This window comes from Flavobacterium sp. FG139, from assembly GCF_057809695.1.
In genome coordinates this window covers 57,672-115,342 of record NZ_JBMDKL010000011.1, presented here as the reverse complement: position 1 = coordinate 115,342, position 57,671 = coordinate 57,672, and the positions used below count along the sequence as shown (strand labels likewise).

The following is a 57,671-nucleotide window of genomic DNA, read 5'->3' as shown; positions in this document are numbered from 1 at the left end:
TTTGCTTTGAAAAAATAATGAGATGAATAGATTACACTTTATTGTTATAGGCAAAAACGATTCCATTGTGCGAACTTTGGTGAGAGTTATTTCGGCAAAAGAAGATTGGACGGCTTTTGGATGTCGTGAAACTTCAGAACTTTACCAACACTTACAAGAGGTGCCAACGGCAATTATACTATTAAGTTCTGGTCTAGATGCAGCAACAGAAAACGAAATTATGATAGAAGCTGTTCGAATTACGCCAACGGTTAAAGTGATAGTACATTATGGTGGTGGCAGCGGTTTGTTGTATAATGAAGTTCAAATGGCACTGTCTGAAAAATTATAAAAAATAAAAAAGTGCCCGATTTCTCGAGCACTTTAAAACAATCTGCAATTGAATTATGATTTTTTCTCTTCCGCTTTTTTACCAACGCAACATCCACCTTTTTTATCTTTAGAGCATGATTTTTTGTCTTTAGCACACTCTTTTTTCTCTGTTTCTTTCTTTTGAGTTTCTTGAGCGTTTACATTAGCAGCGAATAAGAATGCTGCAACAGCCATCATTGAAATTACTTTTTTCATTTTTATTGTTTTTAATTATTAATTACTTGTTGGTATTTCAAATATATAAAAATATTTATTTGGGCAGTCTTAAAATTATATTAATTGTATTATTTTTTGGTTTTTGGGCTTTTAACAAACATATTAAACAACAATCCACCAACTACAGCAAAGTACAAAGTACTGTTTATGGGTTTAGATGTTATGCGACAGGTTCCGCTAGCACAACCTACATATTTATAATACAGATAGCCTGAAATAGCGCCTATAATAGCACCTAAAGTGGTAATGAGAATTGCTTTTTTAGACATTACTGACTTTTATCTAAAATGATTTTGATAATTTCATCTTTAGACAATACACCCGATTGCCGCCACAATTGTTGTCCATTTTGAAACAACATCATTGTTGGAACGCCTCGCACTTGTTGCATGGCCGCCAATTCTTGATTCTTATCAACATCGACTTTAACTATAGAAATTCGTTCGCCAAGGCTATCTTTAACATCTTTAAGTATTGGTCCGAGCATTTGACAAGGCCCACACCAAGTAGCAAAAAAATCAATTAATACAGGTTTGTCGGAATTGATTAGATTGGAAAAACTAGTGTTCATTGTTTTTGATTTTATAGGTTATAGTACATCCGTTGGCGTTACATCCCATATTAAAAAGGGCTTGAAATAAAAAAAACAATCCAAATACAACAAAAAACCATTGTTGGGTTTCGTAGGCATTGTAAAATAAAAAAACAGCAAATCCCAAACGAAATGACCGCATTAAATTCCAATTGGTAAACAGAATTCTTTTCATCCTACTTTAAAGTTGACGGACATACATAACTGGTAGTTTTAATTCCGGTTTTTTTAATCGCTGCAAATCCACCTAAAACATTAACTACATTGTGATAGCCTCGAGCTTTTAATATAGAAGCCGCCATCATAGAACGGTATCCACCTGCACAAAACAAATAGAAGTCTTCCTCTTTAGGAAATTCAGCTAAGTGATCGTTTAAAAAATCTAAAGGTGTTGAAGGTACTTCTAAAACGTGTTCTGAAGTATATTCACCGGGTTTTCTAACATCAAATACTGGTAAACTATTGTGCATTTTAGTTTCTAAATCCGCTGCAGTTATTGAAGTTACGGTATCAAATTCCAATCCTGCTGCTTTCCAAGTTTCGAAACCGCCTTTTAAATACCCTAAAGTGGCATCATATCCTACTCTTGCCAATCGCTTTATCGTTTCTTCCTCTCTACCTTCGGGAGTTACTAATAGAATTGGTTGTTTGATGTCTAAAATTAACGCACCTACCCATGGAGCAAATCCGCCATCAATTCCGATAAAAATTGATTTCGGAATATGGCCTTTTTCAAAATCGTCTTGATGACGAACATCTAAAATTAAGGCATCGGTTTCATTGGCAACCAATTCGAAAGTTTTAGCGTCAAATGGTTTGGCTTCTTTAATAATGTCTTCTACATTGCTGTATCCTTCTTTATTTAATTTCACATTCATAGGAAAATAAGCTGGTGGTGGCAACAATCCGTCAGTCACTTCGGCCACAAATTCGGCTTTAGTCATGTCGGCTCGAAGGGCATAATTAGTTGCTTTTTGCTCACCAATACTTCCCACTGTTTCTTTGCTTAAATTTTTACCACAAGCACTACCGGCACCATGAGCTGGATATACAATTACATCATCGGCAAGTGTCATTACCTTATTTCGTAAACTTTCAAACAATATACCGGCCAATTGCTCTTGCGTCATATCGGCTGCTTTTTGCGCTAAATCGGGACGACCTACATCGCCCAAAAACAAAGTGTCTCCACTAAAAAGTGCGTAGTCTTTTCTGTTTTTATCTTTCAATAAATAACAGGAACTTTCCATGGTGTGACCCGGAGTATGCAAACACGTAATGGTTATATCACCCAATTGAAATACTTCTCCATCGGCAGCAATATGTGCCTTAAACGATGGGTTGGCATTGGGTCCGAATACAATGGGAGCACCTGTTTTTTCAGCTAATGTAACATGCCCACTCACGAAATCGGCATGAAAATGCGTTTCAAAAATATATTTTATTGTAGCATTATTTGCATTGGCTTTATCAATATAAGGTTGTACTTCACGCAACGGGTCAATAATGGCCACTTCGCCATTACTCTCAATATAATAAGCACCTTGTGCAAGACAGCCTGTATAAATTTGTTCTATTCTCATACCTAATATTAATTTACAGTGTAAAAATACTTCGTTTCAAAAAAAGTATTGGTAACTTTTGTTACAAATTTAACAAATAAAAAAGCACCGATTGCTCAGTGCTTCAAACAAAATAAACTAATGTACACCATTTTACAATAGTGTAGTCGGGCAAACGTAATCTGTTAAAGGCAGTGACGTTTTTTTGATTTCTTGAAATCCACCAACAACATCAACAAAATTGTCAAATCCGTTTTGTTTTAATATAGATGCTGCAATCATACTGCGATAGCCACCGGCACAATACAGTATGAACGAGAGATCTTTTGGAAATTCAGACAAATTTTGATGCAATACATTCAGAGGAATATTAACAGCATTGATAAGATGTTCCGATTGGTATTCACTTGCTTTTCGGACGTCAATAATGATTAAATTATCTTTTGGATATTGTTTTTCCAGTTGTTGCGCCGAAATTCGGTGAACTACCTGAGTTTCTTTTCCAGCATTTTTCCACGACTGAAATCCGCCATCCAAATATCCAATAACATGATCATAACCTACTCGAGACAATCGAATAATAGCTTCATCAACTTTAGAATTATCTTCCGTAACCAAAAGAATATCTTGATTGATGTTGGTAATTAATTCACCAACCCAAGAAGCAAAATTACTTTCCAGTCCGATGTTAAGGCTATTAGGGATAAACTCTTGAGCAAATAATTCAGATCGTCTAGTATCTAAAATTAGCACATCGGGTTGATTGGCATAGGTTTCAAATGTGATAACATCATACGGTTTATGTCCTCGATGCATAACGGTATCCAAGCTGTCATAACCTTGAATGTTCATCAATACATTTTTAGGAAAATATTGCGGCGGTGTGGTCAATCCTGATAAGATGGCCAATACAAAATCATCTTCAGATAAATTTGGATTCAAAGCGTAATTGGTTTTCTTTTGATTTCCTAACGTATCGGTGGTTTCTTTGCTCATATTTTTACCACAAGCACTACCCGCTCCATGGTTGGGATATACAATCAAGTCATTCGACAAAGGCATTATTTTTTCGCGTAAGGAATGAAATAAAAGTCGTGCCAATTTTTCTTTAGTCAAATCGGCTATGACGTGTTGTGCTAAATCGGGACGACCCACGTCTCCAATAAACAAAGTATCACCAGAGATTAATCCGTGTTCTTTACCTTCTTCATCCGAAACTAAAAAACAAGAACTTTCCATAGTATGTCCAGGAGTATGGATAAGTTTGATGGTAATTCCACCCAAATGAAAAACTTCTCCATCAACACCTACATGCCTATCAAAACCCGTTTTCATATCTGTAGGTCCGTATACAATAGTAGCACCTGTTTTTCGAGCCAAATCGATATGACCCGAAACAAAATCGGCATGAAAATGGGTTTCAAAAATATATTTTAAAGTAACGTTATCACGCTCCAACCGATCCAGATACGGTTGCGTTTCACGTAACGGATCTACAATAGCGGCTTCACCATTAGACGTAATGTAATAGGCCGCTTCAGAGATACAATTCGTATATATTTGTTCTAATTCCATCAGATTATATTTAAAATCATGTAAAATTAAAACAGTACTAGTCGGTAAAAAATGATAATTATCAGTCGGCTATTTTAAAAACAACTCGTTTAAAATAATAAAGATTCCCATCGCCAAAACAAACCATCCAAAACCTGTTTTGAGTTTTTCGCCGGCTACTTTTTTAGAAAGATAACTACCTATAAAAACGCCAATAATAGAACAAATAGTAAATGTCAGCAACAATTTCCATTCGATATTTTGTTCGGGACGAATATCACCAACAAACCCAATTAACGATTGCGCAGCGACAATAAAAAGCGATGTTCCCACAGCCATTTTCATTGGTGTTTTGGCTAAAAACAACAAAGCAGGGATGATTAAAAATCCGCCACCAGCACCTACAAATCCGGCTACAAAACCAATGAATAATCCTTGAAGAAAAATGGAAATGTAATTAAGTTTATCGTCATTACTTATTTTTTCTTTCAAAGGTTTGATCATTCTAACAGAAGCGGCAATCATCACAATGGCAAAAACCACCATGATTAAAACCGATTTGTGTAACGTAAAAGAAGCTGTTGAAAAAATTACTTCTGGAATGCTTGGAACGAGTATTTTTCGGGTAATAAAAACCGCCAATATGGTTGGGATACCAAACAATACCACCTTTTTAAAATCGACTAGTTGTTGCTTGGCTTTTTGAATACCACCAAACAAAGCTGTGGTTCCCACAATAAATAAGGAATAGGCTGTGGCCAAAATAGGTTCGACGCCCATGACATAAACCAAAATCGGAACTGATAAAATAGAACCTCCACTACCCACTAACCCTAATGTAATGCCTACAAAAACGGCTAAAATATATCCAAAAATATGACTGGTCTCCATTTGATTAAATATGAGTTACAAAGGTGTAGTATTTTAATTTAAATTATGTGACTTATGTTACGTTACACGCAAAAGTTCGATTGAAGCTCTGTGCAACACAATTTTTCCTTCTTTTTCTAATGCTTTTAACAAACGTGAAATTACCACACGAGACGTATGCAAATCGTAGGCAATTTCTTGATGCGTACTTTGAATGTGATTGGTTTTATTGACTTTAGCTTTTTCAGCAAGGTACTTCAACAAGCGTTCGTCCATGTGCATAAATGCCAGATTATCAATGGCTGTAAGCATTTCTTTGAGACGATTGTTATAGCTGTTGAATACAAAGTTTCTCCAACTTTTGTATTTCCCCAACCATTCTTCCATTTTAGTAACAGGAAGCATGATGAGTTGCACATCGGTTTCGGCTACAGCCCTAATTTCGCTTTTAGTATCACCTAAACAACAAGCCATGGTCATGGCACAAGTATCACCTTTTTCGATAAAGTACAATAACAATTCGCCTTCGTCAAAATCTTCCCTTAAAATCTTAATAGCTCCTTTAAGTAACAAAGGCATGTTTTTAATATAGTCGCCAAAATCGATTAAGATATCACCTTCTTCAAACTTATGAAAAACAGCCACTTGAGCCATCTCTTCCAATAGTTGTTCTTCAAAAATGGAACTGTAATTTGCTTTAATTAGATCAATCATCGTTCTCTTTTTAACAGCAATTCATAGCGTTCAATCCATTGTTCAACCGAAATTTTTGACAGTAATTCTCCAATTAATTGATACGGGATATCGTCTAATTTTTTAAATCGCACGCAACTTTTTCCCATATCCAATTTCGATTTACAATGTTTTGGATATTCGGCAACAAACCAATCGTGCATATCTTTATCACCATAAAGCACCATGTGGTAGATGTTAATGGAATTCTTTTGCGAAGCAATATTGAAAAAAGGCAATGGCAAATTTGGCGTACAATGATAGCCAGGAGGATAGATTTCATGAGGTACCACGTAACCCAACATACCGTAACTCATAACTTCTTTATAACCTTTAGGAAGATTTTCCAAAGCTACTTTTCGGAGTTTTTCCATGGCAATGCGTCGTTCTTCAGGTAATTCGGCTAAATATTCTTCGGGTGTGAGTGCTTTTGATTGCATAAAAATTGAATTGATAATGTAACTAATGTAAATTTTGACAACTAATGTCACTAAACAAAAGTAGTAATAATTTTTTTTAATAGCTTTACATCCTATTACTAGTAATCACTTATGGCGCACAAGAACCCGTTACGCAAGGATAAAACCTGTTTGAATTGTAATTATGTAGTTTCCGATCGTTTTTGTCCGAATTGCGGTCAAGAAAATACTGATACCCGCAAAACCTTCTTTCATTTGTTTGTGCATTTCTTTGAAGATTTGACTCATTATGAAAATGCCTTTTGGAAAACCATAAAAAACCTTATTTTCAGACCGGCTTCATTAACCAAAGAATACCTTTCGGGCAAGCGAATGAGCTATTTAGCACCTGTGCGTTTGTATATTTTTGTGAGTTTTGTTACCTTCTTTTTATTAAGCGTTATACCCGACAATGAAGATACTCCTGACGTGACACTTCCCAAAAAATCGGGTCTGGTTACCCCAAAAACAACCGAAAAAGATACGATTTTCAAAGAACAAGAAAAAATAATCGAGTTAGAGAAAAAAGGATTAATCACTAAAAAAGAATCCGATTCGCTTCAAAAATTTGTTTTGCAGGCTAAAGAAAAAGATCTTGAGAGTCACAATCAATTTACTTTATTAAGCAAATATTACAAATCGGTTCACGAATTGGATTCCATTCAAAAATATAGTAGTCCAGCTGAAAAATTAAACCCTGTCAGCTATTGGATCAATCGTAAAATGCAATTGGTTCAAGATAAATACAGTGCCGAAGAAATTAAAGAAAAATTCATAGAATCTTTTGTACATAATTTGCCCAAATCATTATTTTTATACATGCCGTTATTTGCTTTTGTATTGTGGGTTTTTCAAAACAAAAAACGTTGGTATTACTTTGATCATGGAATTTTTACCTTGCATTATTTTTCCTTTTTACTACTCGGAATTCTTATCATTCGAGTAGAAAGTTATTTGCTGGCTTTTTTAAGCGATTATGTCGTATTTAGAGTGATTGACTATTTATTTACTACAGTAGCGGTTTTGTATATGCTGTATTATTTTTTTCCAGCACATCATCGTTTTTATGGTGATTCCAGAATTATTTCGATTATAAAAGGAATTGTTATGTTTTTCATAAACATGGTATTCATCTTCATAATATTAACTTTATTTGCAATCTATACATTCATCAACATTCATTAATTATGAAAAAAAGAATCATAATACTCGGAGTAGTATCGGTTTTACTTGTTTCTTGCTCTAGCGGACAAAATGCAACCGCCACTAAGAATGCGCCAGTAGACGTTCAAAGTTATGTGAGTTCGATTACGGCACCCGAATTAAAAACGTATTTAACAGTGGTAGCTTCTGACGAAATGGAAGGTAGAGATACTGGAAGTGAAGGGCAGAAAAAAGCCGGAAAATACTTGATTGAACAATACAAGAAGATGGGAATTCCGTTTCCAAAAGGCGCCGATAGTTATTATCAAAAAGTGCCTGCCGAATTCATGAACAAACAATACAACGAAAATCTACCCGATTCTGAAAACATTTGGGCCTTTATTGAAGGTAGCGAAAAACCAGACGAAATTGTAGTCATTTCGGCGCATTACGACCATGTTGGCGTTAAAAACGGACAAGTCTATAATGGTGCCGATGATGATGGTTCGGGAACAGTAGCTTTATTGGAAATTGCGCAAGCCTTTGAAAAAGCAAAAAAAGAAGGTCACGGACCAAAACGTTCGATTTTAATTTTACACATGACTGGAGAAGAGCACGGATTGTATGGTTCGAGTTATTACTCCGAACACCCATTATTTCCTTTAGCCAATACCGTTGCCGATGTAAACATTGATATGATTGGTCGTCGCGACGAAGCACACAAAGACAGCAACAATTATATTTATTTAATTGGTTCCGATTATCTTTCTACTGACTTATACAACATTTGTGAGGCGGCAAACACCAAATACACGCAAATGGCAATCGATTACAAATACAACGATAGAAAAGACCCGAATCGTTTTTACTACCGTTCCGATCATTACAATTTTGCAAAACATGGAATTCCAGTGGTATTTTTATTCAACGGAACTCATGCCGATTACCATAAAGCGACCGATGAAGTTGATAAAATTGAGTTTGATGCCTTGGCAAAAAGAGCACAATTAGGCTTTTCCATTGCCTGGGAATTGGCCAATCGTGACAACCGAATAGTAGTTGATAAAGACGGAAAATAATTTGATAATCCATAAAAAAAGTTCGCTGATTAGCGAACTTTTTTTATTTAAAACCTTTTTTTGTATTCGTTCAATAAATTCTCTGAAAAGAATAATGACGAATACGAATCATTGGCTTGAGGATTGTTTTTTTCAAAATCGGCCAACTTATCCAAATATTTTTTGAGTTGTTCCTTGGTAAGTAAATTTCTATAATCTTCTTCTTGACGAATGAGCGTTTTGATATACAAAGCAGTATCTTTTTCATCTTCAGAAACATTCATTCGTTTGTAAATCACCAATAACTCTTTGTATTGATTGATGAATAATTCTTTAAACTTCGGATTCTGTTCATCAGTATAATTCACAATGCCGTAAGTAATTTTACCTTTGGTTTGCCAAAACATCGTTTCGCCTTCTTCACCTTTAGCCACAAAATTTTGCATCACGGCAACCTTCAACTTGATGGATTTCTCAAATTGTGCCTGACCGAGTAAAGGCAGTAATAAAAATAAAAAAAGTAGTTTCTTCATAGGTTTCATCTGTAAAACAAAATTAATAATAAATTAAAATCTACAAGGGTTTCTTTGAAATATTAGTACAAATCAAAACAATTCACTTAATTTGAAAACTATTAACAAACCAAACTTAATGAAAAATTTAACCCTTCAAGACATTAATGCTGTATTAAATGGTGTTATTGTGGGAACTATCTCTAATGCTATTACCGCGCCAGAGCAATTGGAATTGGCAAGCGAAACAGAAATTTCCTTCATTGGAAGTCGAAAATATGAAAAACTTTGGGAAACTTCTAAAGCTTGTGTGGCCATTGTAAATGAAGATATTACAATAGAACCAGGCGAAAACCGTGCTTTTATCAAAGTAAAAAATGCCGATTTGGCGATGTCACAGGTTTTGGAACTCTTTGCTCCTGCTCCACCCCAATTCAGTCATGAAATTCATCCCACTTCGGTTGTTGATGCTACAGCACAAATCGGAAACGGAACCAGAATTGGAGCCAATTGCTATGTGGGTCCGAATGTAATTCTAGGCGAAAACGTAACCTTATATCCCAATGTTACTATTCTTGACGAAAGTACCGTTGGTAAAAATACCGTAATTTGGTCGGGTGCCGTAGTGCGCGAACGTTGTCATATTGGTGCCTATTGCATTCTACATCCCAATTGCACTATTGGTGCTGACGGATTTGGATTCAGACCCTGTCCAGAAAGAGGTTTGGCAAAAATTCCACAAATTGGCAATGTAATTATTGGTAACAATGTAGAAATTGGAGCAAACTCATCGGTAGACAGAGGCAAATTCAGTTCTACTGTATTGGGCGATGGTTGTAAAATTGATAATTTGGTTCAAATTGGACACAATAGTAAGCTAGGTAGATTTTGTATTATGGCAGGAAACAGTGGTCTTGCCGGTTCAGTTACTCTCGGAAATGGTGTGATTATTGGCGGAAGTGCCTCCATAAAAGACCATTTAACATTAGGTGATGGCGCCATAATTGGTGCTGGCTCTGGTGTAGCAGCCGATGTTCCTGCTGGAAAAACCATGTTAGGCTATCCTGCTGTTGAAGCCCGAACAGCTTTAAAACAATGGGCGATTTTGAAACGAATGGCAACAGAATAAATAACTTATACCCACAAAAAAAGCCTTGAATTTCTTCAAGGCTTTTTAATTAAGGGTGGATGACCGGGTTCGAACCGGCGACTTCCGGCACCACAAACCAGCGCTCTAACCAGCTGAGCTACAACCACCATTTTTAACGAGTGCAAATATATTGCAAAAGTTTTATTTCCACAAAGAAAAAATGAAAAAATTATATCAAATTTCCTAAACTATTGACAGCCAAATACCTTTCTACAGTGAATCCTTCTGCATAATCGGTTCCTATGATTCTACCCAAATCTTGAGCACGATATTTCACACTGTCTAAAAAGTTTTTGGAACTAATTGGCGATTCTGGTTCGTTGGTATTTGGATTGTAAAACTGCGAACTATAAGCCAAAATAGATGCCATTTTAACGTCGATAAATCCTGAAATATCTACAACAAAATCGGGTTCTAAATTTTTCCATTGGATGTAATGATACACTACTTTTGGTCGCCAAGCTTCTTGCGCTTCACCATTCATCTCGGTTTTAATTTGACGTAAACCCGATAAAAAACAAGCATCTGAAACTAGCTTACTTCCTTTTCCATGATCAATATGACGGTCGTCAATAGCATTACACAGCACTATTTCGGGTTTGTATTTTCTGAGCATTTGAATCACTTTCAACTGATGTGTTTCGTCGTTGACAAAAAAACCATCACGCATATCCAAATTTTCTCTTACCGAAACACCTAGAATTGCTGAAGCTTTAGCCGATTCGGAATTGCGAATTTCAACGGTACCACGCGTACCCAATTCACCTCGAGTCAAATCGATAATACCAACTTTCTTTCCCAGACTAATTTCTTTTGCAATAGTTCCACTACAGCCTAATTCTACATCGTCTGGATGCGCCCCAAAGGCCAATATATCTAATTTCATAGTATCTTATTTTATAATTTCACTTTAAGCTTTGTGATTTCAAAGCACTTTTTTCATGGTTTGTGATTTGTTCACCGTTTCTTCAAATTCTTTTTCTGGAATACTTCCAATGTTAATACCACAGCCTACATACAATTTGGCTTTGGAATCCGAAATTTTCATACACCGTAAATTTACAAACAAATCAGAGTTTCCTTCTTTATAAGTCAGAAAATCTTTATTCCATTCGCCCAAAAACCCAGCATAAAACTCACGATTGTAACCTTCGTGCTCCAAAATAAATTCTTTGGCTTTGGCTTTTGGAAAACCACAAACCGCTGGTGTTGGATGTAACGCATCAATGATGTTGTTTATTTCTGATGGATTTTCGATCACCGCTTGAATGTCGGTTTTAATATGAACCACCGAACCGGCTTGAAAAGTGTAGGGCTCCGATTTTGAGACCTTATTTGAAACCCTTTCTAAATTAGCTACAATAAAATTAGCTACAATTTGTTGTTCGTTTATTTCTTTATTACCCCACTTAACACTTTCTAAACCAGTATTTAATTGTGTTCCAGCTAAAGCAACTGTTTTAACACTATTTTTTTCTATTTTCAAAAACTGCTCGGGACTGGCTCCTATCCAAAAACCAACTTTTGGATGATAAAAACAGTACTTGAAAGCCGTCGGATAATTTGAAATTAGTTTATTAAAAACCAATTCTAAGTCAAAATCAGAAACAGAAATTAATTCGCTTCTAGACAACACCACTTTTTCAAAAGCTCCTTTTTCAATTTCAGAAACCGCTTTTTTTACTAAATTTTCAAAATTGGATTTAGCGTCCATATCTGTAAAAAACTCCTTTTGATTTGGATATACAAAATCCAATAAAGAAACGGTTTCAACATAGACATCCGATTGGTCTTCAGGAATCAAATACCTTCTTTCGTTATCAAAAGAAACGAAAGCGAATCCCGACGAAGCCTCGTCCATTTCATACATGAAATCGTTTTTTTGAATCAACGCAATGGCTTTGTTAGAATTGGGTTTACAATAACAAACAAAAGGCATTTTGTTCGAAAACTGCTCTTTAATTTTTTGAAATAAGGCACTCATTAGCGTCGTGGCAAAACCATATTAGTTAGTTTGCAAAGCGAAATCAACTTGTCGCTTTCATCCACAATTCGGATTTCCCACAAATGAATACTAGCACCTTTATGCAGGATTCGCGCCGTTGCCGTAACCATTCCTTCTCGTTTGCTTCTCAGATGATTTGCTGAGATTTCTATTCCGCGTACTTCTTGTTTCTCTGGATTGACAAACATCATGGAAGCAGCAGACCCAACACTTTCTGCCAAAGCCACAGAGGCACCACCATGAAGCAATCCCATTGGCTGATGCACTCTAGGATTTACTGGCATGGTTGCCACTAGATAATCTTCCCCAGCATCGGTATATTCAATTTCTAAAGTTTGCATTAAGGTGTTTTTAGACCAATCATTGCAAAGTTGAAGCATTTTTTCTCTATCAAAAGACATAGTAATTTTTTTAAGCAAAATTAATGATTTTAAATAGAATCCGTAGATTGTTTTAACAATTGCAAACTAAAATAGTTTTTGCTGCGTTAGTACTTTTGGAAAATCTGTTTTTGAGTTTTCAAATAAATACATACATTTACCAAAATTAGACCGTACAACATGCGTAAATTACTTTTTTTTCTTCTTGCTGGAATCACTTTTGCCGTAACTTCATGCCGAAGCGACTTTGCCTTTGAATCGAACACTGGAGGCTTAGAATTCTCCAAAGACACTGTATATTTAGATACCGTTTTTACTAACATTGGATCAAGCACCTATCGTTTAAAAGTATACAACCGAAGTAATAAAGATATTTCCATTCCAAAAATTCAATTGGGAAAAGGCCTCAATTCGAAATACCGATTGATGGTAGATGGTATGACTGGTGATGCTGGCGCACAAGGAAAAATCTTCAGCAATGTAGAACTTTTAGCCAAAGACAGTTTGTTTATTTTTATTGAAGTGACGAGCGATGTAGCGAGCGCTAATCCTACTGATTTTCTGTATACTGACCAAATTCAATTTACCAATGTAAGCGGTGCTCCACAAACGGTAGAATTAGTAACTTTGATTCAGGATGCCTATTTTATTTTTCCACACCGAACTCAAAATGCCGACAACACTTTTACCTATGAAAATATTAATTTAGGAAACGATGCTGATGGAAATCCTGTTACAATAGTGGGTAGTACTTTAGACCACAACGACCCCATCAATAACGATGAATATACTTGGGGCAACAATAAACCTTACGTAATTTATGGATATGCACTGGTACCCGATGGCGAAACATTAAACGTTACTCATGGAGCGCGCATTCATTTTCATGCGAATTCGGGTCTGATTATTGCTAAAAATGGTACCTTAAAAATAAATGGTTTGCCTTCAACCACAAACGACCCTGCTGATTTGTCAAAAGAAGTTATTTTTGAAGGCGATCGATTAGAACCTGAATTTTCGGATGTTCCCGGACAATGGACGGCGGTGATTAATTTTTCAACTTCACCTAACAACTTGATTAATCACTTGACTTTAAAAAATGCTACCGTTGGAATATTGTCTAACAATTTAGATTTATCCTTGAGTAATAATGCAACAACGCAACTTACGATTAAAGATTCTCAAATTTACAATTGCTCTAACTTTGGTATTTTAGCACGATCGGCTAATGTAAACGCCGACAATTTAGTCATCAATTACAGTGGACAAGCCAATATTGCAGCCACTTATGGCGGAACCTATAATTTTACCAATTGCACGTTCAACAACAATTGGAACAGTTCGAAGCAAGCAGCCGTTATTTTAAACGACTATCTGGAAACTGACACAGCTTACTTATCCAAACCAGTGACATTCAACATGACCAATTCAATTGCGTATGGTTCAAACAGCACAGAAATTTCGTTAGAGAAAAAAGGCACTTCATTTACCACCAACTTCAATAATTGTTTGGTTAAAGTAAACGACTTGAGTCAAGTAATAATCACTAATCCGCTTTATGACGCTCTTCGTTTGGAACAAAACGGCAACAAGAAAAACATCAATCCGAAGTTTAAAAACATCAATAAAAATCAAATGTGGCCAACAGAAGATTTGTTTCCTAAAGTGACTCCCAACAGCCTTGTGAGTCCGAATGATATTCTAAATAAACCGAGAAACGCCACAAATGCAAATGTTGGCGCCTATCAGTTTATTGCAAATTAATAAAAAAGCCTTCCATTTAGAAGGCTTTTTTGTTGGATTCCAATTGTCGAAAACCCGTTAAAAACTATTGAAAACTCATTTGGCAACTTCTGATTTTTAAACTAAATTTGCACCTACAACAACAACTAAAAATAACACAATGATTCATTTCTTCGGAAACGAAAGCACTACAGTTTTTGCCGTTCAAGCGCAAAACGAACTTTCGACAGCAACCATCTCAAAATTAAACTGGCTTTTTGGTAACGCACACAAAATAGATAAATCCGTTCTTGCGGATTTTTTTGTTGGTCCACGTGCCGCAATGGTAACGCCTTGGAGTACTAATGCTGTTGAAATTACTCAAAACATGGGTATTGAAGGGATTATCAGAATTGAAGAATTTGAAAAAGTTTCGGCTGATTTCAATGACTTTGACCCCATGCTTTCGCAAAAATATACTGAATTGAATCAGGATATTTTTACCATCAACATCAAGCCCGAAGCTATATTAGAAATTGATGATATTGCTGCTTACAACAAGCAAGAAGGCTTGGCATTAAGTCAAGACGAAGTAGATTACTTAGAAAATCTATCAAAAAAACTCAACCGAAAACTAACCGATTCGGAAGTTTTTGGTTTCTCGCAAGTGAATTCGGAACATTGCCGACACAAAATCTTCAACGGAACCTTTGTGATAGATGGCATTGAACAACCTTCTTCCCTTTTCAAATTAATCAAGAAAACATCGTCCGAAAATCCGAACGATATTGTTTCTGCTTACAAAGATAATGTAGCATTTATCAAAGGGCCGACTGTAGAACAATTTGCCCCAAATACTGCTGACAAACCCGATTTTTATACCAAAAAATCATTTGATTCGGTGATTTCTTTAAAAGCCGAAACCCATAATTTCCCAACAACTGTAGAACCTTTTAACGGTGCTGCTACTGGTTCGGGTGGCGAAATTCGCGACCGATTGGCTGGTGGACAAGGCTCGTTGCCTTTAGCTGGAACCGCAGTGTACATGACAGCCTATTCGCGTTTGCAAGAAAATAAATTGGGATTTGAAGAGCGTAAATGGTTGTATCAAACGCCAATGGATATTTTAATCAAAGCATCTAATGGCGCGTCTGATTTTGGAAACAAATTCGGGCAACCATTAATTACGGGTTCCATTTTGACGTTTGAACATGACGAAGCAAATAGAAAATTAGGTTACGACAAAGTGATTATGCAAGCTGGTGGTATTGGGTATGGAAAAGCCTCACAAGCGCAAAAACATGAACCGAAAACTGGCGATAAAATTGTAATTCTGGGTGGTGAAAACTACCGCATTGGAATGGGTGGTGCTGCCGTTTCTTCAGCCGATACTGGTGCTTTTGGTTCGGGAATCGAGCTGAATGCCATACAGCGTTCCAATCCTGAAATGCAAAAACGTGCCGCCAATGCCATTCGTGGTTTGGTGGAAAGTGATGAAAATCCGATTGTCTCTATTCACGATCACGGAGCTGGTGGACATCTCAATTGTTTATCCGAACTGGTCGAAGCCACGGGTGGATTGATTGATTTAGACAAATTGCCTGTAGGAGATCCAACACTTTCTGCTAAAGAAATCATTGGAAATGAAAGCCAAGAACGAATGGGATTGGTGATTGGACAAAAAGACATTGATGTCTTGCAACGCATTGCAGACAGAGAACGCTCGCCAATGTACCAAGTGGGTGACGTAACTGGTGATCATCGATTCACGTTTGAAAGCAAAACTACAGGTGAAAAGCCAATGGATTTTGCTTTAGAAGATATGTTTGGAAGTTCGCCAAAAACCATTATGGCTGACAAAACAATTGATAGAAACTACAGTGATTTAGACTATGCGCAAGATAATATTCCGAGCTATTTAGAAAACGTATTGCAACTAGAAGCAGTGGCTTGTAAAGATTGGTTGACCAATAAAGTGGATCGTTGTGTAGGCGGAAAAGTAGCCAAACAACAATGTGTGGGTCCATTACAACTACCGCTAAACAACGTTGGCGTCATGGCATTAGATTATAACGGAAAGGAAGGAATTGCGACTTCTATTGGGCACGCTCCTATTTCGGCATTGATTGACCCAAAAGCCGGCAGTAGAAATGCCATTGCCGAAGCGTTATCCAATATTATTTTTGCACCATTAAAAGACAATTTAAGAAGTGTTTCGCTTTCTGCCAATTGGATGTGGGCGTGTAAAAACGAAGGTGAAGATGCGCGCTTGTATGAAGCCGTTCAAGCCTGTTCTGATTTTGCTATCGAATTGGGAATTAACATCCCAACTGGAAAAGATTCGCTTTCGATGAAGCAAAAATATCCAAACGATGAAGTGATTGCTCCGGGAACGGTCATCATTTCTGCAGCTGGAAATTGTTCGAATATTACCAAAGTGGTGGAACCCGTTTTGCAACGAAATGGCGGTTCGATTTACTACATCAATTTATCACAAGATGATTTTAAATTGGGAGGCAGTTCGTTTGCGCAAACCCTAAACAAAATTGGTGCTGAAACACCAACTATTAAAGATGCAGCATTTTTCAAAAAAGCTTTTAATGTTATTCAAAATTTAATCAAAGATCGTCAAATTGTTGCTGGACATGATATTGGAAGTGGTGGTTTAATTACTACTTTATTAGAAATGTGTTTTGCCGATGTGAATTTGGGTGCCACTATTTCATTCGATTCGTTCAACGAAAAAGATTTGGTAAAAATCTTATTTTCAGAGAATATTGGAGTCGTACTTCAAGCAAAAGATGATGCTGTTTTTGAAAAAGCTTTTGACGGAATGGAAGTATTTAAAATTGGAACGGTTACTAATTCGGAAACTATTTTCATTCAAAATTTAGAATTTAATATTCAAAATTATAGAAATATCTGGTTCAAAACCTCATTCCTACTCGATCAAAAACAAACCAAAAACAACAAAGCTCAAGAGCGATTTGAGAACATTCCTAATCAGCCGTTACAATATCATTTTCCGAGTCATTTTACAGGATTAAAACCTGTTATTGACGCAAGCAAACCACGACCAAAAGCAGCCATCATTCGTGAAAAAGGTAGTAATTCGGAACGCGAAATGGCCAATGCGATGTACTTAGCCGGATTTGATGTAAAAGACGTGCACATGACCGATTTAATTTCGGGACGTGAAACGTTGGAAGACATTCAATTTATTGGCGCTGTAGGTGGATTTTCGAATTCGGATGTATTGGGTTCTGCCAAAGGTTGGGCTGGTGCATTTTTGTATAACGAAAAAGCCAAAACAGCATTACAGAACTTTTATAAAAGAGAAGACACGCTTTCAGTCGGAATTTGCAACGGTTGCCAATTGTTCATGGAATTGGAATTGATCAACCCAGAACACGAAATTCATGGTAAAATGCACCACAACGATTCGCACAAACATGAAAGTATTTTTACTTCGGTAAAAGTGCAAGAAAATCATTCGGTGATGTTGTCGACTTTGGCTGGAACTACTTTAGGTGTTTGGGTTTCCCATGGCGAAGGAAAATTCAAATTGCCGTATGAAGAAAATCAGTACAACATTGTAGCGAAATATGCCTACGAAGGCTATCCTGCCAATCCGAATGGTTCTGATTACAACACGGCCATGATGTGTGACGCTACCGGAAGACATTTGGTAATGATGCCACACATCGAACGTTCAACATTTCCGTGGAATTGGGCCTATTATCCAACCGATAAAAAAGACGAAGTATCTCCATGGATTGAAGCCTTTGTAAATGCACGATTGTGGATTGAAAAACACTAAATAAAATTGAAAAGCACTTATTAATTTAAGTGCTTTTTTTGTATACTTGCTAAAAGAAATTATTTATGAGCCACAATACCCATTGTTTAAATTGCAACGAAGCTGTATCACAAAAATTTTGTCCGAATTGTGGCCAGAAAACAGATACGCACCGAATTACGTTCAAACATTTAGTTTTTCACGATATTATTCATGGCGTATGGCATTTTGAAAAAGGAATTTTGTTTACGCTCAAAGAAGCTATTACCCGTCCTGGAAAAGCCGCATTAGATTATATTGAAGGCAAAAGAATTCGTTATTACAATGTCTTTTATTTGGCTTTAATATTGATTGGTTTGAATATTTTTGTATTACACTATTACGACATTCTTGCCAAAGAATATATGCCGCAAATGGAAAAACTCAGCAATGAAGTTGATAAGTTAGATGTATTTTTTGAAAATTATTCTAAATTATTACTACTGGGTTTATTGCCTTTATTTGCCTTCAATAGCTTTGTTCTTTTCAAAAAAAGGAAATTAAATTTTAGTGAACATGTGATTATTAGCGGAATGTTATACCTCGGAATATTACTAATTTCGGCTGTAATGAATGTCTTTCTCTATTTTGATTTTACTGAAAAATTTGTTTTTATCTCCGATTTTGCCAATATTTTAACACCTATTTTATTGGTTGCTTATGTGTTATTTGCTTATTATAATACTTTTGGGGATTATTATAAAAAGTGGGTTTTCTTGCCTAAAATCACACTTTTCATTGCCTTATTAGCCATCGAAGTTATTATATTTGTTTTACTTCTAAAGTTTATTTTAGTTGGAAAGTAATCTTCAAATTTAAGTAAATTTTAAGAGCTGTTTCGTTGGGTAAAAATTTGAAACAAATATCTTTACCGAATGGGAAAACTACATTTCAAACTGACACTAATGATAGCTTTAACAGCCTTTTGTCAGTTTTCTATTGCGCAAAATTCAGGTAAAATTTCGGGTACTGTTTCTGATGAAAAAGGAGTTTTAGAATTTGCAGAAGTCAATCTTAAAAAAGTGGCTGACACCACCAAAACAATTGGTTATGCAACAACAGATACTAACGGAAATTTTGACATAAACAACATCCCAACTGGTGATTACCTCATTCGGTTTAGTCTGATTGGCTACAAAAACTATTCACAAAAAGTAACTATCTCTGAGTCTAATTTCTCAGTAATTTTAAATACAATCGTTTTAAAAAGCGACGCTACTCTGTTAAACAATGTGGTAGTAACGGCACAGAAAAAAACCATCCAAAAAACGCAAGAAGGATTCATTTACAATGCGTCAACCAATATTTCACAAATGGGTGGAACGGCTACCGATTTGCTGAAAAACATCCCGACTATTTCAGTCGATGCCGATGGAGCGATTACGTTGAGAGGAAAAATGCCTTTGATTTTGATTAATGGAAAAAACTCGACGATAACCAACATCGACCAAATTGCAGCCAGTAGTATTGAAAGTGTGGAAGTAGTAAACAATCCGTCTGCAAAATATGATGCCAATGCCGAAAGTGGTATCATCAATATCAAATTGAAAAAAAATAACCAAAGTGGTACTAATGGTGCTTTTGTGTTAGGTACTGGCTTTGGTGCGAAAGGCCGCGTAAACAGCTCTATCCTACTCAATCATAAAGCTGGAAAATGGAATTTTGGTTTGGGTTATGATAACCGTTTTGCCGGAAGAACTAAAAAAATTGATGGTAGCAGAACCAATTATTTTATTGCTGACGAACATCAATTAACGCAAACTAGAAACGACAAACGTTTGGAACAATTGCAAAATTTGAAATTGAACATTGATTTTTCGCCCAATGATAAAAACAACCTTTCTTTTGAAGCCATTGGCAATATGGAAGGGCAAGACAACAATGAAACCTTGAGCAGTTTGTTGCATACGAATACCAATGCTTTTTATTCCAACAACAGAAGACATTCCTTGGAATTGGAACGCTCTAAAGTCGCCGAGTTTGCCTTGAATTACGAACGTAAATACACGGATGATCGTAAAAGTTTGACCGCTAGTATTACTTCATCGTTTAATAGAGATCGAGAAAACACCGATATTGACACCTATAATTTTGATGCTAATACTGCCCAAATTGGAAACGTATTTTGGCAACGCACTCACAATTATGAAAATGAAAACATCTCCAACGCCATAGTGGATTATGCATTTCCAGCAGGTGCCAAATCGATTATAGAAACAGGTTATAAAGGAATATTTCGCTTTTTTAATTCCGATTTTCAAAGTGCTGACAACATCAATGATGTATATGTAGTGAATCCGGCTTCGAGCAATACCTTCAAATTCAACGAGCAAATCAATGCGGCGTATGCTATGTTAAATTCGTTTATTGGAGATAAAGACCATCCCAAATGGAACTACAATTTTGGTATGCGTGCCGAATTGGTTTCTAATGCAGGGAAAACCATCACACAAAGTACTGATTTCAGTAATAATTATTTGAAATTCTTTCCTTCGGCATTGTTGCAATACCATTTAAAATCGGATGAATTCTTGAAATTAAGCTATAGCAAACGCATCAATCGTCCTGAATTGGATCAATTGAATCCATTTCTAGACATTACCGATGCTTTGAATCCACACAGTGGAAACCCTTATTTAAAACCCGAAATTGTGAACATCTTAGAATTGGGTTACAACAAAGAATGGAGCAGTTATTCGTTTTCTGTCAATTCATTTTACAGAAATGCTACCAATACCATCAAACAATATTCTGAATTGCAACCGAATGGTGTAGTGCTGTTATCGCCCAAAAACTTTGGTACAACCCTAACCTATGGTTTGGAAACCATTTTTAGTTTAAAGCCTGTAAAATTCTACGATGCTAATATTAGTTTGACTGCATTCCAACAAAACATAAACGGTTCCAATGTCGCCGAAGATGTGGTGAGTAAAGCCTTCAATTGGTATGGAAAACTGATCAATAATTTTGTTCCATGGCAAGGCGGAAAACTACAATTAATTGGCAGTTACAATTCTAAATTGGCTACACCACAAGGCAACCGCATTGCGATTTACAGCGCCGATATGGGATTCCAACAAAAATTAGGCGGTAGTTCGCGATTGGGATTGGTCGTTACCGATGTGTTCAATACTTTGAAAAGTGGTTATGTAAACAACACGGCCAACTTTACAAACAATCGTACCTCAAAATCGGATACCCGAGCGATAATGATTACGTTTGCGTACACCTTTAAATCGGCATTTAAAGAAAAGTTATTGGAAAATCAGTTTACGCCTGAATATTAAAAAACGCCTCATTAAGAGGCGTTTTGTGTTATTTTTTTTCAGCGGCAATTTGCTTTCTACTTTTATAAGCTTTTAAATATTCTCCTTTAGGTTTGCCATCGTCAAAGGAGCTAAAAGCAAACGGAAAAGCGGCTTGATGACGCGCATCTTCATTACTCCAACCTTCATATTCAATACGGTAAATAGCAGAATACATTTGGGCTCTTCCAATGCCGTGGAAACAGTGAATTAAAACAGGATAATTGCTTTGGTCATCCATAATTTTAAAAAATAAATCCAAGTTTTTCTGATTCGGAACTTGATCGGATCCATCGTTATAATAATTCACACCCGGAATTTTAGCTACCGCTTCTTTCTCGGCAGTCAACTCGGCCGGAACTTCAGGATTGTTTACATCGTCACCTGTACCCGGAAAACGCAAATCTACAATTGATTTAATGTGGTATTTTTTTACGTAATCGGCAATTTCATCAGGCGGTATTACGCCACTTTTATACACTTTGCCTTCGGTAATGGTCATGAAATTGTGATTAATGTGACGATCGTACACATATTTTCCTGTGCCAATCAAAACCAATGTCACAAGAACAATAATTATTTTCTTTTTCAAACTCATCTTATTTATCTAATTTTTTATCTATAATGCGTTCCATATAATCTTGTAAAAACGCTTTACAACGTTGTTCCAACAGATTCATTTCAGCCGTACGATGGTGAATCAAATTGTGTTTTAAATCTTTATCGTCTTTTTGGTAAAATCCAACCGCTTTTTCACCGTCAAAAGTACAAATATAATTGCCACTCATCATTTGGTATTTATCCGAAGAATAGCGCATCACAAATGGCGTTACTTTATCATTACTAATCAAACTTCTACCCCAACTCCTGAATGGTTTATCATATCCAATCATGTCTAAAAGTGTTGGGTAAATATCAATTTGCTGTGCCCAATTATTGTTTACGCCTTTGTATTTCTCATTCGGACTGAAAAACAAAATCGGAACCGTATGCAAATTTTGATCTTTATAATATTCGTCGTAATAAATCAAATTATCGTGATCGGCAACCAAAACAAAGATAGTGTTATTATACCACGATTGCTTTTTGGCCGCTTTAAAAAATTGCTGCAACGAATAATCGGTATAGCCTATACATTGATGAATTGGATTGTCTCCTTTTGGAAATTTACCCGCATATTTCTCTGGAATTACATAGGGTTCATGCGATGAAACCGAAAACAAAGTAGCCATAAAAGGTGTCTTTTTCTGACTTAATGTTTTGTTGAAATATTGAAAAAACGGTTCGTCCCAAATGCCCCACGAACCGTCAAAATCGGCGTCGTTGTTGTATTCGTTTTTACCGTAATAATGATCAAATCCTAAGATGTTTCCAAAGCCTAAAAACCCCATCGAACCGTTAGGTGCGCCATGAAAAAAAGACGTGTCATACCCTTCACCTTTTAAAACTGAAACCAACGATTGAATTTTTTGTTTGGGATATGGCGACGACGTAAATGCATCTTTAAACGACGGAATTCCGGCCAATACCGACGACATTCCGTGAATCGATTTGTAGCCGTTGGCATAACCATTGGTAAAAATCAAACTGTGTTGCGCTAACGAATCGACAAAAGGCGAATAACCTCTGTATTTGGGATCTTTACTGTTTTTATTGAACGCACTGATGTATTCACGTCCGTAACTTTCTAAAATAAAAATTACAATATTGGGTTTGGTTTTCGGATTGTTATGGTATTGTTTTACAGGAACTAACAATGAATCAATCGTCGTTTTATCCACCAAATTGACTTTCTTAAACGTATTGGTATTCCAAGTTCGAATAATGGCAAATGGTGTGTTTAATACAAAATCGGCTTGCGAAGCATCGGTCACGAATCGACTCGCATCGAGTAAGTTGATTGGTCGCGTGCTTTTTCTAAAATCACCACGAATACCGCCAATACACAAAGTGGTTAGAAGTAAAAATGATACGATTGAAACAGTAAAAAATTTAATATTTGGTTGGTGTTTGTGGTGTTCAACGCGAACTTTTTTGTACAAATAAATCCAAATAAAAGCACACAAGAAAAACAAGAAAAACACATGCCAATATTCGACTAAAAAGTTCAAAAACAAACGTGTTTTATTGGTTTCATTTTCTAAGGTATCCAATGAGGCTCTGGTACTTCTGTTGAACGTATATTTGTAATAAATAAAATCAATAAAATTGGCAGTATAGGCTAATAAATTGGTGATAAAATACAAGTAAAATAAAAACTTCTGAAACCCTTTTTTAGTATTGATTATTAAAGGTAAAATAGATAATATAATAAACAGCGAATTGATGTAAATAATTGTTGTGGTATCAAAAGCCAGTCCGTGATACGCCAACGAAATGAAGTCGGATACTGAGTCTATTTTGATTAAATTTTTATTATAAATAAAGAATAAAATTCGGGCAATGGTATAAAACAAATACGCCAAACCTATCCTGTAAAACAACACTTTATATTCGCTAAACCTTGGAATTCGATGCATTTAATTCGGTTATAATTTGGTGCAAAATTACTAAATACTACAACTATAATTTAAAATATATTGTTAATATATAATTTATTGATTAATTTGCATCAAATTATTACTTTTCATAATGAGCAACATCACGCGTCTCTTTGATTTTCCTTACCAACAGTTAGAGAAAAATAATATATCCGATTGTCTTGTTACCAAATACAATGGCGAATGGGTTAAAACCTCAACTCAGGAATATATAGATAAATCCAATGCTATTTCAAGAGCATTACTTCGCCTTGGTGTCAATAAAAATGATAAGATTGCGATTATTTCGTCTAGCAATAGAACCGAATGGAACATTATGGACATTGGTGCTTTGCAAACTGGAGCACAAACAGTGCCTATTTATCCCACCATTTCTGAAGAAGATTACGAATACATTTTAAATCACAGTGAAGCTAAATATTGTTTTGTTTCCGATGCTGAAGTATTGCGAAAAGTAAATCTGATTAAAAATAACCTTTCTAACTTAACAGACGTCTATTCTTTTGACGAAATTGACGGTTGTAAAAACTGGAAAGAGCTTTTGGATTTAGGCCAAGACAAATCCAATCAAGATGCCGTTGAAGAACGAAAAAACAATGTAAATCCTGAAGAATTGGCTACCATTATTTACACTTCGGGAACCACTGGAAGGCCCAAAGGTGTAATGCTGTCACACCACAATATTGTTTCCAATGTTTTGGACAGTGCCCCTCGAATTCCTTTTGAAGAAAGCAGCAGTCGTGCCTTGAGTTTCTTGCCGATTTGCCATATTTTTGAACGGGTTATTTTATATATTTATCAATATTATTCGGTTTCCATTTACTTTGCAGAAAGCATCGATAAATTATCCGACAACATCAAAGAAGTAAAACCTACTGTTTTCTCGGTCGTTCCAAGATTATTAGAAAAAGTATACGATAAAATCATTGAAAAAGGATCAACACTCACAGGCATCAAACGAAAATTGTTCTTTTGGGCTGTCGGTTTAGGATTAAGATACGAACCGTATGGCGCTAACGGTTTATGGTATGAATTACAACTGAAGTTAGCACGCAAAGTAATCTTTAGCAAATGGCAAGAAGGTTTGGGTGGCAATTTAGTGGTAATGGTTTCTGGAAGTGCTGCATTACAACAGCGATTAACACGTATTTTTGCTGCTGCCGGAATGCCAGTTATGGAAGGTTATGGATTGACCGAAACTTCGCCAGTAATAACTGTAAATGACACTCGAAATCGTCTTTTTAAAATTGGAACCGTTGGAAAACCCATTCAAAATGTAGAAGTCAAAATTGCTGCCGATGGCGAAATTTTATGCAAAGGTCCGAATGTCATGATGGGCTATTATAAAGACGAAAAACTGACTAACGAAGCGATTTACGATGGTTATTTCCACACCGGAGATATTGGTGAAATTGACGCTGAAGGCTTCTTAAAAATTACCGACCGTAAAAAAGAAATGTTCAAAACATCGGGCGGAAAGTATATTGCACCACAAATTATTGAAAATACCATGAAACAATCGTTGTTCATCGAACAAATGATGGTGATTGGTGATGGCGAAAAGATGCCTGCTGCCTTTATTCAACCCAATTTTGATTACCTAAAAACTTGGGCGGCTCAAGAAGGGTTTGATATAGGTGATTTTAATGAAGAAATTATTAGTAACGATAGAGTCATCCGTAAAATTCAGGAAGAAGTTGACCATTACAATGAAAAATTTGGAAACTGGGAGAAAATCAAAAAATTCGAATTAACGCCTACGGTTTGGAGTATTACTGGTGGCGAACTCACTCCTACCTTAAAACTCAAACGTAAAATTGTAAAAGAAAAATATCAGAAATTGTATGATAAAATATACAATAACAATTAAATAAAAAGGACGTTTATAGGTAAACGTCCTTTTTTATTAAGACAAACACAATTGAAACGTAGTCCCTTTTTCGGGATTACTTTCAACTACAATCTCGCAATTTATAGCTTTTGCCAGGTCGCGAATTAAGTGCAATCCCAATCCTGATTTTATACCAACAACTTCCTTGTCATTATACAAAGCTCGAAATTGTTCTTGACTGGCTCCTGGACCATTATCGGAAACAGACAAATACGATTTACCCTTTTCTTGCCAAGCTTTCCAAATAATGGTTGGATTTGAAGTAACTGCAAACACGTTAATTGCATTACTGGTCAAGTTTCTAACAATGGTTTTCAGATAGTTTTCATCTGTAAAAATTACAATATCATTTGTATTTTCATACACAAATTGAATCTTATGATACCCTGAAAATACCTTTTTGGTATCTTCAAATAATTGGTGTACCGAAATATTTTTGGGTTGCGGTCGGAAATTTTCCATTTGACTTTTACTCCAAAGTAAGATATCCTCCATAGAAGAAAGTAAATCTTCTGCGCCAGATATTGTTTTGTTTTGCATTCTATCTTTAGTTTCTTCATCCAACAATTCGGGGCTGTCTTTTTGCAAATGAAGAAAATGAATCAAGTTGGCCACCGGACTGCGTAAATCGTGATTTAAAATACTAAAAAAATGTGCTTTGATTTTGTTGGCTTGGTCAAGTTCGGCATTCAAAAGCTGCAATTTCTCATTAGTTTTTTTTCTGTTTCTACTTTGATTAAACAATAACAATCCAATTATCGCCAGCATAGTTATCCCGAAAATGTAGAACCATTTTTGTTGCTTTTCTTGCTTGATTATTTTTTGGTTTAATTGAATTTCTTTGTCTTTTTCACCAATTTTGAATGACGATTCAACATTCAAAATCTTATTTTTTGTATCGATAGAATTTAAAGAATCATACAAAACCACACATTCTTTAAAATAATCATTAGCCTTTTTGTAGTCTTGTTTGAGCTCATACACATAACTCAAACACTCTAACGAATACTGCAAATTTTGTCCTTTATGATTGATTTTTTTACATTTTAGAATCTGATCCAATAAAATTTCTTCGGCTTTGTTTATGGCTTCCTTTTTAGTCAAAACGTTTTCTAACAACATTTTGGGTTGATCTACAATGGTTCTGTAAAAATTTGCTATCGAAATATTATTAGAAATAGCCAACAAATTATCCGGCTGATAACGATCCCAAATTGCCTTAGATTTTAAATAGAGGTCTATTTTCTCCTTAGAATCTGGTAGCAAATCACCATAATTGGTGTAGGTTATAGCCAACTGCTCCAAGTTATGCTCTTTTATTGAAAAATCAATACTCTTTTTTAAGGCTTTAAAGCCGTTAACAGAATCCTTTTTACTAAAGTATACATCACTTTTTTTATTCCATATTTTATCCAAATAGGTGTTGGTCTTTTGAGCAACTTTTTCGGCAAGATTTAGATAATAAAATGATTTCTCAAGATTTTTTTGGCTGTTAAATAAAGTAGCAATATTGAGTAATAAATCGAGATTTTCTGGTATAACTTTGTAGGCTTTGAAATAATATTCCATAGATTTCTTGTGATCGCCGATTAAATAATAATTTGCACCAATACTCAAATCACATAAAGCCATATCAGTACGCTTTTTTCGCTCATTTTCAGTCGTCAATTTTGAATAAATAGTTCTTGCAATAAGATGGTATTCAATGGCATTGTAATATTGGCTGTTTTTTTTATAGTAAACACCAATTGCTTTAGCAGTTGTTGCTTGTTGAAGCGCTTCTTGGGTTTTAAAAACAGTCAACAAAGAATCTAAAGTAGTATCTGAAGTATTTTGGGCAATACTAAAAATAGGAAGCAAAATTAACAACAACAAGTTCTTCATAAGCTCAAATTATCTTTATAACTCCTACCGATAGGAAGTATCGTTCCATTGTTGAGTAAAAGTTCGTTGGTCATTTTTTTATCAATATATTGCTTCTGTACTGCAAAACTTCGATGAATTCTAACAAACGATTGAAAATGAGATTCTTTCAATAAATTTCCAATACTCGTTAACACACAATGTCTTTTTGTAGATGTTACAATTTTAGTGTAATCTTTCAACGCTTCAAGATACAAAATATCGTGTAATTTTACTTTGGTTTCGGTGTGTCCTTCTTTAATATAAATGACATCGCCACCAAGGGTTGATTCAAATAATTGTGCTTTGTGTTTTAACTCCATGTAATCTTCAATTTTACTCATGGTTTGAGTAAATCGATCTATTTTTAAGGGTTTTACTATAAAATCTAGAGTATCCAATTCAAAACTCTCTACAGCATGTTCAGGATGTGCCGTAATGTAAATACAAACCGGGATTTCTAGAGCTTTTTTACGAAAATCCAATCCGTTGAGTGAGGGCATATCAATATCCAAAAACAAGATGTCGATTTTCTCTTTTTCTAATAATAAGAAAGCCTCTTCTGCCTGTTCAAAAACACCCATAATTTTTAAACTCGGAAACCTTTTTGCATACGAAACAACCGTCAATCGGTCAATTTCATCATCATCGATAATAATGCAAGTAAATGGATTCATTGGGCTTAAAAGTTTCTCAAATATAAAAATATTTTAACACAAATGTCGTCTGTCTATTTAAAATGTTGTTGGTCTATTGATGGTTTTGGGACTACAATTTATGTGTCATTTTTGCTTTAAAAATAGAAATCATGAAAAAATCAATTTTAATTATTGCACTAACCTTTTTGAGTATAAATACTATCGCTCAAAAAAAATGGTTTACAACATACCAAGATTCTGTCGCATTAGTCAAAGATGCCACAATGATTACTAAAAAGTTTACCAAAGATCTCAAAAAAATTGACCCTACTTTTAAATTTGATATCAAAACCGTACTCAATACCACGCCTTATTTAATTTTTTTTTACAAAGATGCCGCCAACATTCCTTTGTGGGAACAAGTAATTCCGGAACAAAAACAGTTTTTCTATCAACTTGCAGGAAGTGAATCGGAAGGTAAAAAAGCCTTCGGATTATTTTTCAACGGATTTTATTTACCCCATGAATTGGGCCATGCGTTTGAATTTGTGCTTCGTGGTAATATCAATAATTCCTACGAAAGTGAATATTTGGCCAATACTATTGGATTTTTATGGTGGAAAAAACAACACCGCGATGCCGAATTGAAACAGTGCTATGAATATGCTAAAAAGATGTGGTCGCAACTGCCTAATCCCGTTCCGGAGGGTTCTACCGTTGGAGAGTTTTTCTCAAAAAATTACGAAGAAGCCACCAAAGATCCTTTTGTATACGGCTATTTACAATTCAAGCAATTCATAGATATTTATGAAAATAAAAACCTACCCGACTTCGATACTTTCATCAAAGAAGAATTAAAAAAGAAATAAATCAAAATGAAAAAGTTAGCCCTTATTTTGTTTGCATTTGCTTTTACTTCACTCCAAGCACAAGTGGGTATCAATACGACTGACCCTAAAGCGCAACTGGAAATTAAAGCAACCAATCAAGCTGCTCCAGACGCTACAGACGGAATATTAATTCCGAAAGTCGATGCGTTTCCAACTGTAAATCCAACTGTCGATCAAGACGGAATGATGGTCTATTTAACCACCGATGTGGGTGCCAACTTAAAAGGGTTTTACTATTGGGACAATACCAATTCAGTTTGGAAAAGTATTTCTGGTGACAAAGGTTGGAGTTTAACAGGAAATGCTGGAACCGATGTAGCTACTAATTTTATTGGTACGACAGATAATATGGGGTTAAAGTTTAAAGTGAATAATTTTCAAGCTGGTTTTATTGACCCAGTTTTGTATAATACTTCATTTGGACAAGTTTCTGCAAACTCGATAACAACAGGTAATAAAAACGTAGCTTTTGGAACTCAAAGTTTATTTAACAATTTAGACGGATATTACAATTCGGCGGTTGGTTTTCAGTCATTGTATTCAAATACAACTGGTCATGATAATAGTGCGTTTGGTTCCTCTTCTTTAGTATTAAATACAACTGGTAGTAGAAATAGTGCTTTTGGTATGGGAGCATTAAACAGAAATACTACCGCTAGCGATAATACAAGTGTAGGTTATTTTTCTATGTTAAATAATACAACAGGAGCTAGAAATGTAGCAGTTGGAGTTAATAGTTTGCTTTCTAATACCTCTGGAGATGGAAACGTGGCTTCTGGTTATAATTCTCTTTCCTCTAATACAATAGGTGGTTATAATGTAGCTTATGGTTATCAAGCAATGAAAGACAATTCAGGTGGTTCATTCAATGTGGCAATAGGTAATCATGCTTTATCTTACAATACATCAGGATTTAATAATGTGGCCATAGGTAGTAGTGCTTTATCTGCCAATACAACAGGATTAGGTAATGTTGCTATTGGTTATCAATCTTTAGTCAACAACACAATTGGTAACTTCAATACAGCAAATGGCACTCAAGCTTTATATGTAAACACAACAGGAATTAATAATGTAGCCAATGGTTATCAAAGTATGTATTTTAACACAATTGGAAATGAGAATGTAGCCAATGGTTATCAAGCTCTTTATTCAAATACAACAGGAAGTTATAATGTAGCCAATGGTTATCGAGCACTTTATTCAAATACAACAGGAAGTTATAATGTAGCCAATGGTTATCATGCATTATATTTTAATACAAGTGGAAATTTTAATGTTGCAAATGGTTGGAGTGCTCTACTAAATAATACATCAGGAGAATCTAATGTTGCCAGTGGCGATCAAGCATTGACTAGTAATACAACTGGTAATAATAATGCTGCATTTGGAAGTTTAAGTTTGAATAATAATACAACTGGTAATTATAATGCTGCATTTGGCGGTTCTAGTTTACAAGCAAATGGTAGTGGTAGTAAAAATGCTGCATTTGGCAATCAAAGTTTATTTTATAATACTATCGGTTCTGCTAACAATGCATTTGGTTCTGGTGCACTTTTAAAAAACACAACAGGCACAGGAAACGGTGGTTTTGGTGAAGAAGCCAACCCTACCACCACAACAGGTTGGAATAATATAGGCATTGGTTTCCATTCCTTAGGGCAAATTGACGGTGTCGGAAATCGCTTTTTAGGCAACCAAATTGGTTTCGACAACATCGGTTTAGGTTTATCCGCTGGCGATAGAAGCGGAAACAACATCAACGGTTGTTTGTTTTTAGGGGCTTTTGCTAATGTTACTTATAATGATTCTAACCTAATCAATGCTACTGCTATTGGAAGATATGCAACAGTAGGTCAATATAACACAATAGTTTTAGGAGCAATAAATGGAATAAATAATGCACCTGCAAGTACCTATGTAGGAATTGGCACCACTACTCCAAGTTGCCCTTTAAATGTGGTAGGTTCAAATACACAATATGGAAGTTGGGCTTTTTATGCACGTAGCGGTAGTAGTACTACAACGGGCTTTGCAAGTAGTACTGCTGGAAATTTTTCTATTATAGCTTCCGATAGAATTCAAGCCACCGAATTCAATGCTGTTTCAGATGCACGAATCAAAAATATTCAAAGCCGAATGAATACTAAAAATGCTTTAGAAAAAATCAATCAATTGCAAGTAACCAATTATACCTACAAAGATTGGTTGCAAAAAGGAACGGCGATAAAAACTGGTTTTATTGCTCAAGAAGTGGAACAAATTATTCCATCGGCGGTCAATCAAGCCACCAATTACATTCCAAATATCATGCAAGTGCCTCATGCTTTTTGTGTGGATACTATAAGAAACACTATGAGTGTTAATCTTGCAAAACCAATTCAAATTAAAAAAAGTGACAAAATAAGACTGTACAACAAATCAACTCCAATTGAATCTGAAGTTACTATAATTGATGATTATAATTTTGAATGCGCTATTCCTACTCATTTACAAACCGATGATTTATTTGTTTATGGCACTCAAGTAAGTGATTTCCGTTCGGTTGATTACGATCAAATTCACACACTTTCGGTAGCCGCTATCCAAGAATTAAGTAAGGAGAACGAACTTTTGAAACAGAAAATGCAACAATTAGAGAATAAAAATAATACTACAGAAGAACGCCTACAAAAGCTCGAAACGGCAATCAATACTATTTCATTAAAATCTAATTAAGCATAATTTATTAAAATTTAATACTTTAGCATTTGAATTAACTAGAAGATATTATGAAAAAAATAATCCTAACGGTACTTTTTTTAGTGTCAATTACTGGCTTCTCCCAACAAATTTACTTCCCCAAAAACTTATACCAAGACAGTACTGCTTTAGCAACCAACATGCCCGAATTGGCTAAAAAAACTATTGCATTTCTACAGCAAAAAAACGAGAACAATAAGGACCCTCTTTTTAGACTGCAATTGGTAGCCAAAAATTATGCTACTGTAGCTCCTACGATTCGCGAGTCAGCGCAAGAAACCTACAAAGACAGCACTTCAATTCGAGCTTTAGGTTTTCCGTTCAGGGTATATGCCAATACATTAAACGGCCATCCTAGTACTAAAGAAGACTTCAAGTCAACGTTCAACAAGCAATTTCACAAAATTTATGATGATCTAAATGAGGATGGACAAAATATGGTCGATCAATATTATGAAAAAGACCTTTCGCAATTAAAAAAAGATTTAGACGATAAACTCAAAGCTATTGAAACCAAAGAAAACCTTACTGTTGAAGAAGCTGTTGCCCTTTGTCGCAGTTACTGTAGTTATCTTACTTTTTCGAACACCTTAGCTTTAGCCAAAGAAATACTCAAAAAAATATCCGATGAAAAATACATCGTTGACGAAAATGTTACGCTGATCATGCCCGATGGCGGCACGGTAGCACTTACTGTAGTTCGCCTCCGAAAAGAAACGCAGCCATTACCTATCGTATTGATGTATAACATTTATGCCGGTGCCGATATTTCACGTTGTAAAGAAGCCGCCAATAGAGGTTTTGTAGGTATAGTGGCTAACACACGTGGTAAACGATTGAGTAAAGATGCTATCGAACCTTTTGAACACGATGCTAAAGATGCCTACGAAATCATAGATTGGATAAGTAAACAATCATGGTGCGATGGAAAAGTAGGCATGTATGGCGGCAGCTATCTCGGATTTAGCCAGTGGAGTGCCGTTAAGAAAAAACATCCAGCCTTAAAAACAATTGTACCGCAAGTTGCCGTGGGTATTGGAATTGATTATCCTATGGCTAATGGAGTTTTTATGAGTTATATGTTGCGTTGGATTCATTTTGTGACGAACGATAAACTTACGGATATAGGCGATTTTTCTGATACCACTCATTGGAATGAGGCTTTTAAAGAATACTATACTTCTGGCAAATCTTTTCGGGAATTAGACGCTATTGAAGGCAGACCTAATCCAATTTTTCAACGTTGGTTAGACCACCCAACCTATGATAGTTTTTGGCAAAACATGACACCTCAAAAAGAAGAGTTCAGCCAAATTGATATTCCTATATTGACCACCACTGGCTATTACGACGATGATCAATTGGGTGCTTTATACTATTACAAGCAATATCAAAAATGGAATAAAAGTGATAATTATTACTTGATTATTGGTCCCTACGATCACTTTGGAGCTCAAGGCTATCCAAAAGCAGCCTTAAACGATTACACCATAGATGAAGTCGCTAACATTCCGATTCAAGAAATTGTATTTCAATGGTTCAATTACACCTTAAAAAACGGACCAAAACCAGAACTGTTAAAAGACAAAGTCAATTATCAATTAATGGGAGCCAATACTTGGAACCATGCTCCTAGCCTAGCGAAAATGTCGAATGATAAACTAACCTTTCATTTGAGTAGTACTCAAAATAACGGAATTTATTCCTTAGCCTCTACTAAACTCCAAAAACTGAATTTTATCACTCAAACTATCGATTTTAAAGATCGAAGTGTGGTTAAAGTCAATAGCGAAAATAACTATTGCGGATTTGACGAAATACAACCTAAAAAACTTCCAGGAGACAAAAACCTCATCATTTTAGAAAGCCAACCATTACTAGAACCTGTAGCAATAACAGGTGCTTTAGAAGCTAACTTATTATTTGAATGCAATAAAAAAGATTTAGATATCGTAATTCAATTGTATGAAAAAAGACCCGACGGAACCTACTTTGCCCTTAGCAATAACATTCAAAGAGCCAGCTTAGCCAAAGACAGTACCAAAAGACAATTACTAAAACCAAATGCCATTGAATCTATACCGGTAACTAGTAACTTTTTAGCATGCAAACAATTACAAAAAGGCAGTCAGATTGTAATTTTACTCGGAGTTAACAACAGTCCTGATTGGCAAATTAATTATGGAAGCGGTAAAGATGTAAGTGACGAAACTATTAAAGATGCCGCAATTCCACTACAAATAAAATGGTATGGCAGCAGCACTTTTGAACTTCCTATCTTAAAATAACTGTTTATTTCTATTCCTAAATTAATCCTCTTAATTGAGGATTTTTTTGCATAGAGTTATAAACAAATATCACATTTAAACAGTTGATAATTAATAATTTAAAAGATTAAATATTTCTTAATTATGCTTACTTTTAATTCATTAACCAATTAAACTATTTAATTATGAATGTAAAAAACTTTATTGTAGGCGGAATTGTAGGCGGAATTGCCAACTTTCTGTTAGGTTGGCTTTTTTATGGAATTCTGTTGACTAGTATTTTTCCTCCAACTGGAAAAGAAAACATGACGTTTATCTTTTTAGGGTGCATGTCATTTGGATTCTTGCTTTCGTTTATCTTTTCTTTAGGTGAAACAGTTTCTAAATGTGTTCCGGGCATGAAAACCGCCGCAATGATTGGGCTTTTGTTAGGAATGTATTCTGATTTTTTTATGAATGTCAACAACACTGAAATTCATTACAAAATGATTGCCCTGGATATTTTAGTCACCATTGTCCTGTCGGCATTAGTGGGTGCTATTGTAGCGGTTGTTAATGGAAAAATGAAATAATTCTTTACATTTTAAATAGAAAACTCCTCGTACATGAGGAGTTTTTTTTATTCTAAAATAAAGTTCTATTCCATTCAAACTTAAAAACTGGAAGAAGCCGCTAAATCATTTCTAAAGTTATTTGGATTAAATCAAGCTTTTAACAAAAACCATCTAGAATTTAATTCTTTTGAATACCTTTGCCATTATTTGATTTTTACAAAAATGACAACTATCTCCATCAACGAGTTCTACAAAGAAATATTAGACGACAAATGTCAATTAACTGAATTATTTCTCAACGAACAAAACAACATTGATATTGGTCATTTCAATATTTTTAACATTGCTGAAATGAACAGCGCTTGTAAGTCGAAACCCATAATGCCCTACAACCGCAGGACCTATTACAAAATAAGTTTAATCAATGGTCATAATAAAGTTGAGTTTGCCGACAAAGAAATTGAAGTAAAACAAAAAGGTGTACTCTTTGCCTCTCCCAAAATTCCTTATCGATATACACCACAAAACGACAATCAATCAGGTTATTTTTGCGTATTTACTGCCGATTTTATGCACAAATCCAAGACCGCATTACACATTGATGCCTTGCCAATCTTCAATAGTAAAGGTGATTTTATTTATCAAATAGACGATAAACAATACAACGATATTGAGCAAATATTCTTAAAAATGAATACCGAAATCCAATCGGATTATGCGTTTAAATATGATTTATTGCGCAATTATGTCATCGAGTTAATCCACACGGGTCAGAAACTAAAACCGATTAAAGGCTCCAAACCCACTCACAATGCTGCCGCCCGAATAGCCTCGCTTTTTATCGAATTATTAGAACGACAATTCCCAATTGAATCGCCCAATCAAATTTTGCAACTGCGCACTGCCAAAGAATATGCCGAGAATTTGAGAGTCCATGTCAATCACTTAAACAAAGTTCTGAAAGAAGCCACAGGTAAAACCACCACTGAAATAATTGCCAGTCGCATTACGCAAGAGGCTAAAATACTACTCAAACAAACCAACTGGAATATTTCAGAAATAGCTTTTTGCTTAGGCTTTGATGAAGTGGCACATTTTTCTAATTTCTTCAAAAAACAAACCGCCTTTTCTCCATTAAGTTACCGAGAAGAATAATTATTTGAATTTTACAAATAACACTTTGAATCACGCAACAGTGTATTTCATAGAATCAAGCAACTTTGCAGTGTAATTAATTCATATTAAAATGACAAACACTGTAAACAAAATTGCCTTAGTAACTGGAGGCAGCCGTGGACTTGGAAAAGACATGGCATTGCAATTAGCAAAAAAAGGATTTGACGTAGTCATTACCTATCAATCGAAAAGTGAATTGGCTCAAGAAGTCGTAACCAATATCGAAGCATTAGGTCAAAAAGCTAAAGCTATTAAACTAGATGTGTCTGATGCAACTACTTTTGATTCCTTTGCCAACACACTTTCCACAACCCTACAAAACGAGTTCCATTCACAAACTTTGGCGGCTTTAGTCAATAATGCTGGAGTTGGTATTCACGCTTCATTTGCCGAAACCTCAATAGCACAATTTGATAGCATGGTAAACATCCATTTAAAAGGTGCTTTCTTTTTGACTCAAAAAATGTTGCCTTTACTACAAGACGGTGCTAGTGTTGTAAACATCTCTTCTGGTTTGGCACGATTCAGCTACAACGGTTATGCTGCGTATGCTGTTATGAAAGCGGCAATCGAATCGTTAAGCCGTTACCAAGCACTTGAATTAGGTGCTCGAAAAATTAGGGTGAATACCGTTGCTCCTGGCGCTATTGCAACCGACTTTGGTGGTGGTGCGGTAAGAGACAACCAAGACTTAAACAACCTAATTGCTTCAAGTACGGCATTAGGTCGCGTTGGTCAACCCGACGACATTGGTTCGGTAGTGGCCTTTCTGTGTAGCGATGACTCCAAATGGATTAACGCACAGCGAATTGAGGTTGCTGGTGGTGTTCATATCTAAAAATAAAAAGCCGCGTAGTAATAACGCGGCTTTTTATTTTTAAAACATTACTTAAAATGCCATTTATCTAAAACTAAGGTAATAATGGCATGAGGCCATGATTCAAAATTTTGCAGTGTCGCCCGAATGGGAAGTACCGAAGTGGACTTCCATTGTGGACTAATTGGGGTATACATACTGGCTTCATACACCAAGTCTTTATCAAATGGATTGCTAATATTCAATAAGGAAATGATGTTTTTTCGATCGGAACTTTCCTGAATAAATTCAATAACAATGGTCTTTTTCGGATTCAAGTTTTTCTCCACCACTTTCATACTGCTAATAGAGTCGCCTTGCACTTCACATTCTACAAAAACCGACTCACCGCAAAACAATTGCAACACTTTTTCTTTTACAAAATAAGGCGTATTTTTTACGTCCATGCCATATTGCTGGGTTTCGTCGGCCGCAATGGTCAATCGATAGGCATTGCGCATGGGTTTGTCGTTTTGAGAGAATACAACACTGGTACATAGTGTTAGCATTAGAATTACTAGTATCTTCATTTTCATATTAAAAAGGTATTATAATTTGGGGTGAACAAAATTTTATTTCTCAGTAAACAATTGCCATATATTGGTTTCGATACAGACCTTGAACTTAGTTAATCAATTCAAATTTAACAAAAAAAATCATACCCTACACATTAAAATAGCTATGAAAAAACTATTTTTACTTACATTAGATTATCTAATTAATATTTCAATTATTAATCAAATTTAAATTATATGAAATCAATAGTTACTTTATGTTCCATTTTAAGTTTCACATCGTTTATTTCTTGTAAAAAAAATGAAACACTAACTGGTTCAGAAAAATTAAATCCAGTTGCAAAAGAAAAAAAGGATAGTATAATACAACCACAAGCGCATACAGATTGCGATTACAGCACTATGTTATCCAATCCGAAAACGCCAAAAATGGCAAAAGAATTGTTTAATAATACCGCCAAACTTACCGATGAACCGTTAGACTATTTCGATTACATCTTAAATGGAACTGAAAATGAAAAGAAGTTTTACTTTAGAGTCATTACCAATTCTTATCAAATTTCAGACGGCGCCTATTCTGAAGGACTAGGTAGTTTTGGAAAAGAATATATTGAAAACCATCCCGAAGCTTTCGCTAGTTTTTTTGATCAAACCAATTGCTTTAATGATAACGACTTGAAAACTTGGGCTAAAATTGCGGTTCTCGAATTCGAAATAATCGATGACAATGTTGAAAGCAATAAAAAAGAAGCTCTGGTTTATGGCTACTGCCGAAAACTAATCAATGACAGTAAAAAATTTCCAGAAAGCAAACGAAAAACCATTACAAAATTTACGAAGCTGTTAAGTATTGAATGGGGTGAATTCTTAAAACATATTGATTAATTCATTATTCCTAAAACGACTTCAAATGATACGTGGCAAATGAAACATTACCAAAACATCATCCATGTTATTTTTTGTTTAAACAAATAATGAGACGTGTATTTAAACAAAATAAATCCTATATTTGAATATAATCATTTAACCAACCACCACTTATGAAAAACAAATTACTCTCGATTGCTTTTATAGCAGTGGCCAGTTTTTCTTTTGCTCAAACTGGAAAAACCCCATGGAACGTTACTACTAAAAAGTTAAATGCGACCACAGTAGCCAACAAACAGAATTTAATCAATCCAAGGTTGTACGAATTGGATGTTACCGAATTGCAGCAAGAATTAGCTCCAGCTCCAGCTCGATTTAGCAACAGCAGATCCAATGCTATCGTTAGTTTTCCCAATACTAATGGGCAAATGGAACGCTTCCGAATGATGGAATCGTCTAATATGGATCCGGCTTTAGCGGCGCGATATCCCGAAATTAAATCTTATGTGGGTCAAGGAATTGACAACCCAACCGCAACGATATACATTAGTTTGTCACCACTAGGCTTACAAACTATGATTTTAAGAGCCGATCAATCGGCAGAATTTATAGAGCCTTATACTTCTGACTTAAGCAGTTATTCGGTTTACAAAAAATCGGATAAATTGGCTTCTTTAAATAAATTTGAATGCAAAGTAATTGAACAAGCACAAAACGATTTAAAAACATCTAATGTTGCTCGACCTAACGCAGACGATGGTAACTTAAGAAACTTCCGTTTGGCCATGTCAGTAACTGGCGAATATACAGCCTATTTTGGCGGTACCAAAGCCTTAGCACTAGCTGCCATAAACAATACCATGACTCGTGTAAATGGTGTTTTTGAAAAAGATTTTGGCGCTCACATGAACCTAATTGCGAATACCGATTTAGTGATTTATACCAGTGCTTCTACCGATCCATACTCCGCAGCAACTGCAGGAGCTGGTGGGGCTTGGAATCAAGAATTGCAAACTACGTTAACTAATGTTCTAGGGAATTCAGCCTACGACATCGGACACCTTTTTGGTGCTTCTGGTGGCGGTGGAAATGCAGGTTGTATTGGTTGTGTATGTGTTAATCCAACGGTAAGTGTGCCTCTAGGAAAAGGAAGTGGATTCACTTCTCCAGCAGACGGCATTCCTTCTGGAGATAATTTTGACATTGATTACGTAGCACACGAAATGGGACATCAATTTGGTGCCAACCATACTTTTACACACAGTAACGAAGGAACTGGAGTTCAAATGGAACCAGGTTCGGGTTCTACCATTATGGGATATGCGGGTATCACAACATTAGATGTGCAACCACACTCCGATCCATACTTCCATGCAATAAGCATCCAACAAGTGACCAATTATATTAAAACCACCACGTGTCAAACTACTGTAGTAACTGGAAATGCCATTCCGACTGCCAATGCTGGTTTGGATTACACGGTTCCTAAAAGTACGCCTTTTATGTTAACCGGTGCCGGAACCGATGCTAATGGTGATGCGCTAACCTACAATTGGGAACAAATGGATTCTCAAAATACAGCGACAGCACCAAGTGCCACCAAAACTTCTGGAGTTAATTTTAGATCTTACAATCCTAGTACTGCAACTACACGTTATTTTCCTAGAATGTCATCAGTATTGACTGGTGCTACAACCACGGCTGGTTCGGAATTAACAGTCGAAGCCTTGCCTTCTGTTGCTCGTACTTTAAATTTTAGATTAACGGTTCGCGACAACAGAGCTGGTGGTCCTGCTAACAATAGTGACGACATGATTGTTACGGTCAATGCTACTGCAGGACCTTTTAGTGTTACAGCTCCAAATACAGCTGTTTCCTATGTTGGAGGATCCAGTCAAACCATTACTTGGGCTGTTGCAGGAACCACAGCAAATGGTGTAAACTGCGCCAATGTTGACATATTAATTTCTACTAATGGCGGAACAACGTGGTCTACATTATTAGCGGCTACTCCTAACGATGGTACGCAAGCAGTAACCATTCCTAACACACCAGGAACTACAAATAGAATTATGGTTAAAGGAACAAATCATATTTTCTTTGATGTTTCCAACACCAATTTTACCATTACGGCAGGTTCTTCGGATACTACGGCTCCAACCGCTCCAACGCTTTCGGCTTCTGGAACTACACAAACTACGACTAATCTATCGTGGTCGGGTGCTACAGACAATGTGGCTGTGACTGGATATGATGTATATCAAGGATCTATGCTACTTGGATCTACCACTACGGCTACTAGTTATGCAGTAACAGGATTATCAGCTGCTACAGCCTATTCCTTCACTGTAAAAGCAAAAGATGCTGCTGGTAATATTTCTGTTGCGAGTAATTCCGTTAATGTAACTACTCTTGCGGCATCAGATACAACCGCTCCAACCGCTCCAACACTTTCAGCTTCTGGAACCACACAAACTACAACAAATTTATCGTGGTCGGGTGCTACAGACAATGTGGCTGTGACTGGATATGATGTGTATCAAGGCGCAACTTTACTTGGGTCTACTACTACCGCTACTACTTTTGCAGTAACAGGATTAACAGCTGCTACAGCCTATTCCTTCACCGTAAAAGCAAAAGATGCTGCTGGTAATGTTTCTCTTGCAAGTAATACCGTTAATGTGACTACATTGGCCGCTACAGGCGGTGCATCCGATCTATTATTTTCAGAATATATTGAAGGAAGTTCTAATAATAAAGCTTTAGAAATTGCAAACAATACTGGAGGTGCAGTAAACTTATCCATCTATACCGTAAAAAAACAAACGAATGGAGCTGGTGCTTGGAGCACTGGTATTGCTTTAACAGGTACCCTAAACAATGGTGCTAAATTTGTGTTGGTAAACAGTTCTATTGCATTAGCCTGTTATGATGCGGCTAGTGCTAATGTTTCAACAGGTGGTGCCGAACTTACTTTCAATGGTAATGATGCGGTTGGTTTGTTTAAAAATGGGGTGTTAATCGACATCATTGGTACCTTCAATGGCGGTACTGCTAATTTTGCAATTGACACTACTTTGAGAAGAAAAGCAACAGTAACTGCTCCGAATACAACATTCAATTTATCAGGCGAATGGGATGCCTTTGCAGTAGATACTTGTGGTGGATTAGGAAATAAATTAGCGCCTTCAACAAATAACAGTACACTTGATTTTACCATTGCTCCTAACCCAATTAAAGGTGATGCCCTTTCTATTTCTTCAATTTCAGAAGGAAACTATAGAATCATCAATATCATGGGACAAGTTGTGCTACAGGGTTCCGTTGAAAACAATCAAATAATGATTGGAACTTTAGACAAAGGAATCTATTTATTAGAAATGACTTCTAACGAGCAAGTGATTACTAAACGTTTTGTAAAAGAATAAAACATAGAAAGTTTAAATTTTTAAAGCAGTTGTGATTTTTTTACAACTGCTTTTTTTACATCTTTCAAATATATTTTACAGTCAAAACCTATACAAACTCTTGTACTTCACAAAAAAATTACTATGCGTGCATAAAATTTAACATAAATACTATGCGTGCATAGTATTTTTTATTTATCTTTGATTCCGAAACTAAATCGATATCGTAATTCGATACTATTTATATGAAAGATAAAACAATAGACTATGTTCTTCGTGCTACGTGGCAAGCAGTTTCCCGAATGTACAACGAAGAAGCTTCTAAATTTGATGGTTCGATGGCCATCGGATTTGCTTTATTAAGCATCGATAAAGAAGACGGTACTCCTTCTACCTTTATCAGCAATCGCATGGGGATGGAACCCACTTCGTTAACACGAACCCTTAAAACTTTAGAAGAGAAAGGCTTAATTACCCGAAAGAAAAATCCTGAAGACGGTCGTGGCGTTCTAATATATTTAACCGATTTAGGCAAAGAAATGCGCGCCCAATCCAAAGAAACGGTTCTAAAATTTAACGAAAGTGTCAAGAAAAACATTTCTGAAGAAAAGCTGAATCACTTTATGGAAGTTGCCGAAGTGATTAATGATTTGATAACAGAGAAAAAAATATTTTAGAAAATATAAGAAAGAAACAAGAAGAAAGAAAACCGTTTGCATAAGAATCTTGGTTCTTGCATCTTGGTTCTTGCTTCAAAAAAATAATAATCAAAAATGAAAAGAATAATCAAAAAAGTGGCCGTAGTAGGTTCTGGAATCATGGGTTCTGGCATTGCGTGTCATTTTGCTAACATTGGTGTGGAAGTATTGCTTTTAGACATTGTTCCGAATGCACTCACCGAAGCCGAAGAGAAAAAAGGTCTTACGCTAGAAAGCAAAGTGGTTCGCAATCGCGTGGTAAACGACCATTTGGCAAATGCATTAAAATCGAACCCATCGCCTATTTACAGTCAGAAGTTTGCCACCCGAATTACAACTGGAAATACAACCGATGACATGGCTAAAATTGTTACTTGCGATTGGATTATCGAAGTGGTTGTAGAGCGTTTGGACATCAAGAAATTGGTTTTTGAACAAATTGACAAATTCCGCAAGCCAGGCACTTTAGTAACTTCCAATACATCTGGAATTCCGATTAAGTTCATGAATGAAGGTCGTAGTGAAGATTTTCAAGCGCATTTTTGTGGCACGCATTTCTTCAACCCTGCACGTTATTTGAAATTATTCGAAATCATTCCAGGACCAAAAACGTCACCTGAAGTACTAGAGTTCTTAACGAATTATGGATCACAATATTTAGGTAAAACTTCGGTCGTAGCCAAAGATACTCCGGCGTTCATTGGAAACCGTATTGGTATCTTCGGAATTCAAAGTTTGTTTCACTTGGTAAAAGAAATGGGATTGACCATTGAAGAAGTCGATAAACTAACTGGACCGGTAATTGGTCGTCCAAAATCGGCTACGTTCAGAACCGTAGATGTGGTTGGATTGGATACTTTAGTTCACGTAGCTAACGGTTTGTATGAAGGTTGCCCAAATGATGAAGCGCACGATTTATTCAAACTTCCCGATTTCATCACCAAAATGATGGAAAACAAATGGTTAGGAAGTAAAACCGGACAAGGATTTTACAAAAAAGAAGGCAAAGATATTTTGTCTTTAGACTTAGATACCTTAGAATATAGAGCCGCTAAAAAAGCGTCATTCGCCACGTTGGAATTGACTAAAACCATCGATAAACCCATCGATAGATTTAGAGTTTTAGTAAAAGGAAAAGACAAAGCAGGCGATTTTTATAGAAAGAATTTTGCAGCGATGTTCGCCTATTGTTCCAACAGAGTTCCCGAAATTACCGACGAGTTTTACAAAATAGACGATGCTATGAAAGCGGGTTTCGGTTGGGAAAACGGACCGTTTGAAATTTGGGATGCTATTGGTGTTGAAAAAGCGATCGCTATTATGGAAACGGAAGGCTATAAACCGGCCGCTTGGGTTACCGATATGCTAATTTCTGGAAACAAATCGTTTTATACCGTTAAAAATGGGAAAACGTGTTTCTACAACATTCCTACCAAATCACAAGAAGAAAAGCCAGGGCAGGATACCTTTATCATATTAGATAACATTAGAGAAAGTCATAAAGTTTGGGGCAACTCCGATGCTACCGTTTTCGATTTAGGAGACGGCATCTTAAACTTAGAATTCCATTCTAAAATGAACACCATAGGTGGTGGAGTATTAACGGCTATCAACAAAGCTATCGATTTAGCAGAAAAAGAATACCGCGGATTGGTGATTGGAAATCAAGGAACTAATTTCTCTGTTGGAGCCAACATCGGAATGATTTTCATGATGGCAGTCGAGCAAGAATACGACGAATTGAATATGGCCATCAAAATGTTTCAAGACACGATGATGCGCGTACGTTATTCTGCAATACCTGTAATTGTAGCACCTCACGGAATGACCCTAGGTGGTGGTTGCGAAATGAGTATGCACGCCGACAGAGTGGTCGCTGCTGCTGAAACCTACATTGGTTTGGTAGAATTTGGAGTGGGTGTAATTCCAGGTGGTGGTGGTTCTAAAGAAATGGCTTTACGAGCTTCTGATCTATTCCGTAAAAACGATGTCGAGCTGAATGTACTACAAGAAAACTTCCTAACTATTGGAATGGCAAAAGTAGCCACATCAGCTTATGAAGCGTTTGATTTGGGTATCTTACAAAAAGGAAAAGATATTGTGGTGGTAAGCAAAGACCGCCAAATTGCAGTTGCCAAACAAGTTGCATTACAAATGGCTGACCAAGGCTACACACAACCTGTTAGAAGAACCGACATCAAAGTATTAGGAAAACAAGCACTGGGAATGTTCTTAGTAGGAACCAACCAAATGGTAGCCGGAAAATACATCTCAGAACATGACTTAAAAATTGCCAACAAATTGGCTTACGTAATGGCTGGAGGCGATTTATCAGAACCAACATTAGTAAGTGAACAATACTTATTAGATATTGAAAGAGAAGCATTTTTATCACTTTGTACTGAAAGAAAAACGTTGGAGCGTATCCAATTTATGTTAACAAAAGGAAAACCGTTGAGAAATTAGAATCAAAAACCAAGAAGCAAGAAATAAGAAGCAAGATTTAAAATCTTTTCTCTTTTTTCTTTATTCTATTATCTAAAAAAAATGAAAACAGCCTATATAGTAAAAGCATACCGAACTGCGGTAGGAAAAGCTCCAAAAGGAGTGTTCAGATTCAAACGTCCTGATGAATTGGCCGCAGAAACCATTCAATTCATGATGAACGAATTGCCTGATTTCGACAAAACAAGAATCGACGACGTAATGGTTGGAAACGCCATGCCAGAAGCAGAACAAGGGTTAAATGTGGGACGATTAATTTCCTTAATGGGATTAAAAGTAACCGATGTTCCAGGTGTAACAGTAAATAGATATTGTGCTTCTGGATTGGAAACTATCGGAATGGCAACCGCAAAAATACAAAGTGGTATGGCCGACTGCATCATCGCTGGTGGTGCCGAAAGTATGTCATTCATTCCAATGGGAGGTTACAAACCAACTCCCGATTATGCCGTAGCGGCAGCAGGTCACGAAGACTACTATTGGGGAATGGGTTTAACGGCAGAAGCCGTTGCCAAGCAATTCAATGTGTCTCGTGAAGATCAAGATGAATTTGCTTTTAACTCGCATCAAAAAGCATTAAAAGCACAAGCGGAAGGTAAATTCGATAAACAAATTGTTCCGATAACTGTTGAACAAACGTTCATCAATGAAAATGGTAAAAAAGAAACCAAATCGTATACGGTTACCAAAGACGAAGGCCCAAGAGCCGATACCAATTTGGCGGCTTTAGGAAAATTAAAACCTGTTTTTGCAGCTGATGGTAGTGTTACTGCAGGAAACTCTTCACAAATGAGTGATGGTGCCGCATTCGTACTGATTATGAGTGAAGAAATGGTGAAAGAATTAGGTGTTACACCTATTGCACGATTGGTCAATTTTGCCTCAGCTGGTGTGGAACCAAGAATCATGGGAATCGGTCCAGTACAAGCCATTCCGAAAGCCTTAAAACAAGCAGGTTTAAGTTTAAATGATATCGATTTAATCGAATTAAACGAAGCTTTTGCCTCACAATCATTAGCCGTAGTAAGAGAATTAGGCTTAAACCCTGATATTGTAAATGTAAATGGTGGTGCTATTGCTTTAGGGCATCCACTAGGTTGCACAGGTGCGAAACTATCGGTACAACTTTTTGACGAAATGCGATTAAGAAAAAGCAAATACGGTATCGTAAGTATGTGTGTTGGAACAGGTCAAGGTTCTGCAGGAATATATGAATTACTATAATCAACCAACTATAAAAAAATAAAAAATGAGCGATATAACCAGAGGAGGACAATTCCTAGTTAAAGAAACCAAATGTGAAGACGTTTTCACACCAGAAGATTTCTCGGAAGAGCAAATCATGATGCGCGATTCTGTAAAAGAATTTTGCGATAAAGAAATATGGCCAAACAAAAATCGTTTTGAGGCTAAAGATTACGCTTTTACCGAAGAAGTAATGAAAAAAGCTGGAGAAATGGGCTTTTTGAGTGTAGCGGTTCCTGCAGAATATGGCGGAATGGGAATGGGATTTGTAGATACGTGTTTGGTATGTGACTATATATCAGGCGCTACAGGATCATTTTCTACTGCTTTTGGAGCACATACCGGAATTGGAACGATGCCCATTACATTATACGGAACAGAAGCACAAAAACAAAAATACGTGCCAAAACTAGCTTCTGGTGAATGGTTTGGAGCATATTGCTTAACAGAACCAGGAGCAGGTTCGGATGCCAATTCTGGAAAAACCAAAGCTGTATTATCAGAAGACGGAAAACATTATAAAATTACAGGTGGCAAAATGTGGATTTCCAACGCCGGTTTTTGTTCACTACTTATCGTTTTTGCACGTATAGAAGACGATAAAAACATCACCGGTTTTATTGTAGAAAATGACCCAAGTAACGGAATTACGATGGGAGAAGAAGAACATAAATTAGGAATTCGTGCCTCTTCTACGCGTCAAGTTTTCTTTAACGAAACCAAAGTTCCTGTTGAAAATATGTTAGCGGGCCGTGGTGAAGGATTTAAAATCGCCATGAATGCTTTGAATGTGGGTCGAATTAAATTGGCGGCCGCTTGTTTAGATGCACAACGTCGTGTAACTACCAATGCGGTACATTATGCTAACGAACGTATCCAATTCAATACTCCAATCTCAAGTTTTGGTGCTATCCGATATAAATTGGCAGAAATGGCAACCAGTTGCTATGCAGGAGAAAGTGCTACCTATCGTGCTGCTAAATCTATTGAAGATAGAATCAATGCCCGTATAGCAGAAGGAACATCCCATCAAGAAGCCGAATTAAAAGGCGTTGAAGAATTTGCTATCGAATGTTCTATTCTTAAAGTAGCGGTATCCGAAGACGTTCAAAATGCAGCCGACGAAGGTATTCAAATCTACGGTGGTATGGGATTCTCTGAAGATACGCCAATGGAAAGTGCTTGGAGAGACGCTCGTATTGCTCGTATCTATGAAGGAACGAATGAAATCAACCGCATGCTTTCGGTAGGAATGTTAATTAAAAAAGCCATGAAAGGCCATGTCGATTTATTAGGCCCTGCCATGAAAGTGCAAGAAGAATTAATGGGAATTCCATCATTTGATACTCCAGATTATTCTGAATTGTTTTCAGAAGAAAAGGAAATGATTGGAAAATTGAAAAAAGCATTCTTGATGGTAGCAGGTGCTGCGGTTCAAAAATACGGAATGGATTTAGACGCACACCAACAATTGTTAATGGCAGCAGCCGATATGCTTATTGAAATCTATATGGCCGAAAGTACCGTTCTAAGAACCGAAAAATTAGCCAAAAAAGAAGGAGAAGCCAAAGTACAAGAGCAAATAGCAATGGCCAAATTATACTTATACAAAGCCGTTGACGTGGTAACCCAAAAAGGAAAAGAAAGCATCATATCATTTGCCGAAGGCGATGAACAACGCATGATGCTCATGGGATTACGTCGTTTTACAAAATACACCAACATGCCTAATATTGTAGGATTGAGAGAAACCATCACTTCAAAATTAGTAGCGGAAAATAGTTATTGTTTTTAATTTTTAGTTAATTGTTTTGAAAACCACTTGAGAAATTGAGTGGTTTTTTTTATTCAAATATTTAAATAAAAAAGTGTTAAATATGAATTCTAAAAATACAAGGTGAAATAAAAAGCGTATTTATCTAACAATATTAAACTATTCTTAAGAAACTTAAAACTTTTTTAATATACTTTTGCTTACCTACTAATGCTAATCTAATAAGAATTATGAAAAAAGTAATTTTATTAACCTTGCTCCTAATGTACACGTTTAGTTTTGGAAAAACTACTACGATCACTCCCACGGATACTATTTGGTATGATGCTAATTATAAAGTTTCTACCAAACAGAATTCTGAAATTTATAAAATTACCCCTTATAAAATTAATGATAAATACCTGCATGTTTATTTTTATAAATCCAATCACAAAAATCATTTAATATCCTATAGTTTAGATGTTAATGACACCCAATTTGATGGAAAACGTACCTTTTATTATGAAAATGGAAATGTAAAAAACATCATTACTTACCGAAATAATTTAAAAGATGGAGTATATCTTGAGTATTATGAAAATGCAAAAATTTACATCAAAGGTGAATATTGTGATGATAGAAAAATAGGTCTCTTTATTATTAAAAACAAAAACGGTTCCATACATCAAAAAGAGTACTGGGAAAACGGTATCAAAACAGATAAATTTACTACAGATACATCAGTAACTTTAGAAGATTAATGCTTCATAAAAGCCACAAAAATTCAACAAAAACCACAAACTTAAAATAACTAAAAAGAAATTGGAAGTATTCAATTAAACCATTTCCTTTTTACCTCTACTATAATTCATCGTGTTTTATCCACTTTAGGAATAATACAAATCTGCAATTAAATAAAATATTTTGCTATTTTTACGCAAAACTAACTGTTTGCGTACCAAGATATTTCTCATAGGCTTTCAGTTTAATCAAAAAATTAAAATTAAAAGATATGAGTAAAAATCACTTTAAAATTTCGGTTATAATCGTATTTCAGCTGTTGCTAGTAAGTTGTAAAAACACCCAAGAAAAGATGCAAGATTATGTAAATAATTTCAATTCTTATGCATCATTATTACAAAATGGAATCATAACTTCAGCCAGTGCAGCAGCAGCTATTCCTGAAAATGAGATCCAAATTAATTTTCAAACCAATCTCGAACAGAACGACGATAGTAAAGAAATTTACAACAAAACCCTACCTTCATTAATTGCCAATTTACTAAAAAAAGATCCTACTTCTATGGATTTAGTTGATGAAGGAGTACATTTTAAAGTTGCTTTTTTAGCCGAAAACGGCGCCAACTTAGCCGAGTTGATAGTCGATAAAAAGAAAATGAATGAACTGTTAAAAGAACCTGCTGTTACGTCACCTGTTGTAGCTTCCAAAAACCCAAATTTGACCCCACAAATGCAGGAAATATTGGCATTATTAAATAAGAATATGCCCATTGAAAATAAAGCGGAAGGCACCAAAATATTGAAAATAGATATTACCGAAGCTAACGAATTGGTGAATAAAGTTGAAGTTCCTGATGATTATGCAGCCTTACTAAAAATGGATTCGGCCAATGAGCTCGTGAAAGAAAGCATCATTAGAAGTGGTGATTTTAGAAAAGTGATTTCGGCAGTGAGTCGATTTGGAATCACCACCGTTAAATACCAATATCAAAATGCCAAAGGCGCCGTGGTGAATACCATTACACTAACTCAAAACGACTTAAAATAAATGGAAAATGAAAGACCCGTTTGGAGGACTGTTTTAAGCATTTTTGTTACCTTATTTTTAGTGATACGATTGGTATATACTTGTTCTAAAATGAATGACAGAAAGACTAATGACTTAAATATCAACAACGTATTAAACGATAACTTAATCGAACAACGCCAATATCAAGAGAACATACAACGTGCCTTATTGAAAAAAAATAATGATATCTTGTACACCAGCTATCAAAGTTTAGATACGATAAATGATGCCCAAAAACAATTGTATAGTGTGATTAAATTGGCTAAAGATTCGCTAGTCACTTTCGATCTTACTACCAAAATAAAAGTGGATAAAAACTACTATTTTCAAAACAATCACGACGATTCGTTACGTCTGGCATTCAAATCACCAAAAGACTTAAATGTATTTATTCATGATTTTGAAAGTAACCAAAGTGAAGAACAAAATTTCAAAATATTGAAAAAAAATGTGAATTTAAAGCATTTCAAATTTGACAACCTACTACCCGAAACCAAAACTATTTCGTACACGATTACCAAAAATAACATCACTTTTAATGGATTTGCTTTATCCTTTAAAAATGATGAATTTCAGAGTTTTATTGAATTTGAAAGTCAAAAAATATCAGGTCTTGAACTTAAACTTGCCGCACTTTCTTTTTTAAGAACGAATCTAATATCATCTAAAAAGTAATTATGAAAAACGCACTTATTTCAATTTTTGGAGTACTTTTTTTTGGAAGTATTTTCAGTTGTCAACAAAAAACAACTGATACTCCAAAGGAAATAGAGTCTATCAAAAAGCTATTACAAAAAGAAGCTTCGAGTTGGCGTAGTGCTAATTTCAAAGAACATTCTGACTGTTGGTACCTTCAACCTTACAGTAGAATACTAGTTTCATTGGCAGATGGACATACTTTTGATGTGCCACCGAGCGCCATGAAAGATTCGAAAACAACAATGGGTAACGGTGGAAAAGCCATTCAAACAAACTTTAAATTTAAAATTAATGAAAACGATGCTTGGGTAAGCCATGATGAAGTTTCGATAGCTAAAGACGGACAAAAAACATTTTCTTACGAAATTAGAATGCTTGAAAAAATTAACAATCAATGGAAAATTGTTGGGCAATCCATTCATATTTACAATCCAAAATAAGAATTACACCTCGATTGGAAATTATCTAACACTAAGAATGATTTAAGTAAAAATTAACTTCATACCACTTAATTTTATTTAACTTTGATAAAAAACATTATTCTAATGAAAAAAATCATCCTCTTTTCTGCTTTAGCTCTAGGAATCATCGTTGCTTGCAAGTCGGGTTCCGATTCGAAATCCAATGCACTAACCATTTCTTTAGAACCCAAAAGTGGCAGCAATGTGACTGGAACGGCAACTTTTACTGAAAAAAATGGCATTGTTAACTTTGAAGCCAAATTATCCGGATTAAAACCAGGTGTACATGGAATTCACATTCATGAAAAAGCCGATTGCTCTGCTGGTGATGCTGCTTCTGCTGGCGGACATTGGAATCCAACGCATGTTAAACATGGAAAATGGACTGATGCCGAGCATCACAAAGGTGATATTGGCAACTTTACCGCTGATGAAAACGGCAATGCTACCGTAACCTTAAAAACCGACGAATGGTGTATTGGTTGTGGCGATGCCAACAAAGACATACTTGGAAAAGGACTTATTGTTCATGATAAAGCCGACGATTTTGTAACACAACCTACTGGAAATGCAGGTGCAAGAGTAGCTTGTTCTGCCATTATAAAATAAGTTTTATAACGTTCAATTTAAGACACCAAAAATTTGCAATTCACGCATTTTTTGGTGTCTTTTACTTTTAATTATGGAAGACAAATTACACCTTTATTTTAAAAATGCTGAAGAATGGCGTGAATGGTTGCACGAAAATCATCTACATTCTAAAGGCGTGTACCTGATCTTTTATCGAGTGAATAGTACTTTTGAAAGTATGCGATGGGAAGAAGCTGTTCAAGTGGCCTTATGCTATGGTTGGATCGATTCTACCGTTAGAAAAGTTGACGACGAACAACGAAAACAAGCCTTCGGACCACGCAAAGACAAAAGTGTTTGGAGTAAAGTGAATAAGAATTATGTCGAAAAACTGATCGCAGCCAATTTGATGCACGAGAGTGGGTTAAAGAAAATTGAAATTGCCAAACAAAATGGGTCATGGGAATCACTCGATGCAGTTGAAAATTTAGAAATACCATCCGATTTACAGCTTGCCTTCAACTCTAATTCGGTAGCTTATACCAATTACCAAAGCTTTAGTTTTCATTACAGAAAAAGTTATTTATATTGGCTCAATCAAGCTAAAAGAGAAGAAACTAGAACCAATAGAATTTCAGAAATTATCAAGCTTTGCGAACAAAATATCAAAACCAGACATTAAAATTAGAACCTTTTCATAAAATATACATAAGCTCTTCTTGAGCTTTTTTTTGTTTAAAAAAGATAATTAAAAGTTAAAATTTCTTATTTAATAGTATTACTATTATATTTGCATTAAATAATATTAAAAATGAAAAGCTTACTTTCCAATATTGTCATCACCGTAAATGACAAGTTGTATGTTAAAAATCCCGAAACCTCTGATTTAGGAAAAAAAATCATTGAACAAAGTATTCTTTTAATGGATGAAATTGGGTTTGATAATTTCACTTTTAAAAAATTAGGTGAACGAATCGGCTCCAATGAAAGTTCGATTTACCGCTATTTTGAGAGTAAACATAAATTGTTATTGTATTTATCATCATGGTATTGGGCATGGATAGAATATCGAATGGTTTTTGAAACAAATAATATTGTCAATCCGAAAGAAAAATTATTGAAAGCCGTTACCATTGTCACAGAAAAAATTGAAGACGATTCCAATACACTACACATTAATGAAGCTACTCTAAATAAAATTATAATTGCAGAATTCACCAAAACTCTTTTGACTAAAGAAGTTGATGAAGAGAATAAAATTGGATTGTTTTTGGTGTATAAAAGAGTCATTAATCGCATTATTGATATGATTATTGCAGTAAATCCAGAATTTCCATTTGCTAAAAGTTTAGCATCCTCTATTGTAGAAGGAGCATTGCACCAGCATTTTTTAAAAGATCATTTAAAAACCATCACGAATTGTAATGAGTTGGTTTCGCCAACGAATTTTTATATTACTATTTTAGATAAAACATTAGAATAAATGACAACACAATCACCTTTACAACGCTTTTTTAGCTTTTTAAAATTAGACAGAAAAGACATTTCACAATTGTTTTTTTATGCCATTTTTGCTGGTTTAGTGAGTTTATCACTTCCACTAGGAATTCAAGCTATCGTAAATTTAATTCAATCTGGACAAGCAAGTGTATCTTGGGTTGTTTTGGTTGTTATCGTAGTATTTGGAGTCGCTTTAGTAGGAATTCTATCCTTAATGCAACTACGAATTACCGAAAACCTACAACAAAAAATATTTGTTCGATCGTCTTTCGAATTTGGTTATCGATTGCCAAAAATCAAATTTGAGGAATTCTACAACCAATATCCACCTGAGCTAGCCAATCGCTTTTTTGACACGCTTACCATTCAAAAAGGAACATCAAAATTACTGATAGATTTTTCTACATCATTACTTCAAATTACGTTTGGAATTATTTTATTATCATTATACCATCCTTTCTTCATTTTCTTCGGAATATTATTACTTTTATTATTGTATTCAATTTTTAGATTTTCATATAAATCGGGACTTGCTACCAGCTTAAAAGAATCTAAATACAAGTACAAAGTGGTTGGCTGGTTACAAGAATTAGCTCGGAATAATTTTAGCTTTAGACGAAAAGACACTTTTGAATTTGCCTTACGTAAAAACGATTATTTAGTAGGGGAATATCTCAACTATCGTGAAAAACATTTTGGAATATTAAAAAGACAGTTCATTCAACTCATTGTTTTTAAAGTACTAATAACAGCAAGTTTATTGCTTATTGGCGGATTTTTGGTGCTTAATCAACAAATGAATATTGGACAATTTGTAGCTGCAGAAATCATCATTTTATTGGTCATAAATTCAGTAGAAAAAATCATTACTGGATTGGAAACCTTCTATGATGTGTTGACTTCCATAGAAAAAATTGGACAGGTATCCGATTTAAAAACTGAAGATGTTAGAACAAATCAAAATGAATTTTGCTTCACCGACATCGCATTAGAAATGGAAAAACTATCGTACCAATTCCCAGATTCCAATGATTTAATTATCAATCAAGTGAATTTGAAAGTGAATCCGAACGAAAAAATACTTTTAGAGGGCGAAAATGGTTCTGGCAAAACTACTTTAATGCGATTGCTTTCTGGATTATTGCAACCCACATCGGGCTCCTTATACATTAACGATGATACTTATAGAAAAATTGATTTAGCGCTATATCGTTCTCAAATCAGTACGATAATTAATGGAGAAACTCCCTTTGAAGGTACCATTTTGGAAAACATCACTTTTAATAATACTTTGATCGATAATGAAGATATTAAATGGGCGATTGAAAGTGTGCAATTGGGCTCTTTTATCAAATCGTTACCTGACGGTTTGAATACCAAAATATTTCCGGAAGGCAGACAATTATCGTCTTCTAATGCTCAAAAAATTCTTTTAGCACGCAGCATTATTAACAAACCTAGAATTCTATTCTATGAAGATCCATTAGATAAAATGGACGATTCATCAGCAAAAGAAATCATCGATTTTATTATGGATAAATCCCATAAATGGACTGTAATTGTATCGTCTAAAAATCCGTATTGGAAAGAAAAAATCCAACGTGTAATTCATATGAAAAATGGTATCATCATCACAGACACTAAAATCAAGTAATCATGCTCAATATTTCATCTAAAAATCCAATTACCGAAAATATTGATCAATTCAATACGGTAAAAAACTTACAAAACCGACCGCATTACAAAATCTTAAACCGAATTATTTTAGGCGTTTCGCTCATTTGTTTGCTTATTTTATTTTTACCTTGGACGCAAAACATATCGGGTTCTGGAGCCGTAACCACTTTAAAACCAGATCAACGCCCACAAACTATTCAAACTGCTATTGCTGGACGAATTGAAAAATGGTACGTGAAAGAAGGCGACTTTGTGCAAAAAGGCGATACGATTTTATACATTTCTGAAATAAAAGAAGATTACCTCGACCCCAATTTAATGGAAAACACCAAAAATCAAGTGGATGCCAAAAAAATGGCGCAACAATCTTATGGGGGTAAAGTGATTTCATTGTCGAGTCAAATGGCTGCGATTGAAAATGAGAAGAAATTAAAACTGCAACAAGCCAAAAACAAAATCCGTCAAGCCATTTTAAAAGTTAAAAGTGATAGCATGGATTTGGTGGCGGTTCGAACGCAACTTAAAATTGCAACTACCCAATTTAACCGATCGATTACTTTAAATAAAGAGGGGCTAAAACCACTAACAGATGTAGAGGAAAAACGATTAAAACTTCAGGAAATTGAGGCCAAAATCATTACCCAAGAAAATAAATTCATTAGTAGTGAAAACGAATTAATTAATGCTAAAGTCGAAGTCAATCGCATTGCCGCCGAATACAATGAAAAAGCATCTAAAGCGCAAAGCGAACAATATACCGCGTTGAGCAATCAATATGATACCAAAGCACAAGTTAACAAACTAGAAAATCAATACACCAATTATAAAATTAGAAATGGGATGTATTTCATCAAAGCACCGCAAAGTGGCTATGTGAATAGAGCCATTCAATCGGGAATTGGTGAAACTATCAAAGAAGGCACCCAAATTGTAAGTATCATGCCTTCAAAATATGATGTCGCTGTAGAAACTTTTGTGAGTCCAAATGACTTGCCCTTAATCCACAAAGGAGAAAAAGTTAGAGTTTGGTTTGATGGTTGGCCAACCATTGTGTTTTCGGGTTGGCCTAATATGTCGTATGGAACTTTTGGCGGAAAAATTGTAGCTGTAGAAAACTTTATAAGTGATAATGGCAAGTTCCGAATTTTGATTGCTCCCGACCAAGAAGAAGCGCAGTGGCCAAAACAAATAAGTATGGGTTCTGGGGCTAAAACGTTGGCTTTATTAGACAATGTTCCGGTTTGGTTTGAAATATGGAGAACGTTAAATGGCTTCCCTCCTAACTATTATCAACCAAAGAATAAAACTTCTAAAGAGAAAAAATAATGAAATATGTTATTGCATTTTTATGGTTCAGTTGTTTTTGTGTGGGTCAAAATTCAAATCTAAAAGAACTTTCTTATAACGAATATTTAGGGTTTGTAAAAAAATACCATCCTTTGGTAAAAAGTGCCAACTTAGGCATAAGTGCAGCACAGGCTAATTTGATGATGGCTCGCGGTGGATTTGATCCTAAAATTGAAATCGATTACGATAAGAAACAATTTAAGGATAAAGAATATTACTCGTTGCTCAACAGCAGTTTTAAAATTCCGACTTGGTATGGTATTGAAGTAAAAGCTGGATTTGATAATAACGAAGGAATGTACCTCAATCCTGAAAATACGGTTCCAAATAGGGGTTTAACCTCTTTAGGCATCAATGTTCCGTTAGGACAAGGTTTATTGATTAACCAAAGAATGTCCGACTTGAAAAAGGCTAAAATTCAATTAAAATTGAGTCAAGCCGAACGCAAATTAAATGCTATTGCTGTTTTGTATGATGCTTCATTGGCGTATTTCAATTGGAAACGAAATTATAGCGAAGTAAAACTATATGAATCGTATTTAAAAAATGCAGAATTACGTTATAACGGAATCAGAAGTTTGATACGAAACGGCGACAAACCCTCTATTGATTCAGTAGAAGCTAAAATTATTGTCCGAAACCGATTGTTGAGTTTAGAGGATTCGAAATTAAAATTAGCCAAGTCTAAACTAGAATTAGCTAACTTTTTATGGTTAGAAAACGATGTACCAATGGAACTTCAGGACGACATCACACCTGAAGAAAATTTAGAAAATACCATCCAACAAACTTTAAAAACAAATGAACTATTAGTAGATCAACCTTCTATTGAAAATCATCCTAAAATCAATTCTTTACAGAACAAAATTGCACTATTAGATGTAGAACGCAAATTAAAAGCCAATTCGTTACTTCCCAAAATCGATATTGGATATCATTATCTATCCGAACCCAATTATTGGAACACCACTAATTTTAACAACTACAAAGTAGGACTGAATTTTTATTTTCCTTTGTTTTTAAGAAAAGAAAGAGGCAGTTTACAACTCACAAAATTTAAAATACAAGACAGTCAATTTGCCTTGAATTTAGAGAAAGTACAGTTGACTAACAAAATAAATGCCCAACAAACTGAACTTAAATCGTTAGAAAAACAACGAAAATTAATTGCTGAATTAGTGAATGATAATAGTGTTATGTTGGCTTCTGAAGAGCGTTTATTTTCGTTTGGAGAAAGTTCCATTTTTCTAATCAATACTAGAGAAAATAATTTAGTCAGCACGCAACTTTCTAAAATTGTATTAGAAAACAGGTACCTAACTTCAAATGCCGAATTGTTTAAAATTATGGCAAATACAGAATAAATTTACTCAAATACCCTAGCTTTGTAGTTCAAAATGAAGTTATGATAAACCCATCGGCAAACGGCTGGATAGACAAGTACTTTTTAGAGCAAAATATGTTGTTCGATTGTACCGCTATGAGCGCATCGGAATTTTATCAAAACATCCGCAAAACTGGGTTTATTTACGGACATATTATCGCCATAAATAGTGACCCAAAAATTGATATAGAGCATTGGAAAACCGAAGAAATCTCTAAAGTTGCTCTATTAAATACTTTATTTGATACCTATTGCCAAACCTTACATCAGTCCAATTCGGATAATTTTATTACACAAGCGATTGCATT

At 35.4% G+C, this 57,671-nt stretch carries 50 protein-coding genes and 1 tRNA gene (1 of these 51 only partly in view); 32 read left to right on the top strand and 19 right to left on the bottom strand.

Annotated features, from left to right (window positions below):
* Positions 1–22 precede the first annotated feature (22 nt).
* Entirely contained in the window at positions 23–331 is a 309-nt protein-coding gene (locus ACODSI_RS10915; RefSeq protein WP_488916888.1) for a hypothetical protein, read from the top strand.
* A gap of 53 nt (positions 332–384) precedes the next feature.
* Here the strand turns inward: ACODSI_RS10915 and ACODSI_RS10910 are convergent, their stop codons facing one another.
* From ACODSI_RS10910 to ACODSI_RS10870, 9 genes are all read right to left on the bottom strand, one after another.
* Entirely contained in the window at positions 385–567 is a 183-nt protein-coding gene (locus ACODSI_RS10910) for a hypothetical protein (protein ID WP_488916887.1), read from the bottom strand.
* An 89-nt stretch (positions 568–656) separates the two neighbouring features.
* Entirely contained in the window at positions 657–857 is a 201-nt protein-coding gene (locus ACODSI_RS10905; RefSeq protein WP_488916886.1) for a DUF6132 family protein, read from the bottom strand.
* Positions 857–1,159 (bottom strand): thioredoxin, encoded by a 303-nt coding sequence (trxA, locus tag ACODSI_RS10900; protein WP_488916885.1) that lies wholly within the window; start codon positions 1,157–1,159, stop codon positions 857–859. Before trxA ends, ACODSI_RS10905 begins: the two co-directional genes overlap by 1 nt.
* Positions 1,149–1,355 carry a hypothetical protein gene (locus ACODSI_RS10895; protein ID WP_488916884.1) on the bottom strand — a complete coding sequence of 69 codons (207 nt, stop codon included), beginning with the start codon at positions 1,353–1,355 and terminating at the stop codon, positions 1,149–1,151. Before ACODSI_RS10895 ends, trxA begins: the two co-directional genes overlap by 11 nt.
* 1 nt (position 1,356) lies before the next feature.
* The gene (locus ACODSI_RS10890) at positions 1,357–2,763 is read right to left on the bottom strand and encodes an MBL fold metallo-hydrolase (protein WP_488916883.1); all 1,407 of its coding nucleotides are present in this window, start codon (positions 2,761–2,763) and stop codon (positions 1,357–1,359) included.
* Positions 2,764–2,895: 132 nt separating this feature from the next.
* Positions 2,896–4,317, bottom strand: coding sequence for an MBL fold metallo-hydrolase (locus tag ACODSI_RS10885; RefSeq protein ID WP_488916882.1), 1,422 nt, complete (start codon positions 4,315–4,317; stop codon positions 2,896–2,898).
* Positions 4,318–4,386: 69 nt separating this feature from the next.
* Positions 4,387–5,187, bottom strand: coding sequence for a sulfite exporter TauE/SafE family protein (locus ACODSI_RS10880; protein WP_488916881.1), 801 nt, complete (start codon positions 5,185–5,187; stop codon positions 4,387–4,389).
* A gap of 57 nt (positions 5,188–5,244) precedes the next feature.
* Positions 5,245–5,880 carry a Crp/Fnr family transcriptional regulator gene (locus ACODSI_RS10875; RefSeq protein ID WP_488916880.1) on the bottom strand — a complete coding sequence of 212 codons (636 nt, stop codon included), beginning with the start codon at positions 5,878–5,880 and terminating at the stop codon, positions 5,245–5,247.
* Entirely contained in the window at positions 5,877–6,338 is a 462-nt protein-coding gene (locus ACODSI_RS10870; protein ID WP_488916879.1) for a DUF1801 domain-containing protein, read from the bottom strand. The genes ACODSI_RS10875 and ACODSI_RS10870 overlap by 4 nt, the downstream gene beginning before the upstream one ends.
* Before the next feature lie 111 nt (positions 6,339–6,449).
* On the opposite strand from ACODSI_RS10870, the gene ACODSI_RS10865 reads away from it, so the two are divergent.
* Entirely contained in the window at positions 6,450–7,541 is a 1,092-nt protein-coding gene (locus ACODSI_RS10865) for a DUF3667 domain-containing protein (RefSeq protein WP_488916878.1), read from the top strand.
* 2 nt (positions 7,542–7,543) lie between these two features.
* Positions 7,544–8,578, top strand: coding sequence for a M28 family metallopeptidase (locus tag ACODSI_RS10860; protein ID WP_488916877.1), 1,035 nt, complete (start codon positions 7,544–7,546; stop codon positions 8,576–8,578).
* A 47-nt stretch (positions 8,579–8,625) separates the two neighbouring features.
* Here the strand turns inward: ACODSI_RS10860 and ACODSI_RS10855 are convergent, their stop codons facing one another.
* Positions 8,626–9,090 carry a hypothetical protein gene (locus tag ACODSI_RS10855; protein WP_488916876.1) on the bottom strand — a complete coding sequence of 155 codons (465 nt, stop codon included), beginning with the start codon at positions 9,088–9,090 and terminating at the stop codon, positions 8,626–8,628.
* Between the two features lie 118 nt (positions 9,091–9,208).
* Between ACODSI_RS10855 and lpxD the strand changes: the two genes are divergently transcribed.
* The gene (gene lpxD, locus ACODSI_RS10850) at positions 9,209–10,198 is read left to right on the top strand and encodes a UDP-3-O-(3-hydroxymyristoyl)glucosamine N-acyltransferase (RefSeq protein WP_488916875.1); all 990 of its coding nucleotides are present in this window, start codon (positions 9,209–9,211) and stop codon (positions 10,196–10,198) included.
* Positions 10,199–10,252: 54 nt separating this feature from the next.
* Here lpxD and ACODSI_RS10845 read toward each other — a convergent pair.
* The 4 genes from ACODSI_RS10845 to ACODSI_RS10830 form a co-directional block, all read right to left on the bottom strand.
* Positions 10,253–10,326 (bottom strand) — tRNA-His (locus ACODSI_RS10845).
* 62 nt (positions 10,327–10,388) lie between these two features.
* Positions 10,389–11,105 carry a bacillithiol biosynthesis deacetylase BshB1 gene (bshB1, locus tag ACODSI_RS10840; RefSeq protein ID WP_488916874.1) on the bottom strand — a complete coding sequence of 239 codons (717 nt, stop codon included), beginning with the start codon at positions 11,103–11,105 and terminating at the stop codon, positions 10,389–10,391.
* Positions 11,106–11,144: 39 nt separating this feature from the next.
* Positions 11,145–12,203: a chorismate-binding protein gene (locus ACODSI_RS10835; protein WP_488916873.1), complete on the bottom strand. Its 1,059-nt coding sequence runs from the start codon at positions 12,201–12,203 to the stop codon at positions 11,145–11,147.
* A complete protein-coding gene (locus tag ACODSI_RS10830; protein ID WP_488916872.1) occupies positions 12,203–12,625 on the bottom strand; it encodes a PaaI family thioesterase in 423 nt (140 codons plus the stop codon). The genes ACODSI_RS10835 and ACODSI_RS10830 overlap by 1 nt, the downstream gene beginning before the upstream one ends.
* A gap of 159 nt (positions 12,626–12,784) precedes the next feature.
* Here ACODSI_RS10830 and ACODSI_RS10825 point away from each other — a divergent pair, with 159 nt between their 5' ends.
* From ACODSI_RS10825 to ACODSI_RS10810, 4 genes are all read left to right on the top strand, one after another.
* On the top strand, positions 12,785–14,368 hold the full coding sequence (locus ACODSI_RS10825) for a hypothetical protein (RefSeq protein ID WP_488916871.1): 1,584 nt from the start codon (positions 12,785–12,787) through the stop codon (positions 14,366–14,368).
* A 139-nt stretch (positions 14,369–14,507) separates the two neighbouring features.
* Positions 14,508–18,146 carry a phosphoribosylformylglycinamidine synthase gene (gene purL, locus ACODSI_RS10820; protein WP_488916870.1) on the top strand — a complete coding sequence of 1,213 codons (3,639 nt, stop codon included), beginning with the start codon at positions 14,508–14,510 and terminating at the stop codon, positions 18,144–18,146.
* Positions 18,147–18,211: 65 nt separating this feature from the next.
* Positions 18,212–18,970: a DUF3667 domain-containing protein gene (locus ACODSI_RS10815; RefSeq protein WP_488916869.1), complete on the top strand. Its 759-nt coding sequence runs from the start codon at positions 18,212–18,214 to the stop codon at positions 18,968–18,970.
* Positions 18,971–19,039: 69 nt separating this feature from the next.
* Positions 19,040–21,451 (top strand): TonB-dependent receptor, encoded by a 2,412-nt coding sequence (locus ACODSI_RS10810; protein WP_488916868.1) that lies wholly within the window; start codon positions 19,040–19,042, stop codon positions 21,449–21,451.
* A gap of 28 nt (positions 21,452–21,479) precedes the next feature.
* Here the strand turns inward: ACODSI_RS10810 and ACODSI_RS10805 are convergent, their stop codons facing one another.
* The gene (locus ACODSI_RS10805; RefSeq protein WP_488916867.1) at positions 21,480–22,067 is read right to left on the bottom strand and encodes a dual specificity protein phosphatase family protein; all 588 of its coding nucleotides are present in this window, start codon (positions 22,065–22,067) and stop codon (positions 21,480–21,482) included.
* Position 22,068: 1 nt separating this feature from the next.
* Positions 22,069–23,988 carry an LTA synthase family protein gene (locus ACODSI_RS10800; protein WP_488916866.1) on the bottom strand — a complete coding sequence of 640 codons (1,920 nt, stop codon included), beginning with the start codon at positions 23,986–23,988 and terminating at the stop codon, positions 22,069–22,071.
* Between the two features lie 112 nt (positions 23,989–24,100).
* On the opposite strand from ACODSI_RS10800, the gene ACODSI_RS10795 reads away from it, so the two are divergent.
* On the top strand, positions 24,101–25,879 hold the full coding sequence (locus tag ACODSI_RS10795; protein ID WP_488916865.1) for an AMP-dependent synthetase/ligase: 1,779 nt from the start codon (positions 24,101–24,103) through the stop codon (positions 25,877–25,879).
* A gap of 36 nt (positions 25,880–25,915) precedes the next feature.
* Here the strand turns inward: ACODSI_RS10795 and ACODSI_RS10790 are convergent, their stop codons facing one another.
* Positions 25,916–27,784: an ATP-binding protein gene (locus ACODSI_RS10790; protein ID WP_488916864.1), complete on the bottom strand. Its 1,869-nt coding sequence runs from the start codon at positions 27,782–27,784 to the stop codon at positions 25,916–25,918.
* Complete coding sequence (locus ACODSI_RS10785; protein WP_488916863.1) at positions 27,781–28,479, bottom strand: LytR/AlgR family response regulator transcription factor; 699 nt, start codon at positions 28,477–28,479, stop codon at positions 27,781–27,783. The genes ACODSI_RS10790 and ACODSI_RS10785 overlap by 4 nt, the downstream gene beginning before the upstream one ends.
* A gap of 131 nt (positions 28,480–28,610) precedes the next feature.
* On the opposite strand from ACODSI_RS10785, the gene ACODSI_RS10780 reads away from it, so the two are divergent.
* From ACODSI_RS10780 to ACODSI_RS10755, 6 genes are all read left to right on the top strand, one after another.
* Positions 28,611–29,309 (top strand): hypothetical protein, encoded by a 699-nt coding sequence (locus tag ACODSI_RS10780; protein WP_488916862.1) that lies wholly within the window; start codon positions 28,611–28,613, stop codon positions 29,307–29,309.
* A gap of 6 nt (positions 29,310–29,315) precedes the next feature.
* Positions 29,316–32,048 (top strand): tail fiber domain-containing protein, encoded by a 2,733-nt coding sequence (locus ACODSI_RS10775; protein ID WP_488916861.1) that lies wholly within the window; start codon positions 29,316–29,318, stop codon positions 32,046–32,048.
* A 53-nt stretch (positions 32,049–32,101) separates the two neighbouring features.
* Positions 32,102–34,360 (top strand): CocE/NonD family hydrolase, encoded by a 2,259-nt coding sequence (locus tag ACODSI_RS10770; protein ID WP_488916860.1) that lies wholly within the window; start codon positions 32,102–32,104, stop codon positions 34,358–34,360.
* Positions 34,361–34,524: 164 nt separating this feature from the next.
* Positions 34,525–34,911 carry a hypothetical protein gene (locus ACODSI_RS10765; RefSeq protein ID WP_488916859.1) on the top strand — a complete coding sequence of 129 codons (387 nt, stop codon included), beginning with the start codon at positions 34,525–34,527 and terminating at the stop codon, positions 34,909–34,911.
* Positions 34,912–35,115: 204 nt separating this feature from the next.
* Positions 35,116–36,048: a helix-turn-helix domain-containing protein gene (locus ACODSI_RS10760; RefSeq protein WP_488916858.1), complete on the top strand. Its 933-nt coding sequence runs from the start codon at positions 35,116–35,118 to the stop codon at positions 36,046–36,048.
* Between the two features lie 91 nt (positions 36,049–36,139).
* A complete protein-coding gene (locus ACODSI_RS10755; RefSeq protein WP_488916857.1) occupies positions 36,140–36,907 on the top strand; it encodes an SDR family NAD(P)-dependent oxidoreductase in 768 nt (255 codons plus the stop codon).
* 47 nt (positions 36,908–36,954) lie between these two features.
* Here the strand turns inward: ACODSI_RS10755 and ACODSI_RS10750 are convergent, their stop codons facing one another.
* Positions 36,955–37,455 (bottom strand): hypothetical protein, encoded by a 501-nt coding sequence (locus ACODSI_RS10750; protein WP_488916856.1) that lies wholly within the window; start codon positions 37,453–37,455, stop codon positions 36,955–36,957.
* Between the two features lie 222 nt (positions 37,456–37,677).
* Between ACODSI_RS10750 and ACODSI_RS10745 the strand changes: the two genes are divergently transcribed.
* The 17 genes from ACODSI_RS10745 to ACODSI_RS10665 all read left to right on the top strand — a co-directional run.
* Positions 37,678–38,325 (top strand): hypothetical protein, encoded by a 648-nt coding sequence (locus ACODSI_RS10745; protein ID WP_488916855.1) that lies wholly within the window; start codon positions 37,678–37,680, stop codon positions 38,323–38,325.
* Positions 38,326–38,480: 155 nt separating this feature from the next.
* Positions 38,481–41,735 carry a reprolysin-like metallopeptidase gene (locus ACODSI_RS10740; protein ID WP_488916854.1) on the top strand — a complete coding sequence of 1,085 codons (3,255 nt, stop codon included), beginning with the start codon at positions 38,481–38,483 and terminating at the stop codon, positions 41,733–41,735.
* Positions 41,736–41,959: 224 nt separating this feature from the next.
* Positions 41,960–42,391: a MarR family winged helix-turn-helix transcriptional regulator gene (locus ACODSI_RS10735; protein WP_488916853.1), complete on the top strand. Its 432-nt coding sequence runs from the start codon at positions 41,960–41,962 to the stop codon at positions 42,389–42,391.
* A 96-nt stretch (positions 42,392–42,487) separates the two neighbouring features.
* The gene (locus tag ACODSI_RS10730; RefSeq protein WP_488916852.1) at positions 42,488–44,878 is read left to right on the top strand and encodes a 3-hydroxyacyl-CoA dehydrogenase/enoyl-CoA hydratase family protein; all 2,391 of its coding nucleotides are present in this window, start codon (positions 42,488–42,490) and stop codon (positions 44,876–44,878) included.
* An 81-nt stretch (positions 44,879–44,959) separates the two neighbouring features.
* On the top strand, positions 44,960–46,141 hold the full coding sequence (locus tag ACODSI_RS10725) for an acetyl-CoA C-acyltransferase (protein ID WP_488916851.1): 1,182 nt from the start codon (positions 44,960–44,962) through the stop codon (positions 46,139–46,141).
* 25 nt (positions 46,142–46,166) lie between these two features.
* Positions 46,167–47,957, top strand: coding sequence for an acyl-CoA dehydrogenase FadE (locus ACODSI_RS10720; protein ID WP_488916850.1), 1,791 nt, complete (start codon positions 46,167–46,169; stop codon positions 47,955–47,957).
* 209 nt (positions 47,958–48,166) lie between these two features.
* The gene (locus ACODSI_RS10715; protein ID WP_488916849.1) at positions 48,167–48,676 is read left to right on the top strand and encodes a toxin-antitoxin system YwqK family antitoxin; all 510 of its coding nucleotides are present in this window, start codon (positions 48,167–48,169) and stop codon (positions 48,674–48,676) included.
* A 251-nt stretch (positions 48,677–48,927) separates the two neighbouring features.
* A complete protein-coding gene (locus ACODSI_RS10710) occupies positions 48,928–49,704 on the top strand; it encodes a hypothetical protein (protein ID WP_488916848.1) in 777 nt (258 codons plus the stop codon).
* Positions 49,705–50,400: a hypothetical protein gene (locus tag ACODSI_RS10705; protein ID WP_488916847.1), complete on the top strand. Its 696-nt coding sequence runs from the start codon at positions 49,705–49,707 to the stop codon at positions 50,398–50,400. It abuts the gene before it with no gap.
* Positions 50,401–50,402: 2 nt separating this feature from the next.
* Positions 50,403–50,864, top strand: coding sequence for an endo-arabinase (locus ACODSI_RS10700; protein WP_488916846.1), 462 nt, complete (start codon positions 50,403–50,405; stop codon positions 50,862–50,864).
* A gap of 105 nt (positions 50,865–50,969) precedes the next feature.
* On the top strand, positions 50,970–51,494 hold the full coding sequence (locus ACODSI_RS10695; protein WP_488916845.1) for a superoxide dismutase family protein: 525 nt from the start codon (positions 50,970–50,972) through the stop codon (positions 51,492–51,494).
* A 73-nt stretch (positions 51,495–51,567) separates the two neighbouring features.
* On the top strand, positions 51,568–52,137 hold the full coding sequence (locus ACODSI_RS10690) for a YdeI/OmpD-associated family protein (protein WP_488916844.1): 570 nt from the start codon (positions 51,568–51,570) through the stop codon (positions 52,135–52,137).
* Between the two features lie 129 nt (positions 52,138–52,266).
* Complete coding sequence (locus tag ACODSI_RS10685) at positions 52,267–52,938, top strand: TetR/AcrR family transcriptional regulator (RefSeq protein WP_488916843.1); 672 nt, start codon at positions 52,267–52,269, stop codon at positions 52,936–52,938.
* The gene (locus ACODSI_RS10680; RefSeq protein WP_488916842.1) at positions 52,939–54,609 is read left to right on the top strand and encodes a peptidase domain-containing ABC transporter; all 1,671 of its coding nucleotides are present in this window, start codon (positions 52,939–52,941) and stop codon (positions 54,607–54,609) included.
* 2 nt (positions 54,610–54,611) lie between these two features.
* Positions 54,612–55,958, top strand: coding sequence for an HlyD family secretion protein (locus ACODSI_RS10675; RefSeq protein ID WP_488916841.1), 1,347 nt, complete (start codon positions 54,612–54,614; stop codon positions 55,956–55,958).
* Complete coding sequence (locus ACODSI_RS10670) at positions 55,958–57,343, top strand: TolC family protein (protein WP_488916840.1); 1,386 nt, start codon at positions 55,958–55,960, stop codon at positions 57,341–57,343. Before ACODSI_RS10675 ends, ACODSI_RS10670 begins: the two co-directional genes overlap by 1 nt.
* Positions 57,344–57,384: 41 nt before the next feature.
* A protein-coding gene (locus ACODSI_RS10665; protein ID WP_488916839.1) for an LETM1-related biofilm-associated protein crosses the window boundary here: on the top strand, positions 57,385–57,671 show its beginning. Its footprint extends 907 nt past the window's final position; 287 of the gene's 1,194 nt are visible here — the first part of the coding sequence; the start codon lies at positions 57,385–57,387; the stop codon falls past the right edge of the window.

Excerpts from the sequence above, each read along its gene's own strand:
- ACODSI_RS10695 (WP_488916845.1), top strand. The coding sequence starts at position 50,970 with ATGAAAAAAATCATCCTCTTTTCTGCTTTAGCTCTAGGAATCATCGTT.
- ACODSI_RS10815 (WP_488916869.1), top strand. The coding sequence starts at position 18,212 with ATGAGCCACAATACCCATTGTTTAAATTGCAACGAAGCTGTATCACAA.
- ACODSI_RS10810 (WP_488916868.1), top strand. The coding sequence starts at position 19,040 with ATGGGAAAACTACATTTCAAACTGACACTAATGATAGCTTTAACAGCC.
- ACODSI_RS10765 (WP_488916859.1), top strand. The coding sequence starts at position 34,525 with ATGAATGTAAAAAACTTTATTGTAGGCGGAATTGTAGGCGGAATTGCC.
- ACODSI_RS10680 (WP_488916842.1), top strand. The coding sequence starts at position 52,939 with ATGACAACACAATCACCTTTACAACGCTTTTTTAGCTTTTTAAAATTA.
- ACODSI_RS10870 (WP_488916879.1), bottom strand. The coding sequence starts at position 6,338 with ATGCAATCAAAAGCACTCACACCCGAAGAATATTTAGCCGAATTACCT.
- ACODSI_RS10690 (WP_488916844.1), top strand. The coding sequence starts at position 51,568 with ATGGAAGACAAATTACACCTTTATTTTAAAAATGCTGAAGAATGGCGT.
- ACODSI_RS10755 (WP_488916857.1), top strand. The coding sequence starts at position 36,140 with ATGACAAACACTGTAAACAAAATTGCCTTAGTAACTGGAGGCAGCCGT.
- ACODSI_RS10785 (WP_488916863.1), bottom strand. The coding sequence starts at position 28,479 with ATGAATCCATTTACTTGCATTATTATCGATGATGATGAAATTGACCGA.
- ACODSI_RS10770 (WP_488916860.1), top strand. The coding sequence starts at position 32,102 with ATGAAAAAAATAATCCTAACGGTACTTTTTTTAGTGTCAATTACTGGC.
- ACODSI_RS10855 (WP_488916876.1), bottom strand. The coding sequence starts at position 9,090 with ATGAAGAAACTACTTTTTTTATTTTTATTACTGCCTTTACTCGGTCAG.
- ACODSI_RS10740 (WP_488916854.1), top strand. The coding sequence starts at position 38,481 with ATGAAAAACAAATTACTCTCGATTGCTTTTATAGCAGTGGCCAGTTTT.
- purL (WP_488916870.1), top strand. The coding sequence starts at position 14,508 with ATGATTCATTTCTTCGGAAACGAAAGCACTACAGTTTTTGCCGTTCAA.
- ACODSI_RS10825 (WP_488916871.1), top strand. The coding sequence starts at position 12,785 with ATGCGTAAATTACTTTTTTTTCTTCTTGCTGGAATCACTTTTGCCGTA.
- ACODSI_RS10720 (WP_488916850.1), top strand. The coding sequence starts at position 46,167 with ATGAGCGATATAACCAGAGGAGGACAATTCCTAGTTAAAGAAACCAAA.
- ACODSI_RS10685 (WP_488916843.1), top strand. The coding sequence starts at position 52,267 with ATGAAAAGCTTACTTTCCAATATTGTCATCACCGTAAATGACAAGTTG.
- ACODSI_RS10735 (WP_488916853.1), top strand. The coding sequence starts at position 41,960 with ATGAAAGATAAAACAATAGACTATGTTCTTCGTGCTACGTGGCAAGCA.
- ACODSI_RS10800 (WP_488916866.1), bottom strand. The coding sequence starts at position 23,988 with ATGCATCGAATTCCAAGGTTTAGCGAATATAAAGTGTTGTTTTACAGG.
- ACODSI_RS10760 (WP_488916858.1), top strand. The coding sequence starts at position 35,116 with ATGACAACTATCTCCATCAACGAGTTCTACAAAGAAATATTAGACGAC.
- ACODSI_RS10865 (WP_488916878.1), top strand. The coding sequence starts at position 6,450 with ATGGCGCACAAGAACCCGTTACGCAAGGATAAAACCTGTTTGAATTGT.
- ACODSI_RS10905 (WP_488916886.1), bottom strand. The coding sequence starts at position 857 with ATGTCTAAAAAAGCAATTCTCATTACCACTTTAGGTGCTATTATAGGC.
- ACODSI_RS10910 (WP_488916887.1), bottom strand. The coding sequence starts at position 567 with ATGAAAAAAGTAATTTCAATGATGGCTGTTGCAGCATTCTTATTCGCT.
- ACODSI_RS10705 (WP_488916847.1), top strand. The coding sequence starts at position 49,705 with ATGGAAAATGAAAGACCCGTTTGGAGGACTGTTTTAAGCATTTTTGTT.
- ACODSI_RS10750 (WP_488916856.1), bottom strand. The coding sequence starts at position 37,455 with ATGAAGATACTAGTAATTCTAATGCTAACACTATGTACCAGTGTTGTA.
- trxA (WP_488916885.1), bottom strand. The coding sequence starts at position 1,159 with ATGAACACTAGTTTTTCCAATCTAATCAATTCCGACAAACCTGTATTA.
- ACODSI_RS10880 (WP_488916881.1), bottom strand. The coding sequence starts at position 5,187 with ATGGAGACCAGTCATATTTTTGGATATATTTTAGCCGTTTTTGTAGGC.
- ACODSI_RS10670 (WP_488916840.1), top strand. The coding sequence starts at position 55,958 with ATGAAATATGTTATTGCATTTTTATGGTTCAGTTGTTTTTGTGTGGGT.
- ACODSI_RS10700 (WP_488916846.1), top strand. The coding sequence starts at position 50,403 with ATGAAAAACGCACTTATTTCAATTTTTGGAGTACTTTTTTTTGGAAGT.
- ACODSI_RS10725 (WP_488916851.1), top strand. The coding sequence starts at position 44,960 with ATGAAAACAGCCTATATAGTAAAAGCATACCGAACTGCGGTAGGAAAA.
- ACODSI_RS10835 (WP_488916873.1), bottom strand. The coding sequence starts at position 12,203 with ATGAGTGCCTTATTTCAAAAAATTAAAGAGCAGTTTTCGAACAAAATG.
- ACODSI_RS10710 (WP_488916848.1), top strand. The coding sequence starts at position 48,928 with ATGAGTAAAAATCACTTTAAAATTTCGGTTATAATCGTATTTCAGCTG.
- ACODSI_RS10675 (WP_488916841.1), top strand. The coding sequence starts at position 54,612 with ATGCTCAATATTTCATCTAAAAATCCAATTACCGAAAATATTGATCAA.
- ACODSI_RS10895 (WP_488916884.1), bottom strand. The coding sequence starts at position 1,355 with ATGAAAAGAATTCTGTTTACCAATTGGAATTTAATGCGGTCATTTCGT.
- ACODSI_RS10885 (WP_488916882.1), bottom strand. The coding sequence starts at position 4,317 with ATGGAATTAGAACAAATATATACGAATTGTATCTCTGAAGCGGCCTAT.
- ACODSI_RS10890 (WP_488916883.1), bottom strand. The coding sequence starts at position 2,763 with ATGAGAATAGAACAAATTTATACAGGCTGTCTTGCACAAGGTGCTTAT.
- ACODSI_RS10780 (WP_488916862.1), top strand. The coding sequence starts at position 28,611 with ATGAAAAAATCAATTTTAATTATTGCACTAACCTTTTTGAGTATAAAT.
- ACODSI_RS10745 (WP_488916855.1), top strand. The coding sequence starts at position 37,678 with ATGAAATCAATAGTTACTTTATGTTCCATTTTAAGTTTCACATCGTTT.
- ACODSI_RS10830 (WP_488916872.1), bottom strand. The coding sequence starts at position 12,625 with ATGTCTTTTGATAGAGAAAAAATGCTTCAACTTTGCAATGATTGGTCT.
- ACODSI_RS10915 (WP_488916888.1), top strand. The coding sequence starts at position 23 with ATGAATAGATTACACTTTATTGTTATAGGCAAAAACGATTCCATTGTG.
- ACODSI_RS10805 (WP_488916867.1), bottom strand. The coding sequence starts at position 22,067 with ATGAGTTTGAAAAAGAAAATAATTATTGTTCTTGTGACATTGGTTTTG.
- ACODSI_RS10875 (WP_488916880.1), bottom strand. The coding sequence starts at position 5,880 with ATGATTGATCTAATTAAAGCAAATTACAGTTCCATTTTTGAAGAACAA.
- ACODSI_RS10775 (WP_488916861.1), top strand. The coding sequence starts at position 29,316 with ATGAAAAAGTTAGCCCTTATTTTGTTTGCATTTGCTTTTACTTCACTC.
- ACODSI_RS10860 (WP_488916877.1), top strand. The coding sequence starts at position 7,544 with ATGAAAAAAAGAATCATAATACTCGGAGTAGTATCGGTTTTACTTGTT.
- bshB1 (WP_488916874.1), bottom strand. The coding sequence starts at position 11,105 with ATGAAATTAGATATATTGGCCTTTGGGGCGCATCCAGACGATGTAGAA.
- lpxD (WP_488916875.1), top strand. The coding sequence starts at position 9,209 with ATGAAAAATTTAACCCTTCAAGACATTAATGCTGTATTAAATGGTGTT.
- ACODSI_RS10790 (WP_488916864.1), bottom strand. The coding sequence starts at position 27,784 with ATGAAGAACTTGTTGTTGTTAATTTTGCTTCCTATTTTTAGTATTGCC.
- ACODSI_RS10795 (WP_488916865.1), top strand. The coding sequence starts at position 24,101 with ATGAGCAACATCACGCGTCTCTTTGATTTTCCTTACCAACAGTTAGAG.
- ACODSI_RS10715 (WP_488916849.1), top strand. The coding sequence starts at position 48,167 with ATGAAAAAAGTAATTTTATTAACCTTGCTCCTAATGTACACGTTTAGT.
- ACODSI_RS10730 (WP_488916852.1), top strand. The coding sequence starts at position 42,488 with ATGAAAAGAATAATCAAAAAAGTGGCCGTAGTAGGTTCTGGAATCATG.